The sequence below is a fragment of the Nonomuraea rosea genome (assembly GCF_039539705.1).
Lineage (GTDB): Bacteria > Actinomycetota > Actinomycetes > Streptosporangiales > Streptosporangiaceae > Nonomuraea > Nonomuraea rosea.
The window spans coordinates 167640-225120 of the sequence record NZ_BAABDQ010000011.1; the positions used below are offsets into that span (position 1 = coordinate 167640).

At 70.8% G+C, this 57481-nt stretch carries 49 protein-coding genes (1 of these 49 running past the window's edge); 25 read left to right on the forward strand and 24 right to left on the reverse strand.

What is annotated here, in order from left to right:
* Nucleotides 1–75 precede the first annotated feature (75 nt).
* Nucleotides 76–768 (reverse strand): rhodanese-like domain-containing protein, encoded by a 693-nt coding sequence (locus ABEA43_RS25880; protein ID WP_345565644.1) that lies wholly within the window; start codon nucleotides 766–768, stop codon nucleotides 76–78.
* A gap of 435 nt (nucleotides 769–1203) precedes the next feature.
* Nucleotides 1204–1644, reverse strand: coding sequence for a PaaI family thioesterase (locus tag ABEA43_RS25885; RefSeq protein ID WP_345565645.1), 441 nt, complete (start codon nucleotides 1642–1644; stop codon nucleotides 1204–1206).
* A 143-nt stretch (nucleotides 1645–1787) separates the two neighbouring features.
* On the opposite strand from ABEA43_RS25885, the gene ABEA43_RS25890 reads away from it, so the two are divergent.
* Nucleotides 1788–2480, forward strand: a complete 693-nt coding sequence (locus ABEA43_RS25890) for a TetR/AcrR family transcriptional regulator (RefSeq protein WP_345565647.1) — start codon at nucleotides 1788–1790, stop codon at nucleotides 2478–2480.
* Nucleotides 2481–2568: 88 nt separating this feature from the next.
* Here ABEA43_RS25890 and ABEA43_RS25895 read toward each other — a convergent pair whose 3' ends face one another.
* The 4 genes from ABEA43_RS25895 to ABEA43_RS25910 form a co-directional block, all read right to left on the reverse strand.
* Nucleotides 2569–2850 (reverse strand): hypothetical protein, encoded by a 282-nt coding sequence (locus tag ABEA43_RS25895; RefSeq protein ID WP_345565648.1) that lies wholly within the window; start codon nucleotides 2848–2850, stop codon nucleotides 2569–2571.
* Nucleotides 2851–3516 (reverse strand): HNH endonuclease family protein, encoded by a 666-nt coding sequence (locus ABEA43_RS25900; RefSeq protein ID WP_345565650.1) that lies wholly within the window; start codon nucleotides 3514–3516, stop codon nucleotides 2851–2853.
* 84 nt (nucleotides 3517–3600) lie between these two features.
* On the reverse strand, nucleotides 3601–4479 hold the full coding sequence (locus ABEA43_RS25905; protein WP_345565652.1) for a 2-hydroxy-3-oxopropionate reductase: 879 nt from the start codon (nucleotides 4477–4479) through the stop codon (nucleotides 3601–3603).
* Nucleotides 4476–5642 (reverse strand): hydroxypyruvate isomerase family protein, encoded by a 1167-nt coding sequence (locus ABEA43_RS25910; protein ID WP_345565654.1) that lies wholly within the window; start codon nucleotides 5640–5642, stop codon nucleotides 4476–4478. Before ABEA43_RS25910 ends, ABEA43_RS25905 begins: the two co-directional genes overlap by 4 nt.
* 150 nt (nucleotides 5643–5792) lie before the next feature.
* Here ABEA43_RS25910 and ABEA43_RS25915 point away from each other — a divergent pair, with 150 nt between their 5' ends.
* Nucleotides 5793–6557: a hypothetical protein gene (locus ABEA43_RS25915; RefSeq protein WP_345565656.1), complete on the forward strand. Its 765-nt coding sequence runs from the start codon at nucleotides 5793–5795 to the stop codon at nucleotides 6555–6557.
* The gene (locus ABEA43_RS25920) at nucleotides 6554–7696 is read left to right on the forward strand and encodes a helix-turn-helix domain-containing protein (RefSeq protein ID WP_345565658.1); all 1143 of its coding nucleotides are present in this window, start codon (nucleotides 6554–6556) and stop codon (nucleotides 7694–7696) included. Before ABEA43_RS25915 ends, ABEA43_RS25920 begins: the two co-directional genes overlap by 4 nt.
* 7 nt (nucleotides 7697–7703) lie before the next feature.
* Here the strand turns inward: ABEA43_RS25920 and ABEA43_RS25925 are convergent, their stop codons facing one another.
* On the reverse strand, nucleotides 7704–8771 hold the full coding sequence (locus tag ABEA43_RS25925) for a serine hydrolase domain-containing protein (protein WP_345565660.1): 1068 nt from the start codon (nucleotides 8769–8771) through the stop codon (nucleotides 7704–7706).
* Between the two features lie 232 nt (nucleotides 8772–9003).
* Between ABEA43_RS25925 and ABEA43_RS25930 the strand changes: the two genes are divergently transcribed.
* A complete protein-coding gene (locus tag ABEA43_RS25930) occupies nucleotides 9004–9729 on the forward strand; it encodes a GbsR/MarR family transcriptional regulator (protein WP_345565662.1) in 726 nt (241 codons plus the stop codon).
* Here ABEA43_RS25930 and ABEA43_RS25935 read toward each other — a convergent pair.
* A complete protein-coding gene (locus tag ABEA43_RS25935) occupies nucleotides 9704–10480 on the reverse strand; it encodes a class I SAM-dependent methyltransferase (RefSeq protein WP_345565663.1) in 777 nt (258 codons plus the stop codon). The two genes, ABEA43_RS25930 and ABEA43_RS25935, sit on opposite strands and share 26 nt — an antisense overlap.
* Nucleotides 10481–10627: 147 nt before the next feature.
* Here ABEA43_RS25935 and ABEA43_RS25940 point away from each other — a divergent pair, with 147 nt between their 5' ends.
* Together ABEA43_RS25940 and ABEA43_RS25945 are read left to right on the forward strand one after the other, a co-directional pair.
* On the forward strand, nucleotides 10628–11164 hold the full coding sequence (locus ABEA43_RS25940) for a copper chaperone PCu(A)C (RefSeq protein ID WP_345565665.1): 537 nt from the start codon (nucleotides 10628–10630) through the stop codon (nucleotides 11162–11164).
* A 119-nt stretch (nucleotides 11165–11283) separates the two neighbouring features.
* Nucleotides 11284–13197 carry an N-acetylmuramoyl-L-alanine amidase gene (locus ABEA43_RS25945; RefSeq protein WP_345565667.1) on the forward strand — a complete coding sequence of 638 codons (1914 nt, stop codon included), beginning with the start codon at nucleotides 11284–11286 and terminating at the stop codon, nucleotides 13195–13197.
* Here the strand turns inward: ABEA43_RS25945 and ABEA43_RS25950 are convergent.
* Together ABEA43_RS25950 and glgP are read right to left on the reverse strand one after the other, a co-directional pair.
* Nucleotides 13160–14056, reverse strand: coding sequence for a MurR/RpiR family transcriptional regulator (locus tag ABEA43_RS25950; protein ID WP_345565668.1), 897 nt, complete (start codon nucleotides 14054–14056; stop codon nucleotides 13160–13162). The genes ABEA43_RS25945 and ABEA43_RS25950 overlap by 38 nt on opposite strands.
* Nucleotides 14057–14076: 20 nt before the next feature.
* On the reverse strand, nucleotides 14077–16656 hold the full coding sequence (glgP, locus tag ABEA43_RS25955; protein ID WP_345565670.1) for an alpha-glucan family phosphorylase: 2580 nt from the start codon (nucleotides 16654–16656) through the stop codon (nucleotides 14077–14079).
* A gap of 292 nt (nucleotides 16657–16948) precedes the next feature.
* Between glgP and ABEA43_RS25960 the strand changes: the two genes are divergently transcribed.
* The 3 genes from ABEA43_RS25960 to ABEA43_RS25970 all read left to right on the forward strand — a co-directional run bounded on the left by ABEA43_RS25960 (nucleotide 16949) and on the right by ABEA43_RS25970 (nucleotide 22152).
* Nucleotides 16949–19051, forward strand: a complete 2103-nt coding sequence (locus tag ABEA43_RS25960) for an alpha-1,4-glucan--maltose-1-phosphate maltosyltransferase (protein WP_345565672.1) — start codon at nucleotides 16949–16951, stop codon at nucleotides 19049–19051.
* Between the two features lie 71 nt (nucleotides 19052–19122).
* A complete protein-coding gene (gene treS, locus ABEA43_RS25965; RefSeq protein WP_345565674.1) occupies nucleotides 19123–20823 on the forward strand; it encodes a maltose alpha-D-glucosyltransferase in 1701 nt (566 codons plus the stop codon).
* A gap of 3 nt (nucleotides 20824–20826) precedes the next feature.
* Entirely contained in the window at nucleotides 20827–22152 is a 1326-nt protein-coding gene (locus ABEA43_RS25970) for a maltokinase N-terminal cap-like domain-containing protein (RefSeq protein ID WP_345565676.1), read from the forward strand.
* 14 nt (nucleotides 22153–22166) lie between these two features.
* Here ABEA43_RS25970 and ABEA43_RS25975 read toward each other — a convergent pair whose 3' ends face one another.
* Nucleotides 22167–23018 carry an NAD(P)-dependent oxidoreductase gene (locus ABEA43_RS25975; RefSeq protein WP_345565677.1) on the reverse strand — a complete coding sequence of 284 codons (852 nt, stop codon included), beginning with the start codon at nucleotides 23016–23018 and terminating at the stop codon, nucleotides 22167–22169.
* 86 nt (nucleotides 23019–23104) lie between these two features.
* Here ABEA43_RS25975 and ABEA43_RS25980 point away from each other — a divergent pair, with 86 nt between their 5' ends.
* Entirely contained in the window at nucleotides 23105–26173 is a 3069-nt protein-coding gene (locus ABEA43_RS25980) for an ATP-binding protein (RefSeq protein WP_345565678.1), read from the forward strand.
* A gap of 49 nt (nucleotides 26174–26222) precedes the next feature.
* Here the strand turns inward: ABEA43_RS25980 and ABEA43_RS25985 are convergent, their stop codons facing one another.
* Entirely contained in the window at nucleotides 26223–26876 is a 654-nt protein-coding gene (locus tag ABEA43_RS25985; protein ID WP_345565679.1) for a DUF4328 domain-containing protein, read from the reverse strand.
* 266 nt (nucleotides 26877–27142) lie between these two features.
* Here ABEA43_RS25985 and glgB point away from each other — a divergent pair, with 266 nt between their 5' ends.
* The 4 genes from glgB (at nucleotide 27143) to sppA (ending at nucleotide 34802) form a co-directional block, all read left to right on the forward strand.
* Nucleotides 27143–29332 (forward strand): 1,4-alpha-glucan branching protein GlgB, encoded by a 2190-nt coding sequence (gene glgB, locus ABEA43_RS25990; protein WP_345565681.1) that lies wholly within the window; start codon nucleotides 27143–27145, stop codon nucleotides 29330–29332.
* Nucleotides 29333–29438: 106 nt separating this feature from the next.
* A complete protein-coding gene (locus ABEA43_RS25995; RefSeq protein WP_345565683.1) occupies nucleotides 29439–31397 on the forward strand; it encodes a S8 family peptidase in 1959 nt (652 codons plus the stop codon).
* A 202-nt stretch (nucleotides 31398–31599) separates the two neighbouring features.
* Complete coding sequence (locus ABEA43_RS26000) at nucleotides 31600–32991, forward strand: S8 family peptidase (protein ID WP_345565685.1); 1392 nt, start codon at nucleotides 31600–31602, stop codon at nucleotides 32989–32991.
* Nucleotides 32992–33101: 110 nt separating this feature from the next.
* Nucleotides 33102–34802 (forward strand): signal peptide peptidase SppA, encoded by a 1701-nt coding sequence (gene sppA / locus ABEA43_RS26005; RefSeq protein ID WP_345565687.1) that lies wholly within the window; start codon nucleotides 33102–33104, stop codon nucleotides 34800–34802.
* 13 nt (nucleotides 34803–34815) lie between these two features.
* Here sppA and ABEA43_RS26010 read toward each other — a convergent pair whose 3' ends face one another.
* From ABEA43_RS26010 to ABEA43_RS26030, 5 genes are all read right to left on the reverse strand, one after another.
* Nucleotides 34816–35277 (reverse strand): flavin reductase family protein, encoded by a 462-nt coding sequence (locus tag ABEA43_RS26010; RefSeq protein WP_425570371.1) that lies wholly within the window; start codon nucleotides 35275–35277, stop codon nucleotides 34816–34818.
* A 67-nt stretch (nucleotides 35278–35344) separates the two neighbouring features.
* Nucleotides 35345–36277, reverse strand: a complete 933-nt coding sequence (locus ABEA43_RS26015) for an ABC transporter substrate-binding protein (RefSeq protein WP_345565690.1) — start codon at nucleotides 36275–36277, stop codon at nucleotides 35345–35347.
* 38 nt (nucleotides 36278–36315) lie between these two features.
* Nucleotides 36316–37008, reverse strand: a complete 693-nt coding sequence (locus ABEA43_RS26020) for an ABC transporter permease (protein ID WP_345565692.1) — start codon at nucleotides 37006–37008, stop codon at nucleotides 36316–36318.
* Nucleotides 37005–37685, reverse strand: coding sequence for an ABC transporter permease (locus tag ABEA43_RS26025; protein WP_345565694.1), 681 nt, complete (start codon nucleotides 37683–37685; stop codon nucleotides 37005–37007). Before ABEA43_RS26025 ends, ABEA43_RS26020 begins: the two co-directional genes overlap by 4 nt.
* Nucleotides 37678–38736, reverse strand: a complete 1059-nt coding sequence (locus ABEA43_RS26030) for an ABC transporter ATP-binding protein (protein ID WP_345565696.1) — start codon at nucleotides 38734–38736, stop codon at nucleotides 37678–37680. Before ABEA43_RS26030 ends, ABEA43_RS26025 begins: the two co-directional genes overlap by 8 nt.
* A gap of 273 nt (nucleotides 38737–39009) precedes the next feature.
* Here ABEA43_RS26030 and ABEA43_RS26035 point away from each other — a divergent pair, with 273 nt between their 5' ends.
* Together ABEA43_RS26035 and ABEA43_RS26040 are read left to right on the forward strand one after the other, a co-directional pair.
* Entirely contained in the window at nucleotides 39010–40836 is a 1827-nt protein-coding gene (locus ABEA43_RS26035) for an RNA polymerase sigma factor (RefSeq protein WP_345565697.1), read from the forward strand.
* 128 nt (nucleotides 40837–40964) lie between these two features.
* Nucleotides 40965–41423, forward strand: coding sequence for a carboxymuconolactone decarboxylase family protein (locus ABEA43_RS26040; protein WP_345565699.1), 459 nt, complete (start codon nucleotides 40965–40967; stop codon nucleotides 41421–41423).
* Here ABEA43_RS26040 and ABEA43_RS26045 read toward each other — a convergent pair whose 3' ends face one another.
* Genes ABEA43_RS26045 through ABEA43_RS26070 form a run of 6 tightly spaced genes read right to left on the reverse strand, consistent with a single transcriptional unit; the run spans nucleotide 41424 to nucleotide 47705 of the window.
* Complete coding sequence (locus ABEA43_RS26045) at nucleotides 41424–42587, reverse strand: lipid-transfer protein (RefSeq protein WP_345565700.1); 1164 nt, start codon at nucleotides 42585–42587, stop codon at nucleotides 41424–41426.
* Nucleotides 42588–42612: 25 nt separating this feature from the next.
* Nucleotides 42613–43032, reverse strand: a complete 420-nt coding sequence (locus tag ABEA43_RS26050) for a MaoC/PaaZ C-terminal domain-containing protein (protein WP_345565702.1) — start codon at nucleotides 43030–43032, stop codon at nucleotides 42613–42615.
* A complete protein-coding gene (locus ABEA43_RS26055; RefSeq protein WP_345565703.1) occupies nucleotides 43032–43964 on the reverse strand; it encodes a bifunctional MaoC family dehydratase N-terminal/OB-fold nucleic acid binding domain-containing protein in 933 nt (310 codons plus the stop codon). Before ABEA43_RS26055 ends, ABEA43_RS26050 begins: the two co-directional genes overlap by 1 nt.
* Nucleotides 43961–45115, reverse strand: coding sequence for an acyl-CoA dehydrogenase family protein (locus ABEA43_RS26060; protein ID WP_345565705.1), 1155 nt, complete (start codon nucleotides 45113–45115; stop codon nucleotides 43961–43963). The genes ABEA43_RS26055 and ABEA43_RS26060 overlap by 4 nt, the downstream gene beginning before the upstream one ends.
* Nucleotides 45115–46086, reverse strand: coding sequence for an acyl-CoA dehydrogenase family protein (locus ABEA43_RS26065; protein WP_345565706.1), 972 nt, complete (start codon nucleotides 46084–46086; stop codon nucleotides 45115–45117). Before ABEA43_RS26065 ends, ABEA43_RS26060 begins: the two co-directional genes overlap by 1 nt.
* On the reverse strand, nucleotides 46086–47705 hold the full coding sequence (locus ABEA43_RS26070; RefSeq protein WP_345565708.1) for an AMP-binding protein: 1620 nt from the start codon (nucleotides 47703–47705) through the stop codon (nucleotides 46086–46088). Before ABEA43_RS26070 ends, ABEA43_RS26065 begins: the two co-directional genes overlap by 1 nt.
* A 187-nt stretch (nucleotides 47706–47892) precedes the next feature.
* Between ABEA43_RS26070 and ABEA43_RS26075 the strand changes: the two genes are divergently transcribed.
* Nucleotides 47893–48546: a TetR family transcriptional regulator gene (locus ABEA43_RS26075; protein WP_345565710.1), complete on the forward strand. Its 654-nt coding sequence runs from the start codon at nucleotides 47893–47895 to the stop codon at nucleotides 48544–48546.
* Between the two features lie 209 nt (nucleotides 48547–48755).
* On the opposite strand, the gene ABEA43_RS26080 is transcribed toward ABEA43_RS26075, so the two are convergent.
* Nucleotides 48756–49721: a GlxA family transcriptional regulator gene (locus ABEA43_RS26080; RefSeq protein WP_345565712.1), complete on the reverse strand. Its 966-nt coding sequence runs from the start codon at nucleotides 49719–49721 to the stop codon at nucleotides 48756–48758.
* Between the two features lie 77 nt (nucleotides 49722–49798).
* Between ABEA43_RS26080 and ABEA43_RS26085 the strand changes: the two genes are divergently transcribed.
* The 8 genes from ABEA43_RS26085 to ABEA43_RS26120 all read left to right on the forward strand — a co-directional run.
* A complete protein-coding gene (locus ABEA43_RS26085; RefSeq protein ID WP_345565912.1) occupies nucleotides 49799–50740 on the forward strand; it encodes an NADP-dependent oxidoreductase in 942 nt (313 codons plus the stop codon).
* Between the two features lie 205 nt (nucleotides 50741–50945).
* Nucleotides 50946–51941, forward strand: a complete 996-nt coding sequence (locus ABEA43_RS26090; protein WP_345565714.1) for a sigma-70 family RNA polymerase sigma factor — start codon at nucleotides 50946–50948, stop codon at nucleotides 51939–51941.
* A gap of 42 nt (nucleotides 51942–51983) precedes the next feature.
* Nucleotides 51984–53099, forward strand: a complete 1116-nt coding sequence (locus ABEA43_RS26095) for a steroid 3-ketoacyl-CoA thiolase (protein ID WP_345565716.1) — start codon at nucleotides 51984–51986, stop codon at nucleotides 53097–53099.
* Between the two features lie 134 nt (nucleotides 53100–53233).
* A complete protein-coding gene (locus ABEA43_RS26100) occupies nucleotides 53234–54298 on the forward strand; it encodes an MBL fold metallo-hydrolase (RefSeq protein WP_425570365.1) in 1065 nt (354 codons plus the stop codon).
* Nucleotides 54299–54323: 25 nt separating this feature from the next.
* Complete coding sequence (locus ABEA43_RS26105; RefSeq protein WP_345565718.1) at nucleotides 54324–55004, forward strand: FadR/GntR family transcriptional regulator; 681 nt, start codon at nucleotides 54324–54326, stop codon at nucleotides 55002–55004.
* 245 nt (nucleotides 55005–55249) lie between these two features.
* Nucleotides 55250–55552, forward strand: coding sequence for an alpha/beta fold hydrolase (locus ABEA43_RS26110; protein ID WP_345565719.1), 303 nt, complete (start codon nucleotides 55250–55252; stop codon nucleotides 55550–55552).
* 36 nt (nucleotides 55553–55588) lie between these two features.
* A complete protein-coding gene (locus tag ABEA43_RS26115) occupies nucleotides 55589–56554 on the forward strand; it encodes a DNA polymerase ligase N-terminal domain-containing protein (RefSeq protein ID WP_345565721.1) in 966 nt (321 codons plus the stop codon).
* 169 nt (nucleotides 56555–56723) lie between these two features.
* Nucleotides 56724–57481: the 5' portion of an ATP-binding protein gene (locus tag ABEA43_RS26120; protein ID WP_345565722.1), read on the forward strand. 472 nt of this gene lie beyond the right edge of the window; only the first 758 of its 1230 coding nucleotides appear in the window; its start codon is at nucleotides 56724–56726; its stop codon lies beyond the right edge, outside the window.

The window sequence follows — 57481 nt, forward strand, 5'->3', positions numbered from 1 at the left end:
GGGTCAGCCTTGATCGGACCCCGGCTTCGAGCGGGCCGGTCAGCCCTGGTCGGGCTCCGGCTTCTGCCGGGCGGGTCAGCCCTGGTCGGACTCCGATTCGGGCGGGCGTACGTCGCCCAGCCCGAAGAGCCCCACCAGCGTGCCGTCCGCCCTGGTGACGACGACGTGGTCCACCTTGGCCCGGTCCATGCGCCGGACCAGCGGTTCGAGCTGCTCGCTCGGCCGTACGGTGGTCACGCCGACGCGCATGGCCCGCTCGGCCGGATCGTCCAGGTCGGCTCCCTTGAGCTCGGGTGAGCCGATCACGCCCTGGACCACGTCGTCCTCGTCCACCACCACAGCCAGGCCGGCGGGGTCGGCGATGATGCGCTCGGCGAGCTCGTTCAGCCGGTCGCCTGGCGCGGCGGTCACCGGGTCGTGGCGCACGGTGCGGGACACCAGCGTCGCCTCCCCCTCGTACGGCAGGCCGGCCGCGAGCCAGTCCGTCTTGCCCAGCGCGTAGTCGTAGACCTGGCCGAAGCCGAGGTGCGTGAGGCGGTGGGCGGCCCGCGGGCTCAGGTCACAGAGCCAGTCGTGGCAGTAGACGACGACGGGGCGGCCGCCGTCCAGCGCGCCGGCCGCCGCACGGTCGAGGGCGCCGAGTGGGAGGTTCACCGCCTGGGGCAGGTGCGCCCACGCGTACTCTTCCGCCGGCAGCACCTCGACCAGTTGTGCCCCGCCACCGGCGAGCAGGTCGCGGACGGCTTCGCGATCGATGATGTGCGTCATGGCAGTCACGTACCCCGAGAGAACGGACGTGACCGGCTCGCGAGCTCTTAGGTCAGGCTTGTGAGCACGCGCTCCAGGCCCCGGCGGAACTGGTCGGTCGAGATGTAGGCCGCGATGGCGTCGGCGGCGGCGTGCGTACGCGGGAACACCTGTTCGTCGACCGAGAACGCGGCCCGGCGCGCGGCGATCCGATCCGGCTCGGGAAGGGCCGTGGCTCACGCCGCTCGCCGTGCCCGGCGCGGACCAGGTCAACTTCGCGGGCTATGTGATGTGGAGCGCCTGGGCGCCGGCACTCGGCGTACTGCGTGATCATCTCCTGGTGCGGCCGGTCAGCGCTGTTTGACGGCCCGGACGCAGGGCGTCGCGGTCGCCACCGCTGGATCTCCTGACTGCGGGCCGCAGCGGTCACCGTGGCCTGGATTCGGGCCGTCACGGTCAGCGCTGTTTGATCTCCTGGATGTGGGCCGTCGCGGTCGCCACGGCCACGGGCTCGCCGTCGGGCCCGAGGAGCTCGCCCGACATGAAGCACACCTGTCTGCCGCGACGCACGACCTTGCCCCGGCCCACGAGCCTGCCGGGGCGGGCCGGGCGCAGGAACTGCACGTGCAGGTCGAGCGTCGGCGCGAACTGGCCGTCGGGCAGGGTCGCGACGAGCGCCGGGCCCAGGGTGTCGTCGAGCATCGCGGCCAGGAACCCGCCCTGGATCGCGCCCACGGGGTTGACGAAGCGGTCACTCGCCAGGAAGGCCACCTCGATGGTCCCCTGCTCGGGATCGACGCTCAGCAACTCCCAGCCCAGCGTCTCCGCAGCGGGCGGCGGGGGCACCCGGCCCGCGCACACGTCCCAGAACGGTCCTTGCCGTGCCTGCATGTCCATGGCCCCGATTGAACGCGACGCCACCGACAATCCACGGCCCGACGATCTGCGTAAACGGAGAAATTCCCTCCGATTACGGACGTTATTCTTCGTTAGGAACTGAAGTCGAATGATCTCGAAGCACACGAGAGGCGGCAGAACCGATGCGCACCACGGGTCCCCTCAGGGCGGACGCCAGACGCAACCGGGAGCAGATCATCGAGACGGCGAGGGCGGTGTTCGCCGAGCAGGGCCCAGGGGCGACGATGGACGAGGTCGCCCGGCAGGCCCAGGTGGGAGCGGGCACGTTGTACCGGCATTTCCCCGACCGTGACGCCCTCACCCATGCCGTGCTGGCCGACGGGCTCGATCGCATGGTCGCCCTGGCCGAGGCCGCGCGGTCGGAGGAGACGTGGGCGTGGGACGCGCTGAGCGGCTTCGTGCACGGCTGCGCCGGGCTCCGGCTGGACCCGCTCGCCGCGGTCGCCGGCGCTCAGCCGCACCACGTGGCCGCCGCACCGGAGATCGGCGAGATGCGGGCACGCCTGCTGGACGTACTCGATCGGATCGTGGCCGCGGCACACGACGAGGGGGCGCTGCGTCCCGACGTCGGGGCCGGCGACGTGATGGGCGTGGCCGGCCTGGTCATCCGGGGGCTGCCGACGCTGCCCGCCGGCCTGGAGGAAGAGCTGCGGGAACGTACGGTCCGGCTCGTGCTCGCGGGCATGCGCACCCACCCGGCGCCAGCCCCGCCCGGCACGGCGATGACCGCCGAGGAGCTGATCAGGCGCTTCTCCGAGGAGGGGACGACCGAAGCTGAGCGTGACGCGAGCGGCCCCCGCGACGACGGGAGCTGAGCGCCACACGAGTGACCCCGCCGACGACCGGAGCTGAGCGCCACGAGAGCGGCCCCGGCGACGACCGGGTCGCCGGGGCCGCGTCGGGTCAACCGGCAGGCTGGAAGCCCGCCAGGCCGTCCGGCATCCCGCGCCGTACGGCTTGAAGGATCTCCTGGTGGAGCTGCGGTACGGGAGCGCCTGAGGTCTCCAGCGGGCTGCCCTCGACCTCGTACCACTCGTCCGCGCCCACGTACTGGATGCGTACGCTGACCCGCCCCGCGCCGGTCTCCGTCCGTACGGTCAGCTCACCGGTGATGACGCCGGCCTCGCCCGTCATCACGCCGCCAGGCCCGGCGACGACGCTGCTTTCGAAGTGTCCGGCGCCCACTCACTCACCGTCGGTCAGGTTGCAGGTCCCCACCATCTCGGTGAGCGCGGCCAGCTCGGGCTCGGTGACGGTGAGCTCGTAGCGGGACTTGATGTCGATCCACGCCCGGCTGTACGTGCACCAGTACCTGCGCAGTGGCGGCCGCCACTGGTCGGGGGACTGGTCGCCCTTGGACCGGTTCGAGGCGGCAGAGACTGCGATGAGCTGCGGGCCGTCCAGGTCGTTGGCGAACTGCCTGCGCCTGGCGTCGGTCCACGTGTCGGCTCCCGAGCGCCACGCCTGGGCCAGCGGCACCATGTGGTCGATGTCGAGCTGGGAGGCGCTGGTGAAGTCCTTGCCGTCGTACTCGCTGTGCCAGATCCCCAGCACGGCCCGGCACTGCCCGTCCTGCTCGACGTCCGCGCCGTCGCGGGCGAGCACGGTCTCGCGGGTGTCGCAGGCGTGGCCCTGCTGCGCCCAGTGCGGGAAGCGGCTGCGGCTGTAGCCCGCCATCGGGCGCGGCTCCGCGACGGTGAGGCCGGCCAGCTGCTCGTACGCGGCCGTGGCCGACAGCGCGGGCGGCAGCTCGGCGGGTGCGGCGACGGCCGTGGCGGGAGCCAGGACCAGGAGGGAGACGGTGGCGGCGGCGGTCGCCGCATGGGGATGCCATGATCGCGATGAGAACATGGGCAACGACTAACAGCGACGATTACACTGAGTAGCCGCTCGGAGAGGCGTCTGTCACATGGAGTGACAACGCTGGAACTGGCTTTACGAGGCTCCGGAGAGGCGTTCGACGCCCTTCAGGAGCGCCGAGTGGTCGAGCGCGCCGTCACCGCACGCGTTCGCCGACGCCACGAGCTGGGCGACCAGGGCGCCCAGCGGCAGCACGACCCCGGCCTCCCGCGCGGCCGACGTGACGATGCCCATGTCCTTGTGATGCAGCTCGATCCGGAAACCCGGCTCGAAGGTGTCATTGAGCATGTTGGCGCGCTTCTGCGCCAGCACCGCCGACCCGGCCAGGCCGCCGCCGAGCACGTCGAGCGCCGCCTCCAGGTCCACCCCGTGCGCGCGCAGGAACACCACGGCCTCGGCCAGCGCCTCGATGTTCGCGGCGACGACGAGCTGGTTGGCCGCCTTGACCGTCTGACCGGCGCCGCTCGGGCCCACGTAGACGACCGTCTTACCGACGGCCTCGAAGATCGGCCTGGCCGCCTCGAACGCCTCGTCCTCGCCGCCCACCATGATCGACAGAGCCGCGTTCCGCGCGCCCGCCTCGCCGCCCGAGACCGGGGCGTCGAGGTAACGCAGGCCGCGGCGGCCCGCCTCGTCCGCCAGCTCACGCGTGACGTCGGGGCGGATCGAGGAGAAGTCGATGACCAGCGTGCCGGGCGCGGCGTGCGCGAACACGCCGTCGTCGCCGGTCAGCACGTCGCGTACGTCGGGAGAGTCCGGCACCATGAGCGCGACGACCTCCGCGCCCGTCACGGCCTCGGCGATCGATCCGGCTTCCCGGCCGCCCGCCTCCGTCAGGGGTCCGGCCTTGCCCGGCGACCGGTTGAAGCCGGTCACGGCGTGCCCAGCGGCGGCCAGGTGCACGGCCATCGGGCTGCCCATGATGCCGAGGCCGATGAAGGCGATGGTGGTCACGATGTTCCTCCCGAGGTTCCAAGCGAGGGTCCGGCCGAGGGCCCAGCCGAAGGTCCAGCTGAGGGATCGGCCGAGGGACCGGCCGAAGGTCCGTCCGTAGGTCCGTCCGAGGGGCCGTCCGTAGGTCCGTCCGAGGGGCCGTCCGAAGGTCCGTCCGAGGGGCCGTCCGAAGGTCCGTCCGAAGGTCCGTCCGAAGGTCCGTCCGAAGGTCCGTCCGAAGGTCCGTCCGAAGGTCCGTCCGAAGGTCCGTCCGAGGGGCCGTCCGAAGGTCCGTCCGAAGGTCCGTCCGAGGGGCCGTCCGAAGGTCCGTCCGAGGGGCCGTCCGAAGGTCCGTCCGAAGGTCCGTCCGAAGGTCCGTCCGAGGGGCCGTCCGAAGGTCCGTCCGAGCGTTGCTCGCGTGGCAGCCAGCCAAAAGCGTCCTCGCCGTCCGAGCGGTATTCGAGCCCGACATATCCGTCGTACCCGGCGGCGTGGACCTGGGAGATCCACTGGCGGATCGGCAGCGCGCCCTCGCCGGGCGCGCCTCTGCCGGGCGCGTCGGCGATCTGCACGTGCGCGATGCGCGGGCCGTACCGCTCGATGACGGCCGGTACGTCGTCACCGTTGACCGCCAGGTGGTAGAAGTCGGCGAGCAGCCCCAGACCCGGCACGCCGCCCAGCCGGTCGAGCACGGCCACGGCGTCCGCGGCCATGCGCAGCGGATAGCGCGGGGCCCCGCTGACCGGCTCCAGCAGCACGGTGCCCGCCACGCCGCCCGCGCAGGCCGCGAGCGTCTCCACCGCCAGCTCGTCCTGCTCCTCGGGGGCGGCGCCTTCGACGCGGTTGCCGTACAAGGCGTTGAACGCCCGGCAGCCGAGCCGTTCGCCGATGGCCGCGACCACCGGGATGTTGTCCAGCAGCTCCCGCGCCCGCGCCGGCCACGAGACCAGGCCGCGGTCCCCGCCCGGCATGTCGCCGGCGAAGAAGTTGAGCCCGGTCAGCCGCACCCCCGCGTCCTCGACCGCGCGGACGAACGCGTCCACCTCACGATCGCCGGGGACCGCCACGGGCCACGGCCACCAGAACTCGACCGCCCCGAACCCGTCGGCCGCCGCCGCGGCGGGACGATCCAGGAGCGGCAGGCCGGTGTAGAGAATCGAGCAGTTGACGGTCCATCTGGTCACGCGTAAGCCCTCTGAACGCCGGAAAACTCATGGTCGGGGCACATTGTCCTACACGTACGCGGGTACGTCCCGACCTCCGCGCGGCGGAGCGGCTTCGTGAAGCGGTGGCGGGTCTATGATGTTGGAAACTGAAGCGATCGGAGGTCGCGCATGCTGGTGTCGCAGTGGGCTCACGACACGTTCGGGCAGCGCGTCCCCCTGATCAGACAGGGCGTCGCCGAGGCGCTGTCCGTCGCGCTGGAAAACGCTCGCGACGCGCAGAAGGTGGCGCAGACCGATCATCTGCATCCTTTCGGGTTCACGCTCATGTCGCGCAAGTTCGAGGCGCTGGCCGAGGCGTTCGAGGACATGGGCGACGTGCGGATCGTCAAGCCCGCCGGCTCGCCCCACGAGCTGGTGCTGGTGGACGGCAAGCTGCTGTTCCCGTTCCGCTACGCCAAGGACCGCTCGATCAGCGTGATGAGCGCCCGCATCGGCGACGGGCGGCCGTCCGCGCTGATGCAGGCGCTGTTCCAGCGGTTCGGGCCGGAGCCGCAGATGCGGCAGCTCGCGCTGCACGACGTCGCGCCGCAGGCGGCGCCGATGGCCGAGGCGCTGGCCGGGCTGCCCGACGGCACCGGCCTGGTGCTGATCGCCTACGCCTGCAACGCCCACGCCGGGCTGCTCGACGCCTGGTGGGGCGAGGCCGAGCTGCTGGATCGCACCGGCAGCCTGCGCTGGCACCACTGCGAGGAGATCCCGCTGGTCCGCGAGCAGGCCGCGCCCGCCGCGGAGCAGGCGCCCGCGGCCGCGTTCGACCAGGGCGCCATGCCGACGCCGGCGCTCAACCCGCGGACCAGGGCCGCGCGGCTCGCCGCGCCGATCAGCGAGGCCGTCCCGATCAGGCCCGATCAGGCCAGAAGCCGCGAGCGGTGAAGAGGTTCACCACGGGCGCCCTGACCCCGCAGGCCGTCGCCGACGCCTTCGACGCCACCCGCCTCACCCAGGCCCGTCACCTGGCCGCGCTCACCAAGAAGGAGGTCGCCGAGCACCTGGGCGTCTCCCCCGCCGCGGTCGGGCAATACGAGTCGGGCGTCACCCGCCCGCGCCCCGACCTGATCTCGCCGCTGGCCGAGGTGCTGGCCGTGCCGATGGCGTTCTTCCTGCCCGGCCGTCCGCACGGCAAGCTCGACGGCTCCATGGCCCACTTCCGCAGCCTGCGCTCCACCCGCGCCTACCAGCGGGCCAAGGCGGTGGCGTTCGTGGAGCAGGTGTGGGAGCTGACCTACGCGCTGGAGAAGCGGGTCCAGCTCCCGGTGGTGGACCTGCCCGGGTTCGCGGGCGGCGAGATGCACTCGGACCTGCCGCGCGACCCGGCCGGCGCGGCCCGCGCGCTGCGCGCCCACTGGGGGCTCGGCACCGGCCCGATCAGCCACCTCGTACGCCACATGGAGGCCCACGGCATCGTCGTCGCCCTGCCGCGCCACGACCCCGACGCAGTCACCGTCGACGCCTTCTCCACCTCCAGCCTGCCGCGGCCGATCGTGGTGCTGACCCCCAACAGGTTCGACGACATCTACCGCCACCGCTTCACCGCCGCCCACGAGCTGGGCCACCTGGTCCTCCACGGCGACACCGCGGCGGGAGACACCCATCAGGAGCGCGAGGCCGACGCCTTCGCCGCGGAGTTCCTCACGCCGCGCGACAGCATCCTGCCCCAGCTCCCGCTCCGCGCCGACCTGCGCAGGCTCGCCGAGCTGCGGCAGAGCTGGGGCGTGTCGGTCGATTCGCTGCTCTACCGGTGCAGGGAGACGGGCCTGCTGTCCGACTCCGCCGCCGGTCGCGCCTACCAGCGGCTGGCCGCGCTGCGCGACCAGCCGGGCTTCACCAACGAGCCCGTCTCCGGCTATCCCGGCGAGCAGCCCGTGCTGCTCGCCCACGCCTTCGACCTGGCCATCCGCGAGAGCGGGCTGAGCGCCGCCACCCTCGCCAGGGAGCTGGCCTGGCCGATCACCCGCGTGCGCGAGCTGATCGGCCTGCCCGACCAGCGCCCGGCCCTGAAACTCGTCCTCTAGCGGGATCCTAGGAGCAGAGCTCCGCTTCGAGCAGCTCGGTGAACATGGCGATGGGGTTGCCCCAGTCGCCGTTGACGTTGCTCACGACGAAGTGCTCGCCGTCGCGGCTGCCCATCGCGTACGTCCACGAGCCGTGGATCGCGCCGCCCCCGCCCCAGGCCGTCACGCCGCTGGGCAGACGCTGCCAGAAAACGCCCAGCCCGTACGTCGTGTCCGGGATCCACGGCGAGCCCTCGGTCGAGACCCCGGTGAACATCTCCTCCTGCTGCGCGGGCGGCAGCAGCCGGCCGCCGAGGAGCGCCCGGTAGAACGTGTGCAGGTCCCCGGCCGTCGAGACCATGCCGCCCGCCGCCCAGCCGATGGAGGCGTTCAGCTCGGTGACGTCGTGGACGGGGGCGTCGGGCTCGGGCAGCATCAGCTTCGAGTAGTGCCGGGCGTGCGGTCCGCGCAGCTTCGTGTCGTCGCCCGGCACGTACGTCTCGGTCAGGCCGAGCGGGCGGGCGATCCGATGGTCGACCTCCTCGGCGTACGACCGGCCCGTGGCACGCTCGATGATCATCCCGGCGAGCACGAAGTTGGTGTTGGAGTAGCCCCAGCCGGCGCCGGGGGCGAAGTCGGGCGGGCTGGCCAGGGCCTCACGGACGAGCCCTTCCGGGGAGTGATCGTCGAAGCGGTGCTCCAGGAAGGCGGGGCCGACGTACTGGGGCATGAGCCGCTCGCTCAAGGAGTAGTTGAAGAGGCCGCTGGTCTGGTTGAGCAGCTGCCTGACGGTGATCTTGGCGCCGTCGTTGCCGTTGCCCCGCACCAGGCCGGGCAGCCACTTGTCCACCGTGTCGTCGAGGCTCAGCCGGCCCTCGGCGGCCAGCTTCAGCACCACGGTCGAGGTGAACGCCTTGGTGATGCTCCCGATGCGGAAGCGGTCGTCCTGGTGGCGCTCGCCCCCGGTCGCGGTGTCGGCCACGCCCGCCGTGCCGAACCACGCCCCCTGGGCGTCTCGGATGTCGGCGATGACGCCGGGCACACCGCCGTCGCTCACTGCCTGGTCGAGCACGCGCCGCACTTCGGTTCTGGTCATCTCTGTCCCCCTGGATTCGCGATAGTACGCGTTCGGTTCGCATCGAAAGCTACGTTGCGTTCATCATTTCTGTCAATCCGCCTTTCGCCGATATTTCGGCATACAAGCAGGTCAATGCAGGAAGAAAATTGCAATGAGTTAACGACTTAACGCAACTCTCGGATGACCCGCTATTGCAATGGGATGCCGTCGAACGCAATACTGGCCCGAAGCGACAAGGAAGCGGGTGCACATGCCGGGAGGCAGGCTGACGCAGCAGGACCGCAGGCTCATCGCCACGGGACTGTCAGAAGGGCTCGGGTACGCCGAGATCGCCCGGCGCCTGGACCGGCCGACCTCCACCGTCAGCAGGGAGGTCATCCGCAACGGCGGCACGACCGGCTACCGGGCCGACCGGGCCCATCAGGCGACCGAACGACGCGCCCGCCGCCGCACGCGGACGCCTCCCGCGACGCCGCAGCCCGTCCCGGCGGCGCACGGGCGCGACCCGGAGGCGGTGCGCGCGTTCGACGAGCGCCTGACAGAGCTGCTGATCCACACGGGCCTGCCCCGGATGATGGCCAGGATCCTGACCTGCCTCTACGGCACGGACTCCGGCTCGATCACCGCCAAGGAGCTGGTCCAGCGCCTGCGGGTCAGCCCGGCCTCGGTCTCGACCGCCGTCGCGTACCTGGAGGATCAGGAGCTGATCCAGCGCGAACGCGACCCCAGGACGCGCCGCGAGCGCTACGTCATCGACGACGACGTCTGGTATCGGGCCTTCCTGGCCAGCGTCGAGCGCAACGCCATGCTGGCCGAGGCCATGCGGCAGGGGATCGAGGTCTTCGGCGCGGACACCCCGGCGGGCGCCCGGCTGGACCTCGTCACCCGCTTCCTCCACCACACCAGCCAGGACATGATCCAGGCGGCCGAGCACTGGCGGCAGATCCTCGTCAGGAGGCCGGGCTCCGAGCCGTGACGGCGTAGCGGCCCCGGTCGGGGTGGTAGCTGGAGCCGGTGACCGCGAACCCGGCCTCGGCGAGGCCGGCGTCGAGCTCGGCGGGCGTGAACGGCTGGAAGTCGATCGGATAGCACCGATGGGTGAGCGCGCCGCCGGGGCTCTCCAGCAGGAGCACGATCTCGGCCAGGCACGGTTCGTCCAGGCTGTCGGGGATGTTCCAGACGTACACGCACGTGGACCGTACGCCGTCCCGCTCCCTGACCCGGTCGGCGGCCACGATGCGGGGCCGCTGACGGTAGAGCAGCTCCCAGTTGCGGGAGTCGACGATCAGCGTGCCGCCGGGCGCGAGCACCCGCCGCATCCCCGAGAGCGCGGCCACTCTGGCCTGGTGCGAGCCGGCGTGCACCAGCGAGTTGCCCAGGCACAGCACCAGGTCGAAGCCTCCGGGCAGGACGGCGGGCAGCTCCTCCCACAGGCAGGCGAGCAGCTGCACGCCGCCGGGCAGGCGCCGGCGCGCCTCCGCCACCATGAGCGGGCTGCCGTCCGTCGCGGTCACCCGGAACCCGGCGTGCGCGAGCGCCATGGCGTCCGTGCCGATGCCGCACGCGCAGTCCAGCACGGCGGCGCCGGGCGGCAGGGCGCCGACCGCCGCCTCGATGAACTCCCTGCTCTCGATCGAGGTCCCGCCGATCACCCCGGGGGAGGTCACGACCTCGTCGGGAAAGATCCAGTGGTAGTCGGTGGCCAGGTCGCGGTAGTAGTCCGGCACCGCCCGAGCGTCGCACGATCACCGCCTCGGGTCCATCCCCCGCGCAGGAACGCCGTGCCCGCACGGGCTTCGGAGCGGGCTGGGTTTGGGGGGACGTTCGAGGGTAGCGGCATGACAACGTTGCGTGATCGAAAGGGGGGCCCGGCGATGCGCCTCATCACCTCTGCCCTGGTCGTAGTGGTCATGGCGGTCGCCGCCGGGTGTGCTCGGCCGGACGTCAATCCCACCGCCACGCGGCCGCAGAACGACGGGGCGAACGCCGACGTGCAGAAGGTGCTGCACCTGCGCAACGTCTTCCTGCTCAGCGGCGCCGACCCGGCCTCCCCCGCGCCCGAGCAGGCGCTCTACGCGGTCCTGATCAACCAGGGCGGCAAACCGGCCAGGCTCGACCGCGTCACGGTGGACGGGGGCGGCGCCGTACAGCTCGCGGGCCCCATCGAGCTGCCGCCCGGCCATCCCGTCGGCACCGGCGAGAAGCCCATCGGCACGGTCACCGGCGTACGGCGGGACACGGTCCCGATGACCTTCACCTTCAGCGGCCTGGCCCCGGTGCGCCTGAACGTCCCGGTCAAGTCCAGGATGGGCCCCTACGCCGGCCTGACCCCCGGCCCCGCGGAGGCGCCGGCGCCCTCTTCCACAGCCGGCGCCCAGCCCACCGTGACCCCATCAGCGCATGGGGAGTGACCCCGCACTCAGCCGGAGTGTTAAGGGGTGAAAAATATCTTCGCAAAGATCTCGCCTGCGAAGGAAAATGTTGAGACGCTGAACTGCACCTAGCGCCCCCCAGTCCCGAGGAGCGGTTCATGCGCAGACTATTGGCGATCACTATTGCCGCCGTCCTGCCTTTAGGCAACCTCACCGCGGCCTATGCACAGGAGCCGGCCGACCGGCAGCAGGCGTTCACCGCCGCCGCCCAGGAGTTCCAGGTGCCCGAGAGCGTGCTGCTCGGCGTCTCCTACCTGGAGTCCCGCTGGGACGCCCACGCCGGCCAGCCGTCCAGCGACGCCGGTTTCGGACCCATGCACCTGACCGACGCCGCCGCCTACACCTCGGCCAACCACCACAGCGAGGGCGAGGAGGACGCACGCGGCGACGAGGGCCGGCCGCTGCCCGCGCCCAGCGCCCAGCCCGCGCCCGCCGACCTGCCCGCCTCGCTGCGGACCATGGAGAAGGCCGCCGCGCTCACCGGCGAGAGCCACGAACGGCTGCGCACGGACGACGCCGCCAACATCCGCGGCGGCGCGGCGATCCTGGCCGACTACCAGAAGGCGCTCGGCGCGCCCCTGAGCGACGAGCCCGGCGAGTGGTACGGCGCCGTCGCCAAGTACTCCGGCGCCGATGAGGCGGGCGCGGCCAAGTTCTTCGCCGACGAGGTCTTCTCGACGATCGAGGAAGGCGCCGAGCGCACGACCGACGACGGCGAGAAGGTCAAGCTGCCGGCCCTTCCCGGGCTGGAGAAGATCGAGAAGTGGCTGGAGAAGCTCGGCCTGCGGCACACGCGCCCCGACGGCGTGGAGTGCCCCGCGTCGATCTCCTGCGAGTGGATCCCGTCGGGCTACCAGGAGCTGCCTCCTGACGACTACGGCCACTACGACCTGGCGAACCGGCCGGCCAGCCAGAAGGTCGACTACATCATCATCCACGACATGGAGGGATATTTCCTGCCCTCCATCCGCCTCAACCAGGACCCCAAGTACGGCGCGAGCTGGCACTACTCCGTACGGTCCTCCGACGGCCACATCGCCCAGCACATCAAGACCAAGGACGTCGGCTGGCAGGCCGGCAACTGGTACATCAACGCCAAGTCCATCGGCATCGAGCACGAAGGCTTCCTGGCCGAGGGCAGCGCCTGGTACACCGAGGCGATGTACCGCTCGTCCGCCCGCCTGGTCCGCTACCTGGCGTTCAAGCACGGCGTGCCGCTCGACCGCGCCCACATCCTGGGCCACGACAACGTCCCCGGCACCCTGCCGACCACGGTCAGGGGCATGCACGAGGACCCGGGCCCGTTCTGGGACTGGGCGCACTACTTCCAGCTCATGGGCGCGCCGCTGCACCAGTTCGGCGGTCCGCGGGCAGGATCGATCATGATAAAGCCGGACTTCGCCACGAATAAGCCGTACTTCTATGGCTGTGACCGCAAGAACCCGGAAGCCGCCTGCCCGCCCCTGCCCGCCCACACCGTCTGGCTGCGCACCGAGCCGCGCGCGGACGCCCCGCTGATCAAGGACATCGGCAAGCACCCGACCGGCGGCTCCCTCTACAGCGTGTACGACCACAGCGCCCGCGCCAGCACCGGCCAGCGCTTCGCGGTGGCGGAGCGCCAGGGCGACTGGACGGCCATCTGGTACCTCGGCCAGAAGGCCTGGTTCCACAACCCGGCCGCCGCGCCGACCGCGGTGCCGTCCATGGGCCTGGTCGTGACGCCGAAGCCGGGCAAGGCCACGGTCCCGGTGTACGGACGGGCGTACCCGGAGCAGGAGGCCTACCCCGAGGGCATCCCCTACCAGGCGGTGACCCCGCTGCAGTACACGTTCGCGGCCGGTGAGAAGTACACGCTCGCGGGCCCGGCGGCGGCCGAGTATTACCGGGCGGTCACCTTCGACCTGGCCGACCACAAGGTCGTGCGGGGCAAGACGAAGTACTGGGAGATCCAGTTCGGGCACCGCGTGATGTACGTCAAGGCTGACGACGTGCAGGTGACGTTCTCCGGGTGAACTCCTTGACGGCGCGCCTGGTGCTCGCGAGCGCCTCCTGAGAGGAGTCGAACGTTCGCTGGGCGACGCCGACGAACACGCAGTCGACGACGAGGAGCTGGCTGATCCTGCTGGCCAGGGCGCCGGGACGGAACTCCGTCTCGCGCCCGGCGGAGATCAGCACGTGTTCGGCCAGCTCCGCGATGGACGAGCGGGGGTTGTTGGTGATCGCGACGGTGGTCGCCCCGGCCTCCCCCGCCCGGGTCAGCGGCTCGATCACGTCGGGCGTCTCCCCCGAGGTGCTGATCCCGATCGCCACGTCCCCCGCCTTCAGCAGCACGGCGCTGGTCAGCGCCAGGTGCGCGTCCTGGAAGGCGTGACTGGACAGCCCGATGCGCAGCAGCTTCTGGGCGACGTCCTCGGCCACGAGCCCGGAGGCCCCGACGCCGTACGCGTCCACCCGCCGGGCCCCGACGATGGCGTCCACGACCAGCCCGAGCCGCTCGGAGGTGAGCTGGGCCACGGTGTCGTTGATCGCCTCCGACTCGGCCCGCGCCACCTTCATGATGACCTCCGACAGCGGGTCGTCGGGCGCCAGGTCGCCGGGCACCAGCCGGTCGGGCTGCGCCGCCGCCGCGGCCAGGGCCAGCCTGAGCTGCGGATAGCCGGCGAACCCGAGCAGCCGGGCGGTGCGCACGATCGTGGCCTCGCTGGTCCCGGAGGCGGCGGAGAGCTCCGTGATGGTGCTCCTCGCCACCGTCGCCGGGCTCTCCAGAATGAGGCGAGCGACGGTCTGGGCGGCAGGCGTCAGGGACGGCAGCACACCGCGGACCGTGGCCACCAGAGTGTCAGCCCGCAGGCCGTTCCCGCTGTCGTCCACGTCCTGATTATGCCGCCCCTTTAACGCAATGTGCCGTTCGTCATGCCTGCGGGTTCTTCAGGCACGGCGATCAGCCCCAATTCGCCGGGAGTGGCGACGAGCGGGTGATGCGGAACGACTCGTACGGTGTATCCGAAAGCTCCCGTACGGTCGAGCGGCACGACACCCGTGTAGTGGGCCCGCCCGTCGTCGTCCAGGGACGCCACGGCCAGCTTCGCGTACACCGGATGCATCAGCTCGTCGTGCGGCCCGACCTTCCCGTAGGCCGCCTCGACCAGCACGTCGTCCGGCTCCAGGTCGCCGAGCGCGATCGTGGCGTGCAGCTCGATGGCCGCCCCGACCTCGGGCGTGTCACCCACCCCCGTGGCCTCGACGTGCTCGACCCGGACGCCCGGCCAGGCCCTGGTCACCCGGACCCGCCACGCGGCGAACGCCTTGGCCGGCGCGTAGGAGTCGACCGCCAGCGACCGGGCGGAGGCGGCGGCCGGGAGGTAGAGGCCCACGACGTAGTCGCGCAGCATCCGCCCGGCGAGCACCTTCGGCCCCAGCGAGGCCAGCGTGTGCTTGACCATCTCCAGCCAGCGCCGCGGCAGCCCGTCGACAGGACGGTCGTAGAACCGGTCGGACACCTCGTGCTCGATCAGGTCGTAGAGGGCGGCGGCCTCCAGCTCGTCCCGCCGGTCGGGGTTGGTCACCCCGTCGGCGGTCGGGATCGCCCACCCGTTGGTGCCGTCGTACCACTCGTCCCACCAGCCGTCGCGGATCGACAGGTTGAGCCCGCCGTTGAGTGCGGACTTCATCCCCGAGGTGCCGGAGGCCTCCAGCGGGCGCAGCGGGTTGTTCAGCCAGACGTCGCAGCCCTGCACCATGATCTGCCCGAGCGTCATGTCGTAGTCGGGCAGGAAGACGATGCGGTGGCGGACGTTGTGCTGGTCGGCGAACTTGACGATCTGCTGGATCAGCTTCTTGCCGCCCTCGTCCGCCGGATGGGCCTTCCCGGCGATCACGATCTGCACGGGCTTGTCCGGGTCGAGCAGGAGCTCGGTCAGCCGCTCGGCGTCGCGCAACATCAGGGTGAGCCGCTTGTACGACGGGACCCTTCGTGCGAACCCGATCGTCAGCACGTCGGGGTCGAGCGCGTCGTCGATCCAGCCGAGCTCGGCGTCGGAGGCCCCGCGCTCGCGCCAGGAGCGGCGCAGGCGCGCCCGGGCGCCCTCGACCAGCCGCTGGCGCAGCTTGCCCCTGATCTGCCAGATGTCGGCGTCGGAGATCTTCTGGATGCCCTCCCAGCCGCGGGCCCGCTCCAGCAGCGAGGGCAGCTCGCGGCCGGCCAGCTCCATGAGCTCGCGCCCGACCCAGGTCGGCGCGTGCACGCCGTTGGTGATCGAGCCGATCGGCACCTCGTCCAGGTCAAATCCCGGCCAGAGATCTTTGAACATGTCCCGGCTGACCTCGCCGTGCAGCTCGGACACGCCGTTGACGCGCTGGGACAGCCGCATGCCCATGACGGCCATGTTGAACCGGCCGGGGTCGGACTCCGCGCCCAGTGCGAGGATGCGCTCGACGGGCACGGTCGGCCAGGCGTTGTCGCCGCCGAAGTGCCGCTCGATCATGTCTCTGGGGAACCGGTCGATGCCGGCGGGGACGGGGGTGTGCGTGGTGAACACCGTCCCGGCCCGCACGGCCTCCAGCGCCTCGTCGAAGGAGAGGCGCGCCTCGGTCAGCTCGCGGATCCGTTCGAGCCCGAGGAAACCGGCGTGGCCCTCGTTGGTGTGGAACACCTCCGGCTCGGCGTGCCCGGCGATCCGGCAGTACGCCCTGATCGCGCGTACGCCGCCGACGCCCAGCAGCAGCTCCTGCATGAGCCGGTGGTCGGTGCCGCCGCCGTAGAGGCGGTCGGTGACGTCCCTGGCGGCGGTGTCGTTGTCGGCCACGTCGGAGTCGAGCAGCAGCAGCGGCACGCGCCCCACCTGCGCCACCCAGACCTGCGCGTGCAGCACGCGGTTGTCGGGCAGGCTGATGCGGATCTTGACCGGGCCCTCTTCGTCCTTCAGCAGGCTGAGCGGCAGGCCGCCGGCGTCGAGCGAGGGGTAGTGCTCCAGCTGCCAGCCCTCGGGCGACAGCGACTGCGTGAAGTAGCCGTGCCGGTAGAGCAGGCCGACCGCGAGGATCGGCACGCCCAGGTCGCTGGCGGCCTTGAGGTGGTCGCCCGCGAGGATGCCGAGGCCGCCCGAATACTGCGGCAGCGCGGCGGCGATCCCGTATTCGGGGGAGAAGTACGCGACGGCGGCGGCGCTGTCGGGCAATGTCTGGTACCAGCGCGGCGAGGTCATGTATTCGCGCAGGTCGTCGGCGGCGTCGGCGAGACGACGCAGGAAGCGGCGGTCGGCGGCCAGCTCGGTCAGCCTGGTCGGCGAGACGGCGCCGAGCAGGGCCACGGGATCGTGCCCGACCTGTTCCCAGAGGCCGGGATCGACCTCGGCGAAGAGGTCCATCGTCTCCGGGTGCCAGGACCAGCGGAGATTGTGCACGAGCTCGCCGAGGGCGGCCAGCTCCGCGGGCAGGACGGTGCGGACGGTAAACCGGCGGATAGCTCTCACGTTTCTGCACCCTACGGGCTAGGAGGGACCTCTGAGTCCTTCACCCCCATGAAGCCCCTTCAAACCCCTTCCGGGAACAAGCATGAAGAGGGACTATTGGGGCAACTTTCCTCATTGTTGGCACTCCCGCGAACACACTCGGGAGGTCTATCCGCTGCTGTCCACAATTTACATGCAAGGATCGTTGTTGCCACGGTAGGCCGCGTCCAGCGGTCCGTCCGCGGGTAGCGGAGTCTCCACCACGGAAAGCCTCCGGCGGCACCGAGTGCGCCGTCGCAAACCCTTGAATGCGATGATCGGACGAATTCCCATCACGGACATCTCCCCCGTCGTCGACTGCGGGCAGTGGCCCGCCAAGGCGGTCGCCGGCGAGACCTTCGAGGTCTCGGCGACCGTATTCAGAGAGGGCCACGACGCCGTGGCCGCGGGCGTGGTGCTCACCGCGCCCGACGGGCAGCGTGGCCGCCTGAGACGGATGCGCGAACTCGCCCCCGGCACCGACCGCTGGGGGCTGCAGGTCTGCCTGCCCGCCGAGGGCGACTGGCTGTACCGCGTGGAGGCCTGGAGCGACCCGATCAGCACGTGGCTGCACGACGCGGAGATCAAGATCCCGCGCGGCATGGACACCGATCTCATGTGCGAGGAAGGCGCCCGGCTGTTCGAACGCGCGGCCAAGGCCGTGCGCCCGGCGGACTGCCCGAACGGCACGCCCAAGAACGGCCAGCAGAAGAGCTCCCAGAGCAGCACCGGAAGCAGGAAACCGCAGAACGGCAACGGCGAGAGCGCGTGCGGGCACCGGGCGGCGCTGCTGTCGGTCTCCGCCACGCTGCGTGACGAGGAGCTGGACCCCCGGGCGCGGCTGTCCATCGCCCAGCTGCCCGAGACGCTGGCGCTGCTGGACGCGCACCCGTTCCGCGAGCTGGTGACCAGGTCGAAGTCGCACAAGGTGCGGGTGGACCGGCGCAGGGCGCTGTACGGCTCGTGGTACGAGTTCTTCCCGCGGTCGGAAGGCGCGGTGGTCAACGAGCTCGGCATCTCCAAGTCCGGAAATTTCCAGACAGCGACCAAGCGGCTCCCCGCCATCGCGAAGATGGGCTTCGATGTCGTCTACCTGCCGCCCATCCATCCGATCGGCACCACGTACCGCAAGGGGCGCAACAACACGCTCAGCCCCGAGCCCGACGAGCCCGGCTCGCCCTGGGCGATCGGCTCGGAGGACGGCGGCCATGACGCCGTCCATCCCGACCTCGGCACGCTGGAGGACTTCGACGAGTTCGTGGGGCGCACCAGAGAGCTGGGGATGGAGATCGCGATCGATTTCGCCCTGCAGTGCTCGCCCGACCACCCGTGGGTCAAGGAGCACCCCGAGTGGTTCACGATCAGGGCGGACGGCACGATCGCGTACGCCGAGAACCCGCCGAAGAAGTACCAGGACATCTACCCGATCAACTTCGACGGGGACCCCGAGGGGATCTACAACGAGGTCAGGCGGGTGCTGCGGCACTGGATGGCCCACGGGGTGCGGATCTTCCGGGTGGACAACCCGCACACCAAGCCGGTGGCCTTCTGGGAGCGGATGCTGGCCGACATCCACACGAGCGACCCGGACGTGATCTTCCTGTCGGAGGCGTTCACCCGGCCGGCGATGATGCGCACGCTGGCGAAGGCCGGCTTCCACCAGTCGTACACGTACTACACGTGGAAGAACTCCAAGTCCGACGTCGAGACCTATCTCAGCGAGCTCTCCCACGAGACGTCCGCCTACCTGCGGCCGAACCTGTTCGTGAACACGCCGGACATCCTGCACGACTACCTGCAGCAGGGCGGCATCCCCGCGTTCAAGATCAGGGCCGTGCTGGCCGCGGTGGCCTCGCCGAGCTGGGGCGTCTACTCCGGGTACGAGCTTGCGGAGAACGTACCGGTTCGTCCGGGTAGCGAGGAATACCTGGATAGCGAAAAATATCAGTACAAACCTCGCGATTGGGTTACGGCGGAACGGGAGGGCAGGAGCCTGGCTCCTTTCATCACCCATCTGAATTTGTTCCGAAGAGCGCATCCAGCGCTACAGGAATTGCGTAACCTACGGTTCCACAGGGTCGACCAACCGGACATCGTTTGCTTGTCGAAACGACTTCCGGGCGCCTATGACACGGCCACACGAAGGCACGGGCTGGGCGACGTCGTTCTGGCGGTCATCAACCTGGATCCACACCACACCCACGAGGCAACTGTAGATCTTGACCTGCCTGCCATCGGTCTCGACTGGAACTCCGAGTTCGTCGTCGACGACGAATTGTCAGGCGAGTCCTACCGCTGGAGGCAGAGCAACTATGTTCGTCTCGACCCCCACATCCAGCCTGCCCATATTCTCACCGTACGAGCCGCGCCACGGTAGAACTGAATTCAGCGGGGAGTCTTCAACGTGTGTGACAGCGCCTCCGTCATGAGCCCTTTGCGGGGAAGCTCATGAGCTCCACACCCATTCCCAATACTTTCGACGAGGGGAAGCCGCGCGACCCCTATTGGTACAAGCGCGCGGTTTTCTACGAAGTCCTGATCCGAGGTTTCGCCGACTCCAACGGCGACGGAACCGGCGACATCAAGGGCCTGATCAGCAAACTCGACTATCTGCAGTGGCTCGGGGTGGACTGCCTCTGGCTGCTGCCGCTCTTCGAGTCGCCGCTGCGTGACGGCGGTTACGACATCGCCGACTTCATGAAGATCCTGCCCGAGTTCGGGGATCTGGGAGACTTCGTGAAGCTCGTCGACGAGGCACACAAGCGCGGCATGCGCGTCATCGCCGACCTGGTCATGAACCACACCAGCGACGCCCATCCCTGGTTCCAGGCATCGCGGCACGATCCCGAGGGTCCCTTCGGGGACTTCTACGTGTGGTCGTCCACCGATGAGAAGTATCAGGACGCCCGGATCATCTTCATCGACACCGAGACGTCCAACTGGACCTACGACCCGGTACGCGGCCAGTACTACTGGCACCGCTTCTTCCACCACCAGCCGGACCTCAACTACGAGAACCCGGCCGTCCAGGACGCCATGCTCGAAGTGCTGCGCTTCTGGCTCGACCTGGGCATCGACGGATTCAGGCTGGACGCCGTGCCGTACCTCTTCGAGGAAGAGGGCACCAACTGCGAGAACCTGCCGAGGACGCACGAGTACCTCAAGTCCATCAGGTCGGAGGTGGACCGGCTGTTCCCGGACCGGGTGCTGCTCGCCGAGGCGAACCAGTGGCCGTCCGACGTGGTGGAGTATTTCGGCGATCCGGTCGGTGGTGGGGACGAATGCCACATGGCATTCCATTTCCCGCTTATGCCGAGAATCTTCATGGCCGTCCGCAGGGAGTCGCGCTACCCCATTTCCGAAATTTTGGCACAAACGCCGAAAATTCCGGAAAATTGCCAGTGGGGAATCTTCCTCCGTAACCACGACGAGCTGACGCTCGAAATGGTCACCGACGAAGAACGCGACTACATGTACACCGAGTACGCCAAAGACCCCCGCATGCGGGCAAATGTCGGCATCCGCCGCCGCCTCGCACCCCTGCTGGAGAACGACCGCAACCAGATCGAGCTGTTCACCGCTCTGCTCCTGTCGCTGCCCGGCTCCCCCGTGCTCTACTACGGCGACGAGATCGCCATGGGCGACAACATCTGGCTCGGCGACCGCGACGGCGTGCGCACGCCCATGCAGTGGGACCCCGACCGCAACGCCGGCTTCTCCGACTGCGACCCCGGCCGGCTCTACCTGCCGGTCATCATGGACCCGATCTACGGCTACCAGGCCATCAACGTGGAGGCCCAGCAGAAGAACGCCGGCTCGCTGCTGCACTGGACCAAGCGCATGATCGAGATCCGCAAGCGGCACCCCGTCTTCGGGCTGGGCGCTTACGCGGAGCTCAACTCCTCCAACCCCAGCGTACTGGCGTTCGTCAGGGAGCTGGGTGACGACCGGATGCTGTGCGTGAACAATCTCTCACGCTTCCCGCAGCCGGTGGAGCTGGACCTGCGGCGATTCGTGGGCGTCTCTCCCGTCGAGACCATGGGAGGCGTACCATTTCCGGCAATTGGCGAGCTTCCGTATCTTTTGACGCTTCCAGGGCATGGGTTCTACTGGTTCACACTCCCGCCGGCAGCCACCCAGGAGGAGTAGGACGTGCTTGATGAGCTCCTTGCCGCATGGATCGGCCGCCAGCGTTGGTTCGGCGGCAAGGGGCGCGCGATCGACGAGCTGTCGATCGACTCGGACGTCGAGCTGACGCCCGGACTGAGACACCTGATCATCGCCATCTGGCAGGAGGGCTCGCGGGACCGCTACCAGGTCCTGCTCGGGGAGCGCGACACGCTCCCCGACCGCCTCTCGCACGCGCTGATCGGCACGATCGGCGACGTCTACCTGTACGACGCCGTCCACGACTCCGATCGTACGAGCTGGCTGCTGGACGGCATGGCGCACGACGAGAACCGCAGCGGGCTGCGGATGCGCCACGTGCCCGGCGTCACCGTCGACACCACCCCGCGCAGCCTGGTGCTGGGGGCGGAGCAGTCCAACACCTCCCTCGTCTTCGGTGACGCGTACATCTGCAAACTCTTCCGCCGGCTCATCCCTGGGGTCAACCCGGAGCTGGAGATCGTCACCGCGCTGGCGGCCAGGGACGCGCCGCACATCGCGCAGCCGTACGGGTGGATCGAGACGGACCTCGACGGCACCGACACCACGCTCGCGATCATGCAGGAGTTCCTGTCCACCGCGAACGACGGCTGGGACCTGGCGCTGGCCAGCGTGCGCGACCTGTACGCCTCACTGCCCGGGGTCTCGGCGGCCGAGGCGGGCGGGGACTTCGCGGCCGAGTCGCTGCGGCTGGGGGCGGCCACCGCCCGGGTGCACGAGGAGCTGGCCCAGGCCTTTCCCACGGACGTCATCGAGGTCCACGAGGTCAAGCGGATGGCCGAGGGCTTCAGACGCCGCCTCGGCCGGGCGGTGGCGGAGGTGCCCGAGCTGCGGGCCTACGTCAGCGCCATCGAGAGCGCCTATCACGAGGTGGAGCTGCTCACGAACGAGGTTCCTGTGCAGCGGGTTCACGGCGACTATCACCTGGGCCAGGTCATGCGCACGCCGACGGACTGGGTGGTGCTGGACTTCGAGGGCGAGCCCGGGCAGCCGCTGGCCGAGCGGCGTGCGCTGTCGTCGCCGCTGCGGGACGTGGCGGGGATGCTGCGCTCGTTCGACTACGCGGCCAGGCACCTGCTGGCCGACCACTCCCAGGCGGCAGCGCTGGAGCCGCGCGCCCAGGAGTGGGCCGACCGGAACCGGATCGCGTTCCTCGACGGATACGTGGCGGCCGGCGGGGTGACCAGCCGGGCGGACGCGGCGCTGCTGCGGGCCTTCGAGCTGTCGAAGGCGGTGTACGAGGTGGTCTACGAGGCCCGCAACCGGCCCTCGTGGGTGTCGATCCCCCTGGCCGCCTTCCACCCCCGCTGAGCCCCACTAGTCCATCAGAGCTCTTCCACCAGGCCCGACAGCCCTTCGTGGCCGAGGCCGCGGGCGACGCGCTGGTCGAGGATCGTCTTCATCGGGATGAGGAGATCCGGCCGGACGCCCTGCTCCCTGAAGGTGCGGATCAGGTTGTCCACGCCCACCCGGTTGATCTCCAGGTTGGACACCTCGGTGCGGTGGTCCCCCGACTCCATCGCCGCGGCCATGGCGGGCTTGCCCGCGGCCATCGCGTTGAGCCACGGGACCAACAGCGTGCTGGTGAACTCCGTCAACGGGTACTTCGCGGACGACACCAGCGCGGCGGCCTCCAGGAATCCGGCGATCTGGCCGTACATGCCGGTCAGCATGGCCAGGTCCAGCAGCGGGGCCAGGCCTGGATCCGTGCCCACGTAGCGGGGCTCGGCCATGACGGCGAGGGCCTGCTCGTGGCGGTCGTACGCGGCTTGGGAGCCGCTGTAGAGGATCAGCGCGCCCGGCTTGGCGATCATGTAGGGCACGGCCATGATGCCGCCGTCCAGGTAGTCCGCGCCGCGCTCGGCCGCCCAGGACGCGGTCTCGCGAGCCTCGGCGGGCCTGCCGGTGGTGAGGTTGGCGACGACGCGGCCCGCAAGCGAGACGTCGTCCAGGACCTCGCGCACGGCGGGGTAGTCGAGCACACAGACGATCACCAGGTCGCTCGGCCCGACGGCCTCCGCGGGGGTGGCCGCGGCGGTCGCGCCCTTGGCCACCAGGGGCTGGGCCTTGGCGGGCGAGCGGTTCCACACGGTGACGCGGTGGCCGGCGGCCAGGAGGCTTTCCGCGAGGGCGGATCCCATGAGGCCGAGGCCGAGAACGGAGATATTTTCCGACATTTCAGTGTTCCTTCTTTGAGGTGAGCTGCGGTCCACCTTGCAGGTGGGGGCTTATGGTCTGATTCGGAGTTGGTTATGGGGGGCAGATGCGGTTCGGGGTGCTGGGGCCGCTGACGGTGTGGGCGCCCGGCGGGGAGCCGGTCCAGGTGCCGGAGGTCAAGGTCCGGGCGCTGCTCGCGGCCCTGCTGATGCGGCCGGGGCGGCCGGTCTCCGCCGACCGGCTGATCGAGGACCTCTGGCGCGGCCGGCCGCCGGGCGATCCGCTGGCGGCGCTGCGGGTGAAGGTGTCGCAGCTGCGCAGGGTGCTGGGCGGGCGGGAGCTGATCGCGTTCCAGGCGCCGGGGTATGCGTTGCAGGTGACGCCGGAGTCGGTGGACGCCGGGCTGTTCGAGTCGCTGATCGGGCGCGCGCAGCGCACCGACGATCTGGGCGTACGCGCTGAGCTGCTGCGGCAGGCGCTCGGGCTGTGGCGCGGGGCCGCCTACGCCGAGTTCGCGGACGAGCCGTTCGCCCGAACGGCCGTCGCCCGGCTGGACGAGCAGCGGCTGGTGGCGATGGAGGAGCTGGCCGAGACACGGCTCGGGCTGGGCGAGCACGGGCTGCTCGCGGCCGAGCTGGCCGGCCTGGTGGCCGAGAACCCGCTGCGCGAGCGGCTGCGCGCCGTACACCTGCGGGCCCTGTACCGGGCCGGGCGGCAGAACGAGGCGCTGGCCGGGTACGGGGACCTGCGGCGGCGGCTGGCCGACGACCTCGGGCTCGATCCCGGGCCGGAGCTGGTGGCGCTGCACCAGGCGATCCTGGAGCAGGACCCGGCGCTGGAGCCGCCCGCCCGCCCGCGTACGAACCTGCCCGCGCCGCTGACCCGCCTGGTGGGCCGGGAGGCCGCGGTGGCCGAGGTCCGCTCGCTGCTCGGGGCCGGCCGCCTGGTGACGCTCACGGGTCCCGGCGGAGTCGGCAAGACCCGCCTCGCCCTGGCCGCCGCTCCTGGCGTCGCGGACGCCGGGGCGTTCGAGGGTGGGGTGTGGCTGGTCGAGCTGGCGTCGCTGACCGCTCAGGCGGCGGTGGTGGAGGTGGCCGAGGCGATCGCGGCGGTGCTCGGGCTGCGCGACGACGTGGCCGGGTCCATGACCGACCGGCTGGCGGCCGCCCTGGAGGGCAAGCGGACACTGCTCGTGCTGGACAACTGCGAGCACGTCGTCGAGCAGGTCGCCGCGCTGGCCGGGCGGCTGCTGCGGGCGGCTCCCGGATTGCGGATCCTGGCCACCAGCCAGGAGTCGCTGCGGATCGAGGGCGAGGCCCTGTGGAGCGTGCCGCCGCTGGAGCGTGAGGCGGCCGTGGAGCTGTTCGCGGCACGGGCGGGCATCGAGCCGGACGCGGACGTGGCGGAGATCTGCGCCAGGCTCGACGGCCTGCCGCTGGCGCTGGAGCTGGCCGCGACCAGGATGCGGGCGCTGACCCCGCGCCAGCTCGCCGACCGGCTGGACGACCGGTTCAGGCTGCTCGCCTCGGGGCGGCGAGGGGCGCCCGCCCGGCAGCAGACGTTGCGGGCGATGATCGACTGGAGCTGGGAGCTGCTGACCGAGGGCGAGCGGGTGGTGCTGCGGCGGCTGGCCGTGCACGCCGACGGCTGCACGCTGGAGGCGGCGGAGGAGATCTGCGCCGAGCCCGGCGTGGACGTGCTCGACCTGCTGGCCAGGCTGGTGGACCGGTCTCTGGTGGTGCGGGTGCCCGGACCGCGGTATCGCCTGCTGGAGTCGGTGGCCGCGTACTGCCAGGAGCGGCTGGCCGAGGCGGGCGAGCTGGACGGCGTGCGGCTCAGGCACGTACGCCACTACGCCGGGCTGGCGGAGCGGCTGGAGCCGTGCCTGCGGGGGCACGGGCAGCGCGGCGCGCTCGCCCGGCTCGACGCCGAGGCCGCCAACCTGCGGGCGGCGCTGGACGCGGCAGCCCGGCTGGGCGCGGCGGGCGAGGCCGTGCGGCTGGTGAACGCGATGGCCTGGTACTGGGTGCTGCGCGGCCGGTTCGGCGAGGGGCAACGGGCGCTGGAGGCCGCGCTGGCGCTCCCCGGCGCGCCCGCCTCCGGCGCGGCGCAGGCCACGTTGTGGCTGGCCGGGCTGCGGATGCTGGCGGGGCGGCCGGAGGTGCCGGCCGACGAGGTGTACGAGGCCGTCGAAGAGCCGCTGGCCAGGGCCAGGGCGCGGTGGTTCGTCGGTTTCGCGTTGTTCGGGTACGACGACCTGTCGCTCAGCCAGGGGCTGATCGAGCGGGCGCTGACGACCTTCCGCGAGCTGGACGACCGATGGGGTACGGCCGCCGCCCTGAACGTCCTGGCCAGGTACGCCGCCATGCGAGGCGACCTGGCGGCGCTGCGGCGGGACGGGGAGCGGGGGCTGGCCCTGTTCAGGGAGGTCGGCGACCGGTGGGGCGAGATGCGGGCCGCCGAGAACCTCAGCACGCTGGCCGAGATCACCGGCGACTACGCGGAGGCCACCTCACTGCGCGTCGAGGGCCTGCGGATGGCCGAGGAGCTCGGGCTGTGGAGCTCGGTGTCCGACGCGCTGTCCCGGCTGGGCAGGATCGCCATGCTGACGGGCGACCACGCGCGGGCCGAGGACTACCACGAGCGGGCCAGGCGGCTGGCGGTGGCCCAGTCGAACCGGCCCGCCGAGGAGTTCGCCGAGCTCGGGCTGGCGCTCGGGGCGCGGCGGCAGGGGCGGCTGGAGGAGGCCGAACGGCGGCTGCGTCCCTGGCTGGACTGGGTCAGGGACGTGGCGGGCGAGCCCGGCCTGGCCCTGATCCTGGCCGAGCTGGGCTTCGCCGCCGAGCAGCGGGGTGACGCGGCCGCCGCGCTGGAGCTGCAGCGGGAAGGGCTCGCGGCGGCGCGCAGGGTCGGCGATCCGCGCGCGACCGCGCTCGCGCTGGAAGGGCTGGCGGGCGCGCGGGCGCTGGGCGGGCGGTACGAGCAGGCGGGGCTTCTGCTGGGCAAGGCGGCGGCGCTCAGGGACGCCGTGGGCGCGCCGCTGCCGCCCGGCGAGCGGGGCGACGTCGCCCGGATCACGGCCGCGGTGACGGCGGCGCTCGGCGGGGATGGGCTGGCGGCGGCCCAGGCGCGCGGCGCGAAGGCCCCGATCGAGCAGCTGACCGCGGAGGCGTAGGGGAACGCGGCGGGGCGACTGGATGGCCGCGGAGGCGCCGGGACCCCCGTCAGTACGCCGGGTAGCCGGGCGCGAAGGCGGGCGGGGACGGCAGGTGCTGCTCCTGGGCGTCGCTGATCTTACGGATGACGCCGATGGCCAGGAGAGCCGCGATCAGCATGAGCGCGATGCTCACCACGTCGAACCGCGCGGCGGCGGACAGCGAGTCCAGCTCGTCCGCGCCGAACAGCAGGCGCCCGCCCAGGTTCGACACCAGGCTGCCGATCAGCCAGGCCGCCCACCAGCCGTTGATCAGGCCCTTCGAGGGCGAGGACTCGCGGCCGGCGAGAGTGGAGGCGTACCAGATGTCGTCCACGATCTGCTTCGGGAACCAGAAGTTCACGATCGGCACCGCCCAGCCGAAGAACAGCCAGGCCCTGGAGCGCCGGTGGCCGTCCGGCGAGAGGAGCTCGGCGTTGTCCCTGACCCGGTGCAGCCAGGCGAGGAAGGCCACGACGGCGACGACGTAGACGACGGTCTCCAGGATGCCGGAGAGGCCGTAGACGAAGTCGGCGGTGTTGATCTCCGATTCCGGCACGGACTCCACGTCCACGATCATGCGGTCGACGAGGGCCGCGTACCAGAGGTCGATCACCGCCGCCATGACGCCGACGGCGGAGTCGCAGATGAGCGCCACCACGGCGAAGAGTGCGACGCCGCGCACCGGGCGTAAGGGAGGCGGCGGCGGGGGCGGATACCCCTGGGGTGGCGGGCCGGGAGGCGGGGGGTACATGAGGGCGCGGCCTTTCTGCTGGGGCTGATGGGAAAGCCCCCCAGTATGTCGGGCCAAGAAGCAGAAAAGGATCACTTGTCCGAACGGGCATCCCCTTGTGATCAGCCCGGGATTTTGCACATTCGGTGATTGTCTCCGTGAAAGCGGGCAGTGCCTGGGATGGACGGTCATCATAGGGCAGGGTTGGGAGCATGCCGATGAGGACAGAGCTCGACCGCCTGGCGGGCGGGGCGCACCACGATCCGCACTCCGTGCTCGGCGCGCACCCCGCGTCCGGCGGAGTGGTCTTCCGCACGCTGCGCCCGCTGGCGGAGCGGGTGCGCGTGGTGCTCGAGGACGGTACGGCCCATGACATGAAGCACCTGGCCCATGGGGTGTTCGAGGTCACGGTGGCGGGGCTGGACAAGGCGCCCGACTATGCGCTGAGCGTCCAATACTCCGGCGCGCCCCCGTACGAGGTGCGTGATCCCTACCGGCACTGGCCCACGCTCGGCGAGGTGGACCTGCACCTGATCGGCGAGGGCCGGCACGAGCGGCTGTGGGAGGTGCTCGGCGCCCGGGTGATGGAACACCAGGACGTCGACGGCACCGCCTTCGCCGTCTGGGCGCCGAACGCGCGCGGCATCAGGGTCGTCGGCGACTTCAACCACTGGGACGGCGTCGCCTACCCGATGCGCTCGCTGGGCCGTTCGGGGGTGTGGGAGCTGTTCGTGCCCGGCATCGCGGCGGGCGAGCGGTACAAGTACCAGGTCCTGGGCGCCGACGGGGTGTGGCGCGACAAGGCCGACCCGATGGCCAGGCGCACCGAGGTGCCGCCGATGACGGCCTCCGTGGTCGACAGCTCCGACTACGCCTGGCAGGACGAGGCGTGGCTGGCCGAACGGCGCGAGCAGCAGGCGCTGAGCGCGCCGATGAGCGTCTACGAGGTCCACCTGGGCTCGTGGCGCCCCGGGCTGTCCTACACGGAGCTGGCCGACCAGCTCTCCGACTACGTGGCCGACCTGGGCTTCACGCACGTGGAGCTGCTGCCGGTGGCCGAGCACCCGTTCGGCGGGTCGTGGGGCTACCAGGTGACGTCCTACTACGCGCCGACGGCCAGGTTCGGCACCCCCGACGAGTTCCGCCTTTTCGTGGACCGGCTGCACCAGCGCGGCATCGGGGTGCTGCTGGACTGGGTGCCCGCGCACTTCCCGATGGACGAATGGGCGCTGGCGCGCTTCGACGGCACCCCGCTCTACGAGCACGCCGACCCGGCCAGGGGCGAGCATCCCGACTGGGGGACGTACGTCTTCGACTTCGGGCGCAGGGAGGTCCGCAACTTCCTGGTCGCCAACGCGGTCTTCTGGCTCAAGGAGTTCCACATCGACGGGCTGCGGGTGGACGCGGTCGCGTCGATGCTCTACCTGGACTACTCGCGGCGCGAGGGTGAGTGGACGCCGAACGTCTACGGCGGCAGGGAGAACCTCGACGCGGTCGAGTTCCTCAAGGAGATGAACTCCGTCTGCTACCGCGAGGCGCCGGGCATCTCGACGGTGGCCGAGGAGTCGACCGCGTGGCCGGGCGTGTCACGGCCCGTTCACCTGGGCGGGCTCGGGTTCGGCTTCAAGTGGAACATGGGCTGGATGCACGACACGCTCGAATACCTGCGCCACGAGCCGGTCTTCCGTCAATACCACCATCACCAGATGACGTTCTCGCTGCTGTACGCCTACTCCGAGAACTACGTGCTGCCGCTGTCCCACGACGAGGTCGTGCACGGCAAGGGCTCCCTGCTCGGCAAGATGCCGGGCGACGAATGGCAGCGGTTCGCGCAGCTCCGGGCGTTGCTGGCGTTCATGTGGGCGCATCCGGGCAAGCAGCTGCTGTTCATGGGCGGCGAGTTCGGCCAGGGCTCCGAGTGGTCGGAGGAGCGCGGGCTCGACTGGTGGGTGCTGGAGTTCGACGGGCACCAGGGCGTGCAGCGGCTGGTGCGCGACATGAACCGGATCTACAAGGAGACCCGGGCGCTGTGGGAGCAGGACTGCTCCCCTGAGGGCTTCCGGTGGATCGACGCCGACGACGCCTCGGGCAACACCTTCTCGTTCGTCCGCTACGCGGCCGACGGGTCCGCGGTGGCGTGCGTGGTCAACTTCAGTGGCGGGCCGCACGAGAACTACCGGCTCGGGCTCCCGTACGCCGGGCAGTGGTCGGAGGTCGTCAACACCGACGCCTACGACTACTGGGGCAGCGGCGTGGGGAACATGGGGACGGTCGAGGCGGCCGAGGAGCCCTGGCACGGGCTGCCCTGCTCAGCCACGCTACGGGTGCCGCCGCTCGGCGCCGTCTGGCTCGCGCACGAGGTGACGCCCAAGGGAGTTCAGGACGGGAAAACGGATGAAACTGCCTGAACGTTTGAGGTGCGGCGGCTGAAAGTTCGGTGAGAAACCGGGCAGGGGGCCTGTGCCTGTCCGGTAAATCACCTTAAACTCCGAGATCATCCCCCTCGGAGGACGCGTGCGACTTCGCCCCCTGATCGTGACCTCGATCGCGCTGGCTCTGCTGCCGCTTTCAGGCCCGGCCTATGCAGACGACCCGACGCCCACCCCAGCGCCGAGCGTGTCGGAGCCGGCGCAGCCATCGGCGGATCCCTCCCCAGGGGCCACCGACTCCGCTGCGCCTACCGACTCCGCGACGGCGCCTGAGGACAAGGTCGAGGACGGCTTAGGCGTGGACGGCGGCACCGCGCGGGCCATCGTCGAGTTAGCCGACCCCGCGCAGAACGCCCCCGTGGCGAGCCAGGCGGCGGCCGAGAGCGTGGACGTGGTGCTGCAGCCGCAGAGCCAGACGTTCATGGTCGTCGAAGGCACCGCCGAGGAGCTGGCCAAGCTGGCCGAGGATCCGCGGGTCACCTCCATCCACAGCGACAGGACGTACACGCCCGCCGACGTGAGCCCCAATCTCTCGCTGATCGGCGCGGACCAGGCGCACGCGAAGGGCTTCACCGGGACCGGCCAGGCGGTGGCCGTGCTCGACACCGGCATCGACCGCGACCACCCGTGGTTCGGGAGCAGGCTGGTCAACGAGGCGTGCTTCTCCGCCGTGGAGAGCGGCGTCACGTCGCTCTGCCCGAACGGGGCGACCTCGCAGACCGGAACGGGCGCGGCCGACGCGACCACGGCCAGGTGCCTCGCCGACGGCGTGAACCTGTGCGACCACGGCACCCATGTCGCGGGCATCGCGGCGGGCACCGGCGGCGTCGCGCCGGGCGCGAACATCGTGGCGGTGCAGGTGTTCAGCCGGGTCGACGACGAGGACGTGTGCGGCGAGCCCTCCTGCCTGCTGGCGTTCGAGTCGTCGCTGCGGCAGGCCATGGACTGGGTGGCCGGTCTGACCGAGCCGGTCGCCGCGGTGAACCTCAGCCTGGGCGGCTCGCTGTCCGAGACCGACTGCGACACCAGCGAGGAGGGCGCGGTCTTCAAGCCGAAGATCGACGCCCTGCTGGCCAAGGGCATCGCGACCGTGGTGGCCGCGGGCAACGAGTTCTTCGAAGGGGCCTCCTACCCCGCCTGCATCTCCACGGCGGTGGCCGTCGGCGCGAACGACGGCAGTGACGCCATCGCCGACTTCTCCAACCGCGGAGCGATCGTCGACCTGTTCGCGCCGGGCGTGGACATCGAGTCCTCGGTGCCCGACAACGCGACGACGGTCTACAGCGGCACCTCGATGGCGACCCCGCACGTGGCCGGCGCGCTGGCGCTGATGAAGCAGGCCTCGCCGCAGACGCCGATGGCCGACCTGATCAACACGTTGAAGACCACCGGCAGGCCGTACGTGTACGAGGCCAACGGCGCACAGGTCACCACGCCGCGCCTGGACCTGGCGGCGGCCCTGGCCGGGGCGACGCCGCAGCCGCCCATCTCCCAGTCCCCGACCGCGGATCCGGCCCCCGAGCCCGACCCGTCCGACAGCAGCGGCCCGAGCCCCGAGCCCGACCCCACGGACGCCGAGCCGGAGCCCACGCCGACCTCCTCCACCTCGCCGGTCCCGCTGCCGACCGTCACGGTCACGGTGACCGTCACCCCGACCCCGGCGACGACGGCCGCGGTCTGCACGCGCGGGACGACGGCCAAGAAGCTGTCGGCGAAGAAGTGGTCCGTGGAGATCCACCGCAGCAGCGGCGCGATCCCCGACGCCACGCTCACCTGCTACCTGAAGCTGATCAGCAAGTCGAGCAAGGTCTTCCCCGAGGTGACGAAGGCGTCATCGCTCGGCAAGGCGTACCGGGTGCTGAAGAACACCAAGACCAGCAAGGCCAAGCTCGACAGCGCGCTGCTGACGGCCTGGCTGAACTGGGCGCACGGCACGAACGGCACCACGACCGTCACCGCCGCTGAGAAGGTCCGGCTGAGCGGCAAGTCGTCCGCCACCGCGCTGAAGAAGGCCGCCAAGAACGTCATCAAGACCGTGAAATAACCAAATAATAGGAAAAGCCGGTCACTTCAGACCGGCTTTTTTCTTTGCCCTCAATAAGGCAAAAACGCCTCCATCGTTTCTCTGGTTACATACGTCACTGACATCACAGTTGTCGCAGGTGGGGATGTATGCGGCTGTACGCAAGCCGGGAGGCGTGCCAGCTTCACGGCTCCAGCCTCAAGGTTGTACCTCGGAGGAATACGTGAGGCTACGGTCTCTCCTGGCCTGCGCCACGACGCTGGCCGTGACGTCAGCCGCGCTCTGCGCGGCCCCGGCGCTCAACGCCGACTCCGCCGACACCGGCGATCCCATCATCAGTCCCGCGCTCATCGCGGAGATCCAGTCCAAGGCCAGCGTTCGCTCGATCATCCAGCTCAAGCCTGGCGAAAGCGTGCAGGCCGTCGCCAGCGACCTCGAACAGGCCTCCGAGGGCAGCAGAGTCCTGGAGGCGGCGCAGTCGCCGCACTTCTTCGTCGCGGAGCTGGACCAGCCGACGCTGGTCAAGCTCAAGAAGGACGCCCGCGTCCAGAGCGTCTACAAGGACGAGCTGAGCGCGCCCACGCTGGACGCCAGCACCGCCCTGATCCGCTCGAACCGGGCGAACGACGCGGGCTGGACCGGCCGGGGCGCGACGGTCGCCGTGCTGGACACGGGGATCGACCGGGACCATCCGTTCTTCACCGGCCGGATCGCGGACGAGGCGTGCTTCTCCTCGTCCGACGCCCGCGACGGCACCGTCTCGCTCTGCCCGAACAACCAGCCCAGCCAGATCGGCGTCGGCGCGGCCAACGCCGAGACCACGCAGTGCGTCGTCAACGGCACGAACGCCTGCTCGCACGGCTCGCACGTGGCCGGCATCGCGGCGGGCAGGAGCACCACGGGAGCGCCGTCCGACGGCGTCGCCCCCGCGGCGGGCCTCCTGCCGATCCAGGTCTTCAGCCGCGTGGACAACCCCCTGGTCTGCGCGATCGGCGGCACCAGGGCGCCGTGCTTCCTCAGTTACACCTCTGATCAGAAGCTGGCGCTCGAATACGTGGCCAGGGTCGCCAGGACCCTGAACGTCGCCTCGGTGAACATGAGCCTCGGCGGCGGCGGCCCGTTCAGCGAGGCCTGCGACACCAACGCCACGGCCGCCGCGGTCAAGCCCGACTTCGACGCGCTGATCGCCCTCGGCGTGGCGCCCGTGGTGGCGGCGGGCAACAACGGCTTCCCGAACGGCGTCTCCTCGCCCGCCTGCATCTCGACGGCGGTCACGGTGGGCGCGACCGACGACAGGGACGCGCTGGCCACGTTCACCAACCGGGGGCCGCTGCTCGACCTGTTCGCGCCGGGCGTGGACATCAACTCCTCGGTGCCCGACGACGCGTACGACGTCAAGAGCGGCACCTCGATGTCGGCACCGCACGTGGCCGGCATGTTCGCCCTGATGAAGCAGGCGTACCCGAACATGACGGTCGCGCAGAGCCTGCAGCGGCTGCAGGCGACGGGGACGGCCGTCACCTATGACGTGGCGGGCACCCAGGTGCGCACGCCGCGGATCGACGCGGAGCGGGCCACCGCCGCCTCCGGCGCGGGCGCGGATCCCCGCGTCTGACCCTGTTCGACGGGCCGGATCCGCACATCCGGCCCACGAGCGGCGAGATCCCCCATTCCCTGTTTCTGCCGGTCGGCACATTTTGATTTGTGTCGCTTAGGGTGGCTTCTATGGACGCAGGCAGGGCGATCTTCGAAACCGTCGACAAGCTTCGCCAGCGGCGCACTGGCCCGCTGGTGCTGGAGCTCGATCTCACTGAAGGCATTACCGAGGGCCCGCCGGCCGATCCGCTCGCCGCGGTGCTGTCGATGCGGAAGACGCGACTGGCCGACGTTCTGTCCGGGCTCAAGCGCGCCGGGCAGGACTCCAGGGTCAAGGCGCTCGTCGTCAAGATCGGCAGTGCCCCGCTGGGCCTGGCCATGGTGCAGGAGCTGCGTCAGGCCGTGGTCCACTTCCGGGCCTCCGGGAAACTGACCGTCGCGTTCGCGGAGACGTTCGGCGAGTTCGGCGGCGGCACGATCCCCTACTACCTGGCCAGCGCCTTCGAGCGGATCTGCCTGCAGCCGAGCGGCGACGTCGGGCTGACCGGGGTGGCGCTGGAGCAGCGCTTCTTCAAGGGCGCCCTGGAGAAGGCCGGCGTCGGGTACGAAGCCGGCCAGCGGCACGAGTACAAGACCGCGGTCAACACCTTCACCCAGGACCACATGACCGAGCCTCATCGCGAGTCCATGAGCCGGATCGTGGAGTCGGTCACCGAGAGCCTCGTGGCGGGCATCGCCGAGGGCCGGCAGCTCGACCCGGGCAAGGTGCGCGAGCTGATCGACCGCGGCCCGTTCACGAGCGCGGAGGCGCAGGAGGCCGGGCTGGTCGACGAGCTGGCCTACCGCGACGAGGTCTACGACGAGGCCAAGCGGGCGGCGGGCGGCGAGGCCCACCTGCTGTACGTCTCCAAGTACGCCAGAAGCGCGGCGGTCAAGAAGCTGCCCAACCCGATGGCCGACGGGGTCGCGCTGATCCACGGCACCGGCATGATCAAGGGCGGGCGCAGCGGACGCAGCCCCCTGGGCGGCGGCGGGGCGATGGGCTCCGACACGATCAGCTCCGCGTTCCGCGCGGCCAGGCGCGACGAGCACGTCAAGGCCGTCGTGTTCCGGGTGGACAGCCCCGGCGGCTCGTACGTGGCCTCCGACACGGTGTGGCGCGAGGTGACGCTGACCCGCAAGGTCAAGCCGGTGATCGTCTCCATGGGCGACCTGGCGGCGTCCGGCGGCTACTTCGTGGCGATGGCCGCCGACGTGATCGTCGCCCAGCCCGGCACGCTGACCGGCTCGATCGGCGTGTACGGCGGCAAGCCCGTGCTGGCGGAGATGCTGGAGAGGTTCGGCGTCACCTCCGAGATGGTGGCCGCGGGCGCCAACGCCGGGATGTTCTCCCTGTCCCGCGGCTTCTCTCCCGAGCAGTGGGAGCGGATCAACGCCTGGCTCGACCGCATCTACGACGACTTCGTGGGCAAGGTCGCCCAGAGCCGTGACCTCACCCGCGAGCGGGCGCACGAGCTGGCCCGCGGCCGGGTGTGGACCGGCGCCGACGCCAAGGCCAGCGGTCTGGTGGACGAGCTGGGCGGCCTGGAGGACGCGCTGGCCCTGGCCAGGAGGCGGGCCGAGCTGGCCGACGACGCCCCTGTGCGCACCTATCCGCGGCTCAACCCGCTGGAGCGGCTGCGCGGGCCGGAGTCCAGCGAGGACAAGTCGGCCGCGCTGGCCAGGATCCGGCTGGACGCCTGGGGGCCGCTGGCCCGGCTGTCCGCCGAGCTCGGCCTGCCCGCCGCCTCAGGTCCTCTCCTGCTCCCCGAGTGGTACACGATCCGCTGACGGCGGCCGCTGATCAGGTTCCCATCGCGCGGTAGCGGGCGCGGAGGCGTACCAGGGGCTGGAGTGCGGGGTTGAGGTAAGGGACGGCGAGCACGGCGGCGACGTAGAGCGTGTGATCTCCGGCCGGGACCACCTTGGTGGTCTCGGCCTCCAGCGCCGCCACCCCGCCCTCCACCACCAGCGCGTCCGTGTGCGCGCCGCGGTGGTGCGGCGTGCCCGCCACCAGGAGCCGCGCGCTGGGGCGGCCGGGGGTGGCGAAGCGGCTGGCGACGGCGGCCTGGCCGGACGACAACAGGGAGACCGCCCAGCGGTCCTGGCGGAGCAGGACCTCGTTGAGGTAGCCGCTGCTGGTCAGGCTGATCAGGACGAGCGGGGGCGCGAGCGAGACGGACATCACCGCCGAGACGGTGACGCCCAGGTCGTCACGCCCGTCGCGGACGGTCACCACGCCGACGCCGGACGCGAGCTGCGCCATCGCCTCTGTGAACTCGCTCGTGACCTCGCTCACCGCGAGGGCCCCTGAGGAGCCCTCGCGGCGCGGGTCAGCCGAGCCCGTTGGTGCTCAGCCATTCCTTGGCCACCGTGGCGGGCTCGTCCTTGTTGACGGAGATCTTCTGCATCATCTCCAGGAGGGACTCCGTGGAGAGCTTCGCCGAGACGGCGTTCAGCGTGGTCCTGATCGTGTCGCTCGCTCCGGCCTTGTTGAGCAGCGGCGTCACGTTCTGGGCAGGGAAGATGTTCTTGGTGTCCTGAAGGGGCACCAGGTTGTTCGCCGCCATCTTGGGGTCGGTGGTGAACACGTTGCCGACCTGGATCGTGCCGTCCTTCAGGGCGTCAGCCGTGGTCGGCCCGGTGGGCTTCCACTGCTTGAACTCGATCCCGTAGACCTCCTTGAACCGAGCCTCCCACCGCTTCTTGAACTCGGGCGGGCCGCCGACGATCATCGTCTTGGAGACCTTGGCGAGGTCCTCCATCGTGTTCAGCGACTGCTTGGTCTGGGTGTCCTTGCTGATGGACAGGCTGTCCTTGTCCTCGGCGGGCGAGGAGTCGAGCACTTCGAGCTCGGCCGGCAGCTTCTCCTTCAGGGCCGTGTTGACCTCGTCGGTCGTCGCGGCCGTGGCCTTGAGGTCGATGAAGGCGAGCAGGTTGCCGTTGTACTCGGGGACGATCGTCAGACCGCCGCTCTTCACCTGGTCATAGACGGCCTCACGGCTGCCGATGCGCGGCTTCTCCTCGACCTGCACGCCCTTGGCCTCAAGGGCCTGCGCGTAGATCGACCCGAGCAGCACGCTCTCGTCGAAGTCGAAGGAACCAACGATGGCCTTGCCGCCCCCGCCCGAGGCCGACCCGCTGGGAGCCGCGCTCGTGGTGTCGAGCGGGTTGCCCCCTGCGGTGTCACCACCGCCGCCACCACAGGCGGCCAGCGCGAGCATCGCCGTGACGAACACACCTGCGATGCCGTACTTGCGTCTCATCTTGCTTTTCCCTTCTAAGCGGGAGGTAATACCGGAGACTATCGGACCTTAAGCCGCTGACTCACCCCCGGGGAGACCGTCACCTTCTGCACGAGGGCGAACAGGATCTGCACGACGAGGGCGAACAGCACAATCAGTACAGAACCCCCGACAACGCTCGCGTAATCCTTCGTCGCGAAACCGTCGATCACATAGCGCCCCAGGCCGCCGAGCCCGGTGTACGCGGCGACCGTGGTGGTGGCCACGACCTGGATCGCGGAGAGCCGGCAGCCGAGCAGGATCAGCGGCAGCGCGACCGGCACCAGCACCCGCCCGAGCACCTGCCCGCCGCGCAGCCCCATCCCGTACGCCGCGTCGCGCAGCTCGGGATCGACGCCCTTGACGCCCTCGAACGTGTTGACCAGGATCGGCGGCACCGACAGCAGCACCAGCGGAATGATCACCGGCCAGATCGAGGACGTACCGAGCAGCAGCACGAACATCACCAGCAGCCCCAGCGTGGGCAGCGCCCTGGCCAGGTTCGCCGAGACGACGATCAGCACCTCGCCGCGGCCGGTGTGACCGATCAGCAGCCCCAGCGGCATCGCGATCAGCACGGCGAGCAGCAGCGCCAGCGCCGAGAACTCCAGGTGCTCCAGCAGGCGCGCGGGGATCCCGTCGGGGCCCGCCCAGTTCGCGCCGTTGCCGAAGAACTCGGCCAGCCAGGCGAAGAAGTCGGTCAGCCAGCTCATGACCCCGTTCCCTTCCGCGCGCGTACCCAGGGGGTCAGCAGCCGCTGCGCCAGGACCAGCAGGCCGTCGGCGACCAGCGCGAGCGCCACGATGAGCACGATGCCGACGATGACCGGCGGCATGAACGGGTTCTGGTAGGCCCGCGTGAACAGCCCGCCGAGCCCGCCCTGGCCGATCAGCGCGCCCACGCTGACCAAGCTGATGCTGGAGACCGCGACCACCCGCAGCCCGGCCAGCACGACCGGCACCGCGATGGGCAGCTCGACCGTCAGCAGCCGGCGCGCCGGGGTGAAGCCCATCGCGACCGCCGACTGGCGTACGTGGTCGGGCACCGAGCCCAGCCCGTCGACGACCGCGGGGATCAGCACCGCCATGCCGTAGAAGGTGAGCGGGATGATCACGGTGGTCTGCGACAGGCCGGTCACCGAGATCAGCAGCATGAAGACGGGCAGCGAGGGGAGCGCGTAGATGACGTTCATCAGCCCGGAGGTGGGCTGGTAGAGCCAGCGGTAGCGGACGCAGGCCAGCCCGAGCGGCAGCGCCACGACCAGCGCGACCAGGATCGGCACCAGAGACATCGTCAGGTGGTCGGTGAGCAGGTTCTTGATGCTGTCGACCCGGCCGGTGTCCCAGTTGCGCGCGATCCACTCCCAGATCGTGGGGGGACCGTCACCCATCTGCGGCCTCCGCCAGCGCCTCGTCCAGCGCCTCCCTGGTGGCCACGCCTGCGACCTTGCCGTCCTCGTCCACGGCCACGGCGCAGCCGGACGGGGACAGCAGCGCCGCGTCGAGCGCCGAGCGCATGGAGTCGCGACCATGCGTGTACGTCCCGTACGACTCCAGCTCGCCGGGCCGCGATCCGGAGATCCACCCGAGCGGCCGGCCGGCGTCGTTCACGACCAGCAGCCACGGCTCGTCCGACGGGCCCGTGGCGCCTTCCTTCACGGTGAGGTCGGTGCGCAGGCGCAGGCGCTCCGTCGAGACGAACTGCAGCCGCCTGATCCCCCTGTCGTGCCCCAGGAACTCCCTGACGAAGTCGTCGGCCGGCTCCGACAGCAGCGTCTTGGGGTCGGCGAGCTGCGCCAGCTTGCCCCCGACCCGCAGCACGGCCACGCGGTCGCCGAGCTTGATGGCCTCGTCGATGTCGTGGGTGACGAAGACGATCGTCTTGTTCAGCTCCGCCTGGAGCCTGAGCAGCTCCTCCTGGAGGCTCGTGCGCACGACCGGGTCCACCGCGCTGAACGGCTCGTCCATCAGCAGCACGGGCGGGTCGGCGGCGAGGGCCCTGGCCACGCCCACGCGCTGCTGCTGCCCGCCCGAGAGCTGGAACGGGTAGCGCCCGGCGAAGGCCGGGTCGAGCCCGACGCGTTCGAGCAGCTCCATGGCCCTGGCCCGAGCCTTCTTACGGTCCCAGCCGAGCAGGTAGGGGACCGTGGCGATGTTGTCGATGATCTTCCTGTGCGGGAAAAGCCCGGCCTGCTGGATGACATAACCGATGCCGCGCCGCAGCGTGGGCGGGTCGATGCCCTGCACGGGCACGCCGTCGAGGAGGATCTGGCCCTCCGTGGCGTCGATCATGCGGTTGATCATCCGCAGAGAGGTCGTCTTCCCGCAGCCTGACGGGCCGACGAACACGGTGATCTCACCGGTGGGCGCCTCCAGGCTGAGGCTGTCCACGGCGACCGTTCCGTCTGGGTAGCGTTTGGTGACAGCGTCGAATGTGATCACGCGCGACTCTCGCTTTTAGGGCTTTTTGGCAGGGGCCGCGGCCCCCCTGCCACGACCGCCGCATGATCTATCGGACCACAGACTACGGCGATCCGGACCTTCCTGTCCCGTTGGACCGTGCTTAAACGCTTCACTGACCAGGGAGATTCACACGAAATCCTGATCTGGTAGTGCGCCAGACCCACTGTGTTGGCATGATTACCCCCACAAACCTCCGACGCCGCAACCCTCACTCCCCTCAGCCTCCGCACAAACAGCAAGAGGATCCGGCCCGTGTCCCAGCCGCTCACCGGTCAGCGCCATCGCGCAGAAGTGATCGCAGAGCTCTACGACCGTTATGCCGCCGGGCTGTTCGCGTACTGCGCCGACCAGCTCGGTGACCTCGGCTCCGCGTCCGACGTCCTGGTGGCCGTGCTCACCAGCGTCCCCGACGCCGAGCCTCCACGTGCTGCCCTCTACGCCCTGGCTCGCCGCGAGATCCACCGGCGGGACGTCACCTACTCTCCCCCCGCGGTCGACGCCCTCGTCGATCCGGCTTCCGCGCTCGTTGAGCGCACCCTGCGGGAGCTGCGCCCGCATCAGCGCGAAGTGCTGATGCTGTGCGCGGTCTGCGGGCTGAGCAAGGCCGAGCTGGCCTGGGTGCTCGACGTGGCGCCCGACACCGCCGGTGAGCTGGCGGTGGGAGCCGGGCACCGGTTCCGGCAGGCGCTGGGAACGGCGCTGCTGAACCTCGGCGCCCGCGTGCCCAGCCAGGCGGCCGACGTCTACGGCGCACTCGGCATCGCGCCGCTGGACGACGTGCTGCGGCGGCTGCCGTGGCCGGCGCCGCCGGGCGGGCTGCGCGTCTACTTCGCGGGCTCCCGCTCCCCCGCGCCGGGACCGTTGTTCGTCAAGCCGCGCTGGCCGGCCCCGCCGGTCTGGCCGCAGCCGCTGGCGAAGGCCGATCCGGCGAGCAGCACAGTGATCTTCCCCGCCGAGCTGATGTCGCCGCCCGCGCCGTCGCGGGTGCCCGTGCACGACGCGACCACGGCCCCGATGCCCAAGGTGCGCGACCGGTACGACCCCCTCGACACCGCGAGGCCGCTCAGGGACCCCCTGGGGTCGGCCAGGCCGCTCAGGGACCCGCTGGACACCGGCCGGTCGCTCAGGGATCCGCTGGGGGCGTCCAGGCCGTGGGAGCAGCCGTTCTTCCTGTCCGCTCCCGATGACCCGGACGACCTCGGGCCGTTCGCGACGGGGGATGTGATCCTGCCCAAGGACTCACCCGAGCCGTTCGCGACCGGTGACGTGATCCTGCCCAAGGACGCGCTGGAGCCGTACGTGCCCGGTGACGTGTTCGGCGACGTGCTGGTGCACAAGGGGCCGGCGCGTCCGGTCCAGGAGCCGCCGCCCTTCGCCGAGCAGCCGCCGGGCCTGCCGTCGGGGTGGGCCGGCGTCCCGCCGCTGTCGCGCCCCGACGTCCCGCCGTCGGGATGGGTCGGCGTCCAGTCGGTGTCGCGCCCCGACGTCCCACCGTCGGGGTGGGCCGCCGCTCAGCCGCTGTCGCGGGCCGACGTCCGGCCGGCGCCGTGGGCGCCGCTCCGGCAGTCGTCCCGGCCGGAGGAGCCGCTGCAGGAGGCGGCTCCGCTGTTCAAGCCGCGCGCCAAGCCGGGACCCAAGTCCGGTGGTAAGACCGGCGCCAAGCACGGTGGTAAGTCCAGCAATAAGCAGGGCGGCAAGCGCGGCGGGCAGTCCGAGGAGCCGGTCTACCGGCTGCCGATGACCGAGGAGCCGCGCGAGGAGCCACCCGCCGCGGAGCCGTTCGGCGGGCCGTCCCTCGCGAAGCCGTCCCTCGGCAGGCCGTCACCGGGTGAGCCCGGCAGGCTGTCGGCCGGTGGGCCGCTCCGGGCGGCCGGGCAGGGGCCGTCGTCCATGCTGGACCCGCGTCCGATCCGCGCCAGGCCCATGCCCAAGCGGCGCCCGGTCGTGACGAGGCGTCCGCAGAAGCAGCGGCGGCGCAGGGACCGCCACTACGACTGGGCCTGGGAGCTGATCGGGTTCCTGGTCTGCGTGGTGATCGCGATGATCGTGTTCTTCTCCGTGCCGATCTTCATCGACTGACGCCGGCGTTCGCGAGCGGGCCGCCTCCGGCCCGCTCGCGGGCTCCCGCTGATGTCACATTTCCGCCGCGCCCCGAGTCATAGCTCTGACCGAACACATCGGAACGACCTGACTCGGAGGCACGGAACATGGAAGCACGGATGGGCAACCCGGCGGGTGTCGTTCCCGGGGCCATGCAGGCCCTGCTCACCCTCGGCAGGACCGTCGGCGGCGCGGGCGTGCCGACGCAGCTGCGCAACCTCGTCTACCTGCGGGCGAGCCAGATCAACGGCTGCAGCGTGTGCGTCGACATGCACGCCCGCGACCTGAAGAAGAACGGCGAAACGGACGAGCGGCTCTGGTCGGTGGCGGGGTGGCACGACGCGCCGTACTTCACCGACGCGGAGCGGGCGGCGCTGGCGCTCACCGAGGCCGTCACCCGGATCGGCGACCGGACGGACCCCGTTTCCGACGCGGTGTGGAACGAGGCCGCCGCCCACTTCTCCGAGACCGAGCTGGCCGGCCTGATCATGGCCATCGCCGTGGTGAACCTGTGGAACCGGCTCAACGCCTCCACCCGCCAGGTGGCCGGCGCGTGGACCGGCTGATCAGCCGGACGACAGGATCAGGCCGCTCGTCGGCACCCCCGTCCCGGCGGTGACCAGGACGTTCGTGACGCCGGTGAGCTGGTTGGCCGCGGTGCCCCTGATCTGGCGCACGGCTTCGGCGATGCCGTTCATGCCGTGGATGTAAGCCTCCCCGAGCTGCCCGCCGTGCGGGTTGACGGGGAGGCGGCCGTCCAGCTCGATGCCGCCGTCCTTGAGGAACTCCGGCGCCTCGCCGCGCCCGCAGAAGCCCAGCTCCTCCAGCTGGGCCAGGACGAACGGGGTGAAGTGGTCGTACAGGATGGCGGTTTGGATGTCTTTGGGCGACAAGCCCGACATTTCCCACAATTTTCGGCCGACGACTGACATCTCCGGGAGGCCGCTCATGTCGTCGCGATAGTAGCTGGTCATCATCATCTGACCTGCTCCCGAGCCCTGGGCCGCGGCCGTGATCATCGCCGGGGATCTGCGCAGGTCGCGGGCCCGTTCGGCGGAGGTCACGACCAGGGCCACCGCGCCGTCGCTCTCCTGGCAGCAGTCGAGCAGGTGCAGCGGCTCCACGATCCACCTGGACGCCTGGTGCTCGGCCAGCGTGATCGGCCGCCCGTGGAACCAGGCCGCCGGGTTGGTGGCCGCGTGCCTGCGCATCGCCACCGCCACCCGGCCGAAGTCCTCGGATGTCGCGCCGTAGGTGTGCATGTACCGGCGCGCGAACATCGCCACCCACGCCGCCGGGGTCATCAGCCCGTACGGGACGTGCCAGCTCATCTCCAGCCCCTGGGAGGAGGGCTCGCCGGACAGCCGGGAGTTCGGCTGGCCGAAGCGGCGTCCCGAACGCTCGTTGAACGCCCGGTAGCAGACGACCGTCTCCGCCATCCCCGTCGCCACGGCCATGGCCGCGTGGGCCACGGTCGCGCAGGCCGCGCCGCCGCCGTACTCGACGCGGGAGAAGAAGGTCAGGTCGCCGATCCCGGTCTCCCTGGCGACGGCGATCTCCTGGTTGGAGTCCTGGCTGTAGGTGACCATGCCGTCCACGTCGCCGGGCGACAGGCCGGCGTCGTCCAGCGCCGACAGCACCGCCTCGGCGGCCAGCCGCAGCTCAGAACGCCCCGACTCCTTGCTGAACTCGGTGGCACCGATGCCGGCGATGGCCGTGCGCGCGCTCAACAACGCCTGCTCTCCTTCTGTGATCTCACGTAACCGGAAAGGGGGCCGGGAGGGTGAAGGTGACGGTGCCGGTGGCGTGGTCCCCCAGGCTCACCTTGCCGCGCACCTCGGCGGTGAACCGGCCGTCCTCGTGCGCCACGATCGTCCCGCCGAAGCTCAGCCGGTCCCCCGCGTACGCGGGGACGCCGAGCTTGACGTCGATGCGCCTGATGACGGCCCCGGGGCCGGTCCAGTCGGTGACGTAGCGCTCGACCAGGCCCATGGTGGTCAGGATGTTGAGGAAGATCTCCTTCGAGCCCTGCGCCCTGGCGATCCCGGTGTCGTGGTGCACCGGGGTGAAGTCCATGGTGGCCAGCGCGGTCGAGACGACCACGGTGGGCGTGAGCTCGATCGACAGCTCCGGCAGCGCGGCGCCGATCCGTACCTGATCCTCGGTCAGCGTCATCACGGCTCCCGCGGCGTCCACATCGGGAGGACGAGCCGGTCGTCCATCGGGCGATACGTCACGCGCAGCGGCATGCCGACACCTACTTCCTCGATCGGGCAGTCCACGACGTTGCCCACCATCCGCACTCCTTCGGGCAGCTCCACCACGGCCACCACGAACGGGGTCACGCGGCCGGGCACGGGCGGGTGGTGGTGGACGACGTAGCTGTAGAGGGTGCCCTCGCCGCTCGCGACCACGTGGGTGCGGTTGGCCGATCGGCACTGGGGGCACATCGGGCCGGGCGGGTGGCGCAGCTCGCCGCAGTCGGCGCAGGTCTGGATGCGCAGCTCGCCTGCCCGCACGCCGTCCCAGAAGAAGGCGGTGTCCTGGTTGACCGCGGGCTGCAGCGGGTACGCCGCCCGCTCCTCCTTCACCGGCCTGGTCACCGGCCTGAACTTCAGCACCCTGAACAGCATCTCGGCGACCGGCTCGTCCTCGCTGTACCAGGTGACGGTCCAGGTGGCGAAGTAGCCGACGCCGAGGGCCGTCCTCTTGGGGCCTGCCAGGTCGGTGAACCTGGTGCCGGGGGTCAGGACCTCGCCGAGGCGCGCGTACCGGTGATAGGTCTGCTCGCAGTTGGTCGCGACCACGCCCGTGTAGCCGTTGGCGTTCAGCGCGGCCAGCAGGTCGTCCACCGGCGAGCGGTCCTTGGCCGCGGGCCGCACGCCCGGCATATTCCAGACCTGGGCCATCGCGGGCGGGGCCACGCCCTGGTCGAGGTAGGCCGGGTTGGCGTCGCCCATGGCGTCCAGCCAGTGCCTGATCATGGGGACGTTCACGGGGTCGGCCGCCGGGGCGCCACGCAGCTCGCCCAGCGCCACCTGCTTGGCCGCGAGCTCGTGCAGCTCCTCGTCGGTCATCTCGCGCTGCTCGGTGATCTCGGCGGTCATCGGGGCGGCCTCGGCAGATTCAGGCCGAGCATCGCGATCAGCTCGCGCTGCACCTCGTTCACCCCGCCGCCGAACGTCAGCACCACCGCCCCCTTCACGCCGTGGTCCACGCGTTCGAGCAGCTCGGCCGTCTCCGGGTCGGACGGGTCGGCGTACCTGGCCAGGATGTCGCCGACGAGCCGGCCGACCTCCTGCATCCGCTCGGAGCCGTAGATCTTGGTGGCCGACGCGTCGGGCGCGCCCAGCCAGCCGAGGTCCATGTTCGCGGCCACCTGCCAGTTCAGCAGCTCGTTCGTGCGGTAGGCGGCCCACACCCTGGCCAGCGCGCGCCGCACGTCCGGGTTCTCCACCAGCCCCGAGCGGCGGGCCCAGGCGAGGAAGCGGTCATACGTCTGGCCCAGGTTGCCGGCCGGGCCGAGGGTGACGCGTTCGTGGTTGAGCTGGTTGACGATCAGGTCCCAGCCCTTGTCCACCTCGCCGACCACCATGTTCACCGGGACGCGGACGTCGGAGTAGTAGGTGGAGTTGGTGTGGTGGCGGCCGTCCATGGTGACGATCGGCGTCCAGGAGTAGCCGGGGTCGTCCGTGGCGGCGATCATCATGGTGATGCCCTTGTGCTTCTTGGCATCGGGGTTCGTGCGCGCGGCCAGCCAGATGTACTGGGCGTAGTGCGCGCCGCTGGTGAAGATCTTCTGGCCGTTGACGACGTAGTGCTCGCCGTCCAGCACCGCCGTGGTCCGCAGGGAGGCCAGGTCGGTGCCCGCCTCCGGCTCGCTGTAGCCGATCGCGAAGTGGCACTCCCCCGCCAGGATGCGCGGCAGGAACAGGTCCTTCTGCTCCTGGGTCCCGTACTGCATGAGCGTGGGCCCGACCGTCTGCACCGTGATGATCGGGTACGGGACGCCGGCCCGCGCTATCTCGTTGGCGAAGATCTGCTGCTCCAGCGGGCCGTAGCCGCCTCCGCCGTATTCCTTGGGCCACCCGAGCCCCAGCTTGCCGTCGCGGCCGAGGCGGCGGCAGTGCTCCATGTACGCCTCGCCGAACGGGTCTTCGGCGATCTTCCTGCGATCCTCGTCGCTGAGGCAGCCACGGAAGTACGCGCGCAGCTCGTCGCGCAGCCCGCGCTGGTCAGCGGTCAGGTCGATCAGCATCAGAGTAGCGCTCCGATCAGGTCGAGCTGGGCGTCGGCGCCGCCGAGCAGGTGGGACAGGTGCTTGGCCTGGGCGAAGTAGCGGTGCAGCGGGTAGGTCACGTCGAGCCCGAGCCCGCCGTGCAGGTGCTGGCAGGTGTAGAGGGCCTTGACCGCCTCGCTCACGTGATACCCGGCCAGCGCCAGGTCGTCCTCGGCCGGCAGCCCTTCGCCCAGCCGCCAGGCCGCCGACCACACGGCCACGTCCAGCGCCCGTCCCGCGATGTAGACGTCGGCGATCTGCATCGTCACGGCCTGGAACTCGGCCAGCGCCCGGCCGAACTGCTTGCGCGTCCTGATGTAGGCGGTGGTCAGCTCCAGCGCCCCGGCCAGCACGCCGCTCGCCTGGGCCGCGACGGCCGCGGTGTAGAGCCGCCTGATCCCGGCGACCGCCTCGTGCCCCGCCACCCGCTCGGCGGGAGTGTCGTCGAGCACGACCGTGACCGCGGGCTCGCCGGTGGCGGTGTACTCCGCACTGGTCCGCGGCGACTCCACCAGGAACAGCCCTTCGTCGGCGGTGACCAGCACCGCGTCCTCCGGGTAGGGCACCGAGACCTTGCGGCCGGTCAGCGCCCAGCCGCCGCCTTCCTCGCGGGCCGTCGTCAGCGGCGGGTCGGCCAGCGCCCGGCCGGGCTCGCGGAGCGCGAGCGTGCCCCTGCTGATCCGCCGCTGCTGGGCCGGGGTGCCGTAGCGGGCCAGGGCCAGCGTGCTCACCAGCGTGGGCAGCGCCGCGACCGGTGCCGCCCGCGCGCCCACCTCCCGCAGCACCACGGCCATCTCCACCGGCCCGAGCCCGGCGCCGCCCGCCTCCTCCGAGGCGCACACGCTCATGAGCCCGGCCTGCCACAGGCCGTCCTCGCCCCCGTCCCTGGCGAGGACCTCGGCCGCCAGCTTCTTCAGCTCCTGCTGGGTTTCGTCCAGGTTGAAATCCATCAACTCTCCAAGAGGTGGTGCCTGCCGTGCCGGTCGAACTCCTCCTCGATCGCCTTCACGTCCGCGTCGGTCAGCGGCCTGAGCCCGGCGGGCGTACGCCACCAGACCGGGTCGGCGGTGCGCCACGACTCCCCCGCGAGGAGCCGCTTGATCACCTTGTGCGACGGCGTCTGCGGCAGACGATCACAGAGGCGGATATATCGGGGTATCGACTTGGCGCCCAGATCGCGGCGGGACGCCAGGAAGGCGGCGAACGCGGCCGGGTCGAAGGCGCCCTCCAGGACGAGCGCCGCCATGACCTGGTCGCCGGCCGCCGCGTCGGGCACCGGGTAGACGGCCGCCTCGATCACCCCGCCGAACTCCCGCAGCGCGGCCTCGATGGGCGCGACCGCCAGGTTCTCGCCGTCCACGCGCAGGCGCTCGGTGCCCCGGCCGGCGAAGAACACGTAGCCGTCCGCGTCCGCGTAGGCCAGGTCGCCGGACCAGAACGCGCCGTCCCTGATCCGCTCGGCGTCCGCCTCGGGGTCGTTGTAGTAGCCCTCGAACAGCCCGAGCCCGGCCGTGTTGACCAGCTCGCCGACGGCCTCGTCCGGGTTGAGCAGCCGGCCTTCCGTCACGCGGCCCGGCGGGCACGGCCGGCCGGTGAAGGGGTCGAGGATCCGCACGCCCTCGGGCAGCCTTCCGAGGCAACCGGGCGGTCCCGCCGGGTCGGGGGTGAGCGAGACGGCGGTCTCCGTGGACCCGAAGGCGTCGATCACGTGGCAGCCGAACCGCTCCCCGAACCTCCTGGTCGCCACCGCGCTGCCCTCGTTGCCGAACGCGATCTTGAGCGGGTTGTCGGCGTCGTCCGGGTGTTCCGGGGTGGCCAGGACGTAGGAGAGCGCCTTGCCCACGTAGTGCAGGTATGTCCCGCCGTACCGTCTGATGTCGGGCAGCAGCCCCGAGGCCGAGAACCTGCGCCGCAACGCCAGCGCCGCCCCCGAGGCCACGGCCGGGGCGTAGGCGGCCATCAGGGCGCCGGAGTGGAACAGCGGCATCGAGCAGTAGACGACGTCGGCGGGTGAGAGCAGGGCCGCGAGGCTCGTGCCCGGCACGGCGATCTTCCGCTGCGAGATCCGCACCGCGCGGGGCCGGCCCGAGGTGCCGGAGGTGAAGATCAGCATCACCAGCTCGCCGGGGCCGGGCGGCGCACTCGCCGTGACCGGCACGCCTTGTGTCCCCGGCTCGTCCGCCTGCGGCTCCTCCAGGTCGAGGGTCTCGATCCCCAGGGCCTCCGCCACCGGGCGGGCGATCCCGGCGTAGGGGCCGTCCGCCAGCAGGAGGTCCACGCCGGTGGCGCGGGCGTCGCGGATCAGCTCGTCCACCGAGCGGGTGGGGTTCAGGGCGACGACCACGTGCCCGCTCAGCGCCGCGCCGCCCACGAGGAAGACCAGGCCCGGGACGTTCTCGCTGAGCACGCCGACGTGCAGCCCCGTGCCGCGTCCGGACAGCCACTTCCCCGCGGCCCGGCAGGCGGCGACGTGCGCGCGCCACGACCACACCGCGTCCTCGAACATCAGCCCAGGTCGATCGTCCTCGGCCCGTGCGAGGAGCAGGGAAGCGAGGGTGTCCGCGGTCATCGCTCCTCCAGCAAGCGCTAGGTACGCCGAATCGCAAACTAGAACAGATTCTAATATCTGTCCAGTGGCCGTCCATGACGATAAGTCGCGACATATGCGCGTAACGCCGTAGACATGGGCCTATACGGCTTCTTTGTGACTCGCGAGTAACAAGCCGCGTTATCGAGAAATCAGATAACGTGTTCTTATGCGTACCTCGCACGCGGCAATCGCCGCGCCCTCCAGCGACACCGAGGGGACCATGGAGACCCACGCCACGCCGCCGGGCGGGCACAGCGTCCGTACGCGCAGCCAGCACCAGCGCCGCAAGCGCATCGTCCAGGCCGCTGCCGCGCTGGCCTCGCGCGGCGGGGTGGAGGCCATGCAGATGCGCACGGTGGCCGAGCGCGCGGGTGTGGCGCTCGGCACCCTCTACCGCTACTTCCCCTCCAAGATGGACCTGGTCGTGGCGGTGGTCGGCGAGGAGATCGACCTGCTGGAGAGCAGCATCGAGCGCCGTCCGCCCGGCGCCTCGACGCCGTCGAGCCGCGCGGTGGACGTGCTGATGCGCGCGACCAGGGGGCTGATGCGCGAGCCCGAGCTGGCCGACGCGCTCATCCGATCGCTGATCATGGCGGAGGTGCAGACGCCGTTCGGCGACCGTATGACGGGGCTGCTGCTGCGCGTCTCGGCCGACGGCCTGACGCTGGAGCAGGCCAGCGAGGAGCAGCTGGACCTGGCGGGGTCGCTGGCCAGCGTGTGGGTGCAGGAGCTGCTGGAGATGCTGCGCGGCCGCCGCACCTATGACCAGATCCAGCGCCGCATCGAAACCGCCTCCGCCAGACTGCTCACCGACATCTGACATTCAGGCCAGCTGTTACGGCTTCGCGCGGTGGGCCGCCAGTCGCCGCACTTCGGCTCCGGCCTTCCAGGGACACGGCCGCTGACCCGTCAGTGGCGCGCCACCGCAACGACGCGCCCAGTGGGCCCGCCCAGAAGGCGGCGGTGGGCCGACCCAGCGTCCTGCGATGGCCGGCTCTGAGCCGTTGGTGGGACGGGGCCGTTCGGGGGTCAGGTGGTGGTGACCTGGAAGGTGCGGCGGTAGGTGTGGGGTGAGATGCCCATCGCGGCCTGAAGATGCTGCCTGAGCGACGCCGCCGTGCCGAAGCCCGCCCGGTCCGCGATCCGGTCCACCGGCAGGTCGCTGGCCTCCAGCAGGTGCCTGGCCAGGGCGATGCGCTGTTGGGTCAGCCACTGCCCCGGGCTCATCCCCACCTCCTGCCGGAAGTGCCTGGTGAACGTGCGCCTGCTCATCCCCGCGTGCCCGGCCAGGTCGTCGAGCCGGAGCGGGGCGCCCAGCCGTTCCATGGCCCAGGCCCTGGTGGGCGCCGTGCCGATGGTGGACGGCTCGGGCACGGGCTGCTCGACGTACTGGGCCTGGCCGCCGTCGCGCCACGGCGGCACCACGCACAGCCTGGCGACCCGGTTGGCGACGTCGCTGCCGTGGTCGCGGCGTACGAGGTGCAGGCAGAGGTCCACGCCCGCCGCCGCGCCCGCCGAGGTGAGCACGTCGCCGTCGTCCACGAACAGCACGTCCGCGTCCATCCGCACCTTCGGGAACGCCGCCGCGAGCCGCTTGGCGTGCCTCCAGTGCGTCGTCGCCGGACGGTCGTCGAGCAGGCCCGCGGCGGCCAGCACGTACGTACCGAGGCAGATGGACACGAGCCGGGTACCGGGCCGCAGACTCTCCAGGGCCCCGGCCAGCCCGGCGGGCAGCGACCGCCTGCCGTCGAGCCGGGCGAACCACTCGGCGGCCGGCACCACGACCGTGTCGGCGGTGGCCAGCACGCTCGCGTCGTGCTCGACCGCGACCGAGTAGTCGGCGGCGGTGGCGACGGGCTCGCCGTCGAGCGTGCAGGTGAGCACCTCGTACAGGCGCTCGTCATTGGGCCCCCGCGCGGTGCAGAAGATCCGGGACGGCACGCTGAGCTCGAACGGGATGACCCCGTCGACGGCGAGGACGGCCACGCGATGCATGGCCCGATCTTTACACATCATGACCTCCGGGCCACTCGCGGACCGGGTCCAGGCAGAGCAGGCTGGACCCCATGACGATGAACGCGATCAGTCAGGACGTACTCGGCGGCCCTGACGTGCTCAAGCCGGTGCAGGTCGGCAAGCCCGCCCCCGGGCCGACCGAGGTGCTGGTGCGGGTGGAGGCGGCGGGCCTGAACCCGACCGACTGGAAGACCCGCGAGCTGGGCGGCCTGCTGCGGCTGGAGCCGCCGTTCGTGCTGGGCTACGACGTCTCCGGCGTGGTCGAGGGCTCCGGCGTGGGGCAGGCGCTCTACGCGCCGGGCGACGAGGTGTTCGGCATGCTGAAGTATCCGGAGGGGCACGGCGCGTTCGCCGAGTACGTCACCGCGCCCTCCCGGCACTTCGTGCGCAAGCCCGCGGGCATCGACCACGTCCAGGCGGCCGGGCTCCCGCTCGCCGCGCTGACGGCCTGGCAGGCGCTCGTGGACGTCGCCGGGCTGACGGGCGGCCGCCGGGTGCTCGTCCACGCCGCCGCGGGCGGGGTGGGACACCTGGCGGTGCAGATCGCCAAGGCGCGCGGGGCGCACGTGATCGGCACCGCCAGCGCGGCCAAGCACGACTTCCTGCGCGTTCTGGGGGCCGACCAGCTCGTGGACTACCGGAACGAGGACTTCGCCGAGGTCGTACGCGACGTGGACGTGGTGGTCGACACCATCGGCGGCGACTACGGGCAGCGGTCGCTGCGGACGATGCGCCGAGGCGGCACGATCGTCTCGCTCGCGCTCGGGGCGCTCGACAAGACCCTGCACGCGCAGGCCGCGGAGCTGGGCATCCGCTCGGTGGGCATGCTGGTGGAGCCCGACTACGCCGCGATGCGGGCCATCGCGGCGCTGGCCGAGGCCGGTCGGCTGCGTGCCGAGATCGCCGCCGTCCTCCCGCTGGCCGAGGCCGCCAAGGCGCACGAGCTGGGCGAGACCAACCGCACCACCGGCAAGATCGTCCTCACCGTCCCCCACTGAACCGGCGCCGCAGTGACCCGACGAGTCCCCGCCGAGCCGGCGCGTCCCCACAGGTCCCCACTGAGCCGCGGGTGCCCGTTGGGGACGACCGCGCGGCGGCCGGTGTTCATCGTGAAGCCTCTTGCTTGGTAGATCGTTGCCCTAATCGACGGGCGGAAGGCAAAAACCTCCCCGGTTTGTCGGTGGCGGCATCTATACAAGGGGTATGACCGACAAGCCGACGAACGAGGACTTCCTCCGGCTGGCTGACCCGATGCGGCGCGAGCTGCTGGCGCACTGCTACCGCATGATGGGGTCGGTGCACGACGCCGAGGACCTCGTGCAGGAGACCTACCTGCGCGCGTGGCGGGCCTACGACGGGTTCGAGGGGCGTTCCTCACTGCGTACGTGGCTCTATCGCATCGCCACCACCGCGTGCCTGACCGCGCTCGACAGCCGCACCAGGCGCCCGCTCCCGACGGGGCTGGGCGCCCCGAGCACCGAGGCGAGCGCGCCCCTGGTGCAGGACACCGAGGTGCCGTGGCTGGAGCCGATGCCCGACGCGCTGGCCGGCGCCGGCGCCGCCGACCCCGCCTCCATCGTGACCGCGCGCGAGAGCATCAGGCTCGCGCTCATCGCCGCGCTGCAGCACCTGCCGCCCAGGCAGCGGGCGGTCCTGATCCTGCGCGACGTGCTCAGGTGGAAGGCCGCCGAGGTGGCCGAGGCGGTCGGCACCTCCACGGCCGCCGTCAACAGCATCCTGCAGCGGGCCAGGGCCCAGCTCGGCGAGGTGGCGCCGAGCCTCGACGACCCGGTCGAGCCGCTGTCGCACGAGCAGCGCGCCCTGCTCGACCGCTACGTCGCGGCGTTCGAGAACTATGACGTCGACAGCCTGGTCGACCTGTTCACCAAGGACGCGGTCTGGGAGATGCCGCCGTTCGTGGGCTGGTACCAAGGGCCGGAGACGATCGCGGAGCTCACCAGGGTGCAGTGCCCGGCCGAGCGGGCGGGCGACCTCAAGCTCTTCCCGATCGCGGCCAACGGGCAGCCCGCCTTCGCGGTCTACTTCCGCCAGGACGGTGTCTACCACCAGTTCGCGATCATGGTGCTGACGTTCGCCGGGGAGCGCGTCAGCCACGTCGGCATGTTCTTCGAGGAGAAGCTGTTCGAGACCTTCGAGCTGCCTGCGACTTTGGAGAGCGAGGCTTCCGCGCCAAAGTAGAACGCGTTACAGTCACGCCAGAGCATCGTTCTGGAGGCGACTGTGGGCACACCTGTGATCGTCGAGGCCGTTCGCACCCCCATCGGCAAGCGGGCGGGCTGGCTGTCCGAGCTCAAACCGCAACAGGTTCTGGCCGGCGCGCTCAACGGGCTCGTCCAGCGATCGGGCATCGACCCGGCGCTGGTCGAGCAGGTGTTCGCCGGGTGCGTGACCCAGGCGGGCGAGCAGGGCGGGCACGTCGGGCGGCACTCGTGGCTGTATGCCGGGCTGCCCTACCAGACCGGCGTCACCACCGTCGACGCGCAGTGCGGGTCGTCGCAGCAGGCCGTGCACCTGGCGGCGGCGATGATCAGCGCGGGCGTGCTGGAGGTGGGCGTCGGGTGCGGCGTCGAGGTGATGAGCCGGGCGCCGCTGGGCAGCAACGTGCTGCCCGCCAAGGCCAAGCCGGACGACTGGAGCATCGACCTGCCCGACCAGTTCACCGCCGCCGAGCGGATCGCGCGGCGGCGCGGGCTGACGCGCGAGCGGCTCGACTGGTTCGGGGCGCGCTCACAGCGGCTGGCGGCCAAGGCGTGGGCCGACGGGCGGTTCGAGCGGGAGATCGTGCCGGTCGGCGAGGTCCGCAGGGATCAGGGATTACGTGAGACGACCGTGGAAGGGCTGGCCAAGCTCAGGCCGGTGATGGACGGCGCCCTGCACACCGCCGGCACCTCCTCGCAGATCTCCGACGGCGCCGCCGCCGTGCTGGTGATGAGCGAGCAGGCGGCGCGGCGGCACGGGCTGCGGCCCAGGGCGCGGATCCTGGCGCAGGCCCTGGTCGGGGCGGAGCCGTACTACCACCTGGACGGCCCGGTGGACGCCACGGCCAAGGTGCTGGCGGCGGCCGGCATGAGGATCGGCGACCTGGACCTGTTCGAGGTGAACGAGGCGTTCGCGTCGGTCGTGCTGTCGTGGGCGAGCGTGCACGAGCCGGACCTCGACCGCGTCAACGTCAACGGCGGCGCGATCGCGATCGGGCATCCGGTGGGCGCGACGGGCGCGCGGCTGCTCACCACGGCGCTGCACGAGCTCGAACGCTCCGATTCGGCGACCGCGCTGGTCACGATGTGCGCGGGCGGAGCACTGGCCACCGCGACGATCATCGAGCGGATCGGCTGACCACGTATCCGGTGCACACGCGCGGCACTCATACCTGCGGCACTCACAGACACCGCGCTCATCGGGCGCCGGGCTCGAACGGGCGGCACTCGTGGAGGTCGCGTTCATGGACGCGGCGTTCGTACAGACAAGGCATGTTTTCGATCGGGGGGCGGATGAAGAAGAAGACCAGGCGCAGGCCGTACGTGGAGCAACGGCCGCAGGAGCTCGGCGGCGGGGTGTGGAGCGTGCCGGTGCCGATTCCCGGCAACCCGCTCGGCTACACGCTCGTCTACGCCGTCGAGTCGCCCAGAGGACCTGTGCTGGTCGACGCTGGCTGGAACCATCCGGACGCCTGGGAGGCGCTCAGCGGCGGGCTCGCGACGCTCGGGTTCGACGTGGCCGAGGTGCACGGGGTGGTCGTCACCCATTTCCACCCCGACCACGCCGGGCTGGCCGGCCAGGTCAGGGACGCCTCAGGGGCCTGGATCGCCATGCATGAGAGCGACGCGGCGCTGGTCAGGCTCATGATCCAGTACGCGGCCACTGAGCACAACAGCTTCCAGTCCGACATGCTCATGCGGGCGGGCGCCGATCCCGACGAGGTCCAGGACGTGATGGGCACCAGGCCCGCGCCGCCCGCGCAACCCGACCGCGAGCTGCGCGACGGCGACCTGGTCGACCTGCCGGGCCGCAAGCTCAGGGCCGTGCACACTCCTGGCCACACTCCCGGGCACATCTGCCTGCATCTGGAGGACGCCGACCGGCTGTTCACCGGCGACCACGTCCTGCCCGACATCACCCCGCACATCGGTATCTATCCCTTCGACCGGGAGGACGTGGACCCGCTGGGCGACTTCCTGGAGTCGCTGGACCGGGTCGGCGAGCTGGTGCCCCTGGAGCTCGACGCCATCGAGGCGTTGCCGGCGCACGAATGGATATTTCCCGATGTGGCCGCGCGCGCCGCCGAGATCCGCCACCATCACGAGGAGAAACTCGACCGGCTGCGCGCTCTCCTGGCTCAGCGGCCGGCACCGCTGACCATCTGGGAGGTCGCCGCGATGATGACGTGGAACAGGCCATGGGACGACCTGGCGCCCGTGCTGAGAGGCATGGCGGCCGGAGAGGCAGCGGCTCACTTGCGCACGCTGGAGGCCCGGGGCCAGATTCGGCGCGTCTCCAGTGTCGATGCGGTCCGTTTCCAGGCCCTAGACTCCTAGACATCCGATGTCTAGGGAGAGAAGCGTGGCGGTCACCGACGCGGCCATTGACAAGATCAAACAAATGATCGTCTCGGGCGAGCTGGCTCCTGGCGATCGGCTGCCGAAGGAGGCCGACCTCGCCGAGCGGCTCGGCCTGTCACGCAATTCGCTGCGCGAAGCCGTACGCGCGCTGTCCTTGATCAATGTCCTGGACGTGCGGCAGGGCGACGGCACGTACGTCACCAGCCTGGAGCCGCACCTGCTGCTCGACACCATGTCGTTCGTGCTCGACCTGCACCGCGACGACACGGTGATCCAGTTCTTCGAGGTCAGGCGCATCCTGGAGCCCGCGGCCACCGCGCTGGCGACCGAGCTGATGACCGAGGCCGACATCGAGGAGCTGCGCGTGATCCTGGAGTCGCTGCCCGACCGTCCCACGGTCGAGGAGCTGGTGGCCAACGACCTGGAGTTCCATCAGCGGATCGCGCAGGGGTCGGGCAACAGCGTGCTGTGCTCGTTCATCGAGAGCCTTTCCGGCCCGACCACCCGGGCCAGGATCTGGCGGGGGCTCACGCAGGAGGGCGCGATGGAGAAGACGCGGGAGCAGCACACCGCGATCTACGAGGCCATCGCCGCCCGCCAGGCCGACGTGGCCCGCTCGTGGGCGACCGTGCACGTGGCGGGCGTGGAGTCGTGGCTGCGCACGGCGCTGGAGCTGGACTGACCGGCGTTCGGACCGGCGCGGGCCGGATCGGGTGATCACGTGCCGACGACCGGCGCGATCCAGGCGGGGCGACCCAGGCGGGGCGACACCGCGCGGGGCGCGCACGAGTACATGCGGCCGGGCGCAGCCGCCCGCCACGGTCACCGAGGAGTACCGGAAGGGCCTGTCCCACGCGTACGACTCGCCCGAGACGGTGCGGGCACGCGCTCGACCATGTCCTGACCGCCGCCCCGCTGCCCAAGGCCGTGCGGGACACCGCGATACGTGACAGCCTCTCCGCCAGCGCCGAGGCCCGGCACGAATGGCCCCTGCACGGCATTGCGCAGGACATCACACGCGCGGCGCGGGACATCGAGATCCCGGTGACGGTGCCGGCCGGGGAGAACGACGTGGTGGAGCCGCCACGCGTGTTGCGCGACCACCTTTTGCCCCATACCCCGCACGCGACCCTGACGACCGTCCCCTACGTCGGCCACCTGCTCCCCGCGGAAGCCCCCGGCGCCGTCGCGGCAGCCCTCGAAGACTTCCGCACGGCGGTTCAGCGCTGACCGTACCGGCCGGCGGTCAGGGAGTTTGACCGTCCGATGGGTAGAACCGGTGGCGTGCCCGACAAACTGGAGCGATACCGGAGCAAGCGCGACGCCCAACGCACTCCTGAGCCCGTTCCCGACGTGTCTCCCCCCTCGTCCGAGGGCAACGCGTTCGTGATCCAGGAGCACCACGCGCGGTCGCTGCACTGGGACCTGCGGCTGGAGCGCGACGGCGTCCTGGTGTCCTGGGCCGTCCCCAAGGGCCTGCCCGCCGACCCCGGCACCAACCACCTCGCCGTGCACACCGAGGACCATCCGATGGAGTACCTCACCTTCCACGGCGAGATCCCCAAGGGCGAGTACGGCGGCGGCAGCATGACCGTCTGGGACACCGGCACGTACGAGACGGAGAAGTGGTCGGATCGGGAGGTCAAGTTCGTCCTGCACGGCGGACGGGCCTCCGGCCGGTTCGTGCTGTTCCAGACGAGGGGCAAGAACTGGATGATCCACCGCATGGACGCCCCGGCCCGGGACCCGTTCCCGCCCCTCGACCCCATGCTGCCGACCTCCCGCGCGAAGCCGCCGCGCGACGCCTCTCCCTACGCCTTCGAGTTCGCGTGGGGCGGACGCCGCCTCCTGGTGCCCATCGACGGGGGCCGCACGACCGCCGCCCGCGAACATCCGTGGCTGCGGGACCTGGCGGAGTCCTTCGGCAGCCGCACGGCGGTGCTGGACGGGGAGCTGGCCACGCTCGGGGGCGCGGAGATCCTCCTCTTCTACGACCTCCTGTACGACGACGGCCGCTCCCTGACCGGCGAGCCCTACACCGTCCGGAGGGCGGCCCTGGAGGCGCTGGAGCTGACGGGCGGCCACTGGCAGACCGCGCCGTCGTGGCCGGGGGAGGCGGAGGCGGTGCGGCGGGCGGCGCGGGAGCAGGGGCTGCCAGGGGTGGTCGCCAAACGGATGGACTCGGCGTACGAGGCGGGGCCGTCGAAGTCGTGGCTGTTCGTCCCGTCCTGAGGGCGGCCGATCCACCACGAGAGCGGCGACCATTCCACCACGAAGGTAGCGACCAAACCACCATGAGAGTAGCGACCAAACCACCACAGGACCAGCGACCAAACCACCACGGTTGAGCCTTGAAACGTGCCATGCTAGATCCATGGTCAGCACTACTCTCGGCCGGATCGTGCCCCGTCATGCCGAGAAAACCGTCGTAGAAGCCCTCTCGGACACGCGCGTCGTCCTGATCAACGGCGCGCGGCAGTCCGGTAAGAGCACTCTGGTGAAGCACCTCGCCAAGGGAAGGACGGCCGAGTGCCGCGACCTCGACCGAGAATTCATGCGCCAAGCGGCCATCAGCGACCCCGAAGGATTCATCGACTTCCCCGGCATGATGGTCATCGACGAGATCCAACGTGTGCCGGAGCTCCTGCTGGCCATCAAGGCGCAGGTCGACGCCGACCCCAGGCCCGGCCACTACCTGCTGACGGGCTCCGCCCGCATACTCGGGCTGCATGCGTTGCCGGACACCCTCGTGGGGCGGATGGAGACCATTGAGCTCTGGCCTTTCTCCCAAGGCGAGATCGACGACACTCCTGACCGCTTCATCGACGCGATCTTCGATCAAGGGGCCGATCTGCGTCACTCGTCCGAGGTCTCCCGTGCCGACTATGCGGAGCGCATCGTTCGAGGAGGGTTCCCCGAAGCCGTCAGCCGTACGAATGGCCGAAGGCGGCGGCGCTTCTTCGACTCCTACGTCGGCGACCTGATCGCCCGCGACGTGAACGAGCTCTCGAAGATCGAACGGCTGCCGGATCTTCATGCTCTGACACGCCTGCTCGCCGCCCGGTCCGGGCAGTTGCTCGTACGTCAGTCCATCGGCAACGATCTGGGGCTGCCCGCGAGCACCGCAACCAGATACCTCAGCCTGCTCGAAGAGGTATA

What these genes read in the sequence shown, in the direction of transcription:
- ABEA43_RS25960 (WP_345565672.1), top strand. Translation starts at nt 16,949, where the DNA reads ATGATCGGACGAATTCCCATCACGGACATCTCCCCCGTCGTCGACTGC.
- ABEA43_RS26070 (WP_345565708.1), bottom strand. Translation starts at nt 47,705, where the DNA reads ATGACCGCGGACACCCTCGCTTCCCTGCTCCTCGCACGGGCCGAGGAC.
- ABEA43_RS25975 (WP_345565677.1), bottom strand. Translation starts at nt 23,018, where the DNA reads ATGTCGGAAAATATCTCCGTTCTCGGCCTCGGCCTCATGGGATCCGCC.
- ABEA43_RS25900 (WP_345565650.1), bottom strand. Translation starts at nt 3,516, where the DNA reads ATGTTCTCATCGCGATCATGGCATCCCCATGCGGCGACCGCCGCCGCC.
- ABEA43_RS26025 (WP_345565694.1), bottom strand. Translation starts at nt 37,685, where the DNA reads ATGGGTGACGGTCCCCCCACGATCTGGGAGTGGATCGCGCGCAACTGG.
- ABEA43_RS26100 (WP_425570365.1), top strand. Translation starts at nt 53,234, where the DNA reads ATGTTTTCGATCGGGGGGCGGATGAAGAAGAAGACCAGGCGCAGGCCG.
- ABEA43_RS26090 (WP_345565714.1), top strand. Translation starts at nt 50,946, where the DNA reads ATGACCGACAAGCCGACGAACGAGGACTTCCTCCGGCTGGCTGACCCG.
- ABEA43_RS26115 (WP_345565721.1), top strand. Translation starts at nt 55,589, where the DNA reads ATGGGTAGAACCGGTGGCGTGCCCGACAAACTGGAGCGATACCGGAGC.
- ABEA43_RS25980 (WP_345565678.1), top strand. Translation starts at nt 23,105, where the DNA reads ATGCGGTTCGGGGTGCTGGGGCCGCTGACGGTGTGGGCGCCCGGCGGG.
- ABEA43_RS26040 (WP_345565699.1), top strand. Translation starts at nt 40,965, where the DNA reads ATGGAAGCACGGATGGGCAACCCGGCGGGTGTCGTTCCCGGGGCCATG.
- ABEA43_RS26020 (WP_345565692.1), bottom strand. Translation starts at nt 37,008, where the DNA reads ATGAGCTGGCTGACCGACTTCTTCGCCTGGCTGGCCGAGTTCTTCGGC.
- ABEA43_RS26010 (WP_425570371.1), bottom strand. Translation starts at nt 35,277, where the DNA reads ATGGCGCAGCTCGCGTCCGGCGTCGGCGTGGTGACCGTCCGCGACGGG.
- ABEA43_RS25885 (WP_345565645.1), bottom strand. Translation starts at nt 1,644, where the DNA reads ATGGACATGCAGGCACGGCAAGGACCGTTCTGGGACGTGTGCGCGGGC.
- ABEA43_RS25915 (WP_345565656.1), top strand. Translation starts at nt 5,793, where the DNA reads ATGCTGGTGTCGCAGTGGGCTCACGACACGTTCGGGCAGCGCGTCCCC.
- ABEA43_RS26085 (WP_345565912.1), top strand. Translation starts at nt 49,799, where the DNA reads ATGAACGCGATCAGTCAGGACGTACTCGGCGGCCCTGACGTGCTCAAG.
- ABEA43_RS25880 (WP_345565644.1), bottom strand. Translation starts at nt 768, where the DNA reads ATGACGCACATCATCGATCGCGAAGCCGTCCGCGACCTGCTCGCCGGT.
- treS (WP_345565674.1), top strand. Translation starts at nt 19,123, where the DNA reads ATGAGCTCCACACCCATTCCCAATACTTTCGACGAGGGGAAGCCGCGC.
- ABEA43_RS25930 (WP_345565662.1), top strand. Translation starts at nt 9,004, where the DNA reads ATGCCGGGAGGCAGGCTGACGCAGCAGGACCGCAGGCTCATCGCCACG.
- ABEA43_RS26055 (WP_345565703.1), bottom strand. Translation starts at nt 43,964, where the DNA reads ATGACCGCCGAGATCACCGAGCAGCGCGAGATGACCGACGAGGAGCTG.
- ABEA43_RS25945 (WP_345565667.1), top strand. Translation starts at nt 11,284, where the DNA reads ATGCGCAGACTATTGGCGATCACTATTGCCGCCGTCCTGCCTTTAGGC.
- ABEA43_RS26050 (WP_345565702.1), bottom strand. Translation starts at nt 43,032, where the DNA reads ATGACGCTGACCGAGGATCAGGTACGGATCGGCGCCGCGCTGCCGGAG.
- ABEA43_RS25890 (WP_345565647.1), top strand. Translation starts at nt 1,788, where the DNA reads ATGCGCACCACGGGTCCCCTCAGGGCGGACGCCAGACGCAACCGGGAG.
- ABEA43_RS26075 (WP_345565710.1), top strand. Translation starts at nt 47,893, where the DNA reads ATGCGTACCTCGCACGCGGCAATCGCCGCGCCCTCCAGCGACACCGAG.
- sppA (WP_345565687.1), top strand. Translation starts at nt 33,102, where the DNA reads ATGGACGCAGGCAGGGCGATCTTCGAAACCGTCGACAAGCTTCGCCAG.
- ABEA43_RS26015 (WP_345565690.1), bottom strand. Translation starts at nt 36,277, where the DNA reads ATGAGACGCAAGTACGGCATCGCAGGTGTGTTCGTCACGGCGATGCTC.
- glgB (WP_345565681.1), top strand. Translation starts at nt 27,143, where the DNA reads ATGAGGACAGAGCTCGACCGCCTGGCGGGCGGGGCGCACCACGATCCG.
- ABEA43_RS25925 (WP_345565660.1), bottom strand. Translation starts at nt 8,771, where the DNA reads ATGACCAGAACCGAAGTGCGGCGCGTGCTCGACCAGGCAGTGAGCGAC.
- ABEA43_RS26080 (WP_345565712.1), bottom strand. Translation starts at nt 49,721, where the DNA reads ATGCATCGCGTGGCCGTCCTCGCCGTCGACGGGGTCATCCCGTTCGAG.
- ABEA43_RS25940 (WP_345565665.1), top strand. Translation starts at nt 10,628, where the DNA reads ATGCGCCTCATCACCTCTGCCCTGGTCGTAGTGGTCATGGCGGTCGCC.
- ABEA43_RS26065 (WP_345565706.1), bottom strand. Translation starts at nt 46,086, where the DNA reads ATGGATTTCAACCTGGACGAAACCCAGCAGGAGCTGAAGAAGCTGGCG.
- ABEA43_RS26060 (WP_345565705.1), bottom strand. Translation starts at nt 45,115, where the DNA reads ATGCTGATCGACCTGACCGCTGACCAGCGCGGGCTGCGCGACGAGCTG.